Source organism: Nitratidesulfovibrio termitidis HI1 (assembly GCF_000504305.1).
GTDB classification, from domain to species: Bacteria; Desulfobacterota; Desulfovibrionia; order Desulfovibrionales; family Desulfovibrionaceae; genus Cupidesulfovibrio; species Cupidesulfovibrio termitidis.
On sequence record NZ_KI632512.1, the window covers coordinates 4,009,825 to 4,066,459 of the forward strand.

47 protein-coding genes and 2 tRNA genes (1 of these 49 cut by a window edge) are annotated in these 56,635 nt (G+C 67.2%); 27 read left to right on the plus strand and 22 right to left on the minus strand.

The window, feature by feature from the left end; translation table 11 throughout:
• The first annotated feature begins 233 nt into the window (after positions 1-233).
• Complete coding sequence (locus DESTE_RS16015) at positions 234-1,367, plus strand: HDOD domain-containing protein (protein WP_156925396.1); 1,134 nt, start codon at positions 234-236, stop codon at positions 1,365-1,367.
• A 73-nt stretch (positions 1,368-1,440) separates the two neighbouring features.
• Here the strand turns inward: DESTE_RS16015 and DESTE_RS16020 are convergent, their stop codons facing one another.
• The 9 genes from DESTE_RS16020 to DESTE_RS16060 form a co-directional block, all read right to left on the minus strand.
• The gene (locus DESTE_RS16020; protein ID WP_035068804.1) at positions 1,441-3,108 is read right to left on the minus strand and encodes a CotH kinase family protein; all 1,668 of its coding nucleotides are present in this window, start codon (positions 3,106-3,108) and stop codon (positions 1,441-1,443) included.
• Positions 3,080-3,802, minus strand: coding sequence for a DUF4956 domain-containing protein (locus DESTE_RS16025; protein WP_035068806.1), 723 nt, complete (start codon positions 3,800-3,802; stop codon positions 3,080-3,082). Before DESTE_RS16025 ends, DESTE_RS16020 begins: the two co-directional genes overlap by 29 nt.
• A 117-nt stretch (positions 3,803-3,919) precedes the next feature.
• Positions 3,920-4,651, minus strand: coding sequence for a VTC domain-containing protein (locus DESTE_RS16030; RefSeq protein WP_035070712.1), 732 nt, complete (start codon positions 4,649-4,651; stop codon positions 3,920-3,922).
• Between the two features lie 228 nt (positions 4,652-4,879).
• Positions 4,880-6,148, minus strand: coding sequence for an aminotransferase class I/II-fold pyridoxal phosphate-dependent enzyme (locus tag DESTE_RS16035; protein ID WP_035068809.1), 1,269 nt, complete (start codon positions 6,146-6,148; stop codon positions 4,880-4,882).
• Positions 6,141-7,235 carry a glycosyltransferase family 4 protein gene (locus DESTE_RS16040; RefSeq protein WP_035068811.1) on the minus strand — a complete coding sequence of 365 codons (1,095 nt, stop codon included), beginning with the start codon at positions 7,233-7,235 and terminating at the stop codon, positions 6,141-6,143. The genes DESTE_RS16035 and DESTE_RS16040 overlap by 8 nt, the downstream gene beginning before the upstream one ends.
• Entirely contained in the window at positions 7,236-8,378 is a 1,143-nt protein-coding gene (locus DESTE_RS16045; RefSeq protein ID WP_035068814.1) for a glycosyltransferase, read from the minus strand. It abuts the gene before it with no gap.
• A gap of 96 nt (positions 8,379-8,474) precedes the next feature.
• A complete protein-coding gene (locus DESTE_RS16050) occupies positions 8,475-9,533 on the minus strand; it encodes a glycosyltransferase (protein WP_035068817.1) in 1,059 nt (352 codons plus the stop codon).
• On the minus strand, positions 9,530-10,903 hold the full coding sequence (locus DESTE_RS16055; RefSeq protein ID WP_051384514.1) for an O-antigen ligase family protein: 1,374 nt from the start codon (positions 10,901-10,903) through the stop codon (positions 9,530-9,532). The genes DESTE_RS16050 and DESTE_RS16055 overlap by 4 nt, the downstream gene beginning before the upstream one ends.
• A 79-nt stretch (positions 10,904-10,982) precedes the next feature.
• Positions 10,983-12,095 (minus strand): glycosyltransferase, encoded by a 1,113-nt coding sequence (locus DESTE_RS16060; RefSeq protein WP_035068820.1) that lies wholly within the window; start codon positions 12,093-12,095, stop codon positions 10,983-10,985.
• A gap of 487 nt (positions 12,096-12,582) precedes the next feature.
• On the opposite strand from DESTE_RS16060, the gene DESTE_RS16065 reads away from it, so the two are divergent.
• From DESTE_RS16065 to DESTE_RS16080, 4 genes are all read left to right on the plus strand, one after another.
• Positions 12,583-14,073 carry a sigma-54-dependent transcriptional regulator gene (locus DESTE_RS16065; RefSeq protein WP_035068823.1) on the plus strand — a complete coding sequence of 497 codons (1,491 nt, stop codon included), beginning with the start codon at positions 12,583-12,585 and terminating at the stop codon, positions 14,071-14,073.
• Between the two features lie 108 nt (positions 14,074-14,181).
• Positions 14,182-14,418: a hypothetical protein gene (locus DESTE_RS16070; RefSeq protein ID WP_035068825.1), complete on the plus strand. Its 237-nt coding sequence runs from the start codon at positions 14,182-14,184 to the stop codon at positions 14,416-14,418.
• Positions 14,419-14,519: 101 nt separating this feature from the next.
• Complete coding sequence (locus DESTE_RS16075; RefSeq protein ID WP_035068828.1) at positions 14,520-16,445, plus strand: aconitate hydratase; 1,926 nt, start codon at positions 14,520-14,522, stop codon at positions 16,443-16,445.
• 116 nt (positions 16,446-16,561) lie between these two features.
• Positions 16,562-18,454 carry a peptidylprolyl isomerase gene (locus tag DESTE_RS16080; RefSeq protein ID WP_035068830.1) on the plus strand — a complete coding sequence of 631 codons (1,893 nt, stop codon included), beginning with the start codon at positions 16,562-16,564 and terminating at the stop codon, positions 18,452-18,454.
• Between the two features lie 99 nt (positions 18,455-18,553).
• Here DESTE_RS16080 and DESTE_RS16085 read toward each other — a convergent pair whose 3' ends face one another.
• Positions 18,554-18,889 (minus strand): hypothetical protein, encoded by a 336-nt coding sequence (locus tag DESTE_RS16085; protein ID WP_051384515.1) that lies wholly within the window; start codon positions 18,887-18,889, stop codon positions 18,554-18,556.
• 281 nt (positions 18,890-19,170) lie between these two features.
• Here DESTE_RS16085 and DESTE_RS16090 point away from each other — a divergent pair, with 281 nt between their 5' ends.
• From DESTE_RS16090 to DESTE_RS16115, 6 genes are all read left to right on the plus strand, one after another.
• A complete protein-coding gene (locus DESTE_RS16090; protein WP_156925397.1) occupies positions 19,171-20,097 on the plus strand; it encodes an AraC family transcriptional regulator in 927 nt (308 codons plus the stop codon).
• A 222-nt stretch (positions 20,098-20,319) separates the two neighbouring features.
• Positions 20,320-20,811, plus strand: a complete 492-nt coding sequence (gene gpt, locus DESTE_RS16095) for a xanthine phosphoribosyltransferase (protein WP_035068839.1) — start codon at positions 20,320-20,322, stop codon at positions 20,809-20,811.
• A 135-nt stretch (positions 20,812-20,946) separates the two neighbouring features.
• Positions 20,947-22,104 (plus strand): BMP family ABC transporter substrate-binding protein, encoded by a 1,158-nt coding sequence (locus tag DESTE_RS16100; RefSeq protein ID WP_035068842.1) that lies wholly within the window; start codon positions 20,947-20,949, stop codon positions 22,102-22,104.
• A 28-nt stretch (positions 22,105-22,132) separates the two neighbouring features.
• Positions 22,133-23,206 carry an ABC transporter permease gene (locus DESTE_RS16105; RefSeq protein WP_035068845.1) on the plus strand — a complete coding sequence of 358 codons (1,074 nt, stop codon included), beginning with the start codon at positions 22,133-22,135 and terminating at the stop codon, positions 23,204-23,206.
• 7 nt (positions 23,207-23,213) lie between these two features.
• On the plus strand, positions 23,214-24,134 hold the full coding sequence (locus tag DESTE_RS16110; RefSeq protein WP_035070717.1) for an ABC transporter permease: 921 nt from the start codon (positions 23,214-23,216) through the stop codon (positions 24,132-24,134).
• A gap of 4 nt (positions 24,135-24,138) precedes the next feature.
• Positions 24,139-25,779, plus strand: coding sequence for an ABC transporter ATP-binding protein (locus DESTE_RS16115; RefSeq protein ID WP_035068848.1), 1,641 nt, complete (start codon positions 24,139-24,141; stop codon positions 25,777-25,779).
• Positions 25,780-25,889: 110 nt separating this feature from the next.
• Here the strand turns inward: DESTE_RS16115 and DESTE_RS16120 are convergent, their stop codons facing one another.
• The gene (locus DESTE_RS16120; RefSeq protein WP_035068851.1) at positions 25,890-26,207 is read right to left on the minus strand and encodes a zinc ribbon domain-containing protein; all 318 of its coding nucleotides are present in this window, start codon (positions 26,205-26,207) and stop codon (positions 25,890-25,892) included.
• Between the two features lie 357 nt (positions 26,208-26,564).
• Between DESTE_RS16120 and DESTE_RS16125 the strand changes: the two genes are divergently transcribed.
• Both DESTE_RS16125 and DESTE_RS16130 read left to right on the plus strand, forming a co-directional pair.
• Complete coding sequence (locus tag DESTE_RS16125) at positions 26,565-27,152, plus strand: DJ-1/PfpI family protein (RefSeq protein ID WP_035068854.1); 588 nt, start codon at positions 26,565-26,567, stop codon at positions 27,150-27,152.
• Between the two features lie 339 nt (positions 27,153-27,491).
• The gene (locus tag DESTE_RS16130) at positions 27,492-28,337 is read left to right on the plus strand and encodes a dienelactone hydrolase family protein (RefSeq protein ID WP_051384516.1); all 846 of its coding nucleotides are present in this window, start codon (positions 27,492-27,494) and stop codon (positions 28,335-28,337) included.
• Positions 28,338-28,494: 157 nt separating this feature from the next.
• On the opposite strand, the gene DESTE_RS16135 is transcribed toward DESTE_RS16130, so the two are convergent.
• The gene (locus tag DESTE_RS16135; protein WP_245590879.1) at positions 28,495-29,547 is read right to left on the minus strand and encodes a phosphodiester glycosidase family protein; all 1,053 of its coding nucleotides are present in this window, start codon (positions 29,545-29,547) and stop codon (positions 28,495-28,497) included.
• Positions 29,548-30,123: 576 nt separating this feature from the next.
• On the opposite strand from DESTE_RS16135, the gene metF reads away from it, so the two are divergent.
• On the plus strand, positions 30,124-30,999 hold the full coding sequence (gene metF / locus DESTE_RS16140) for a methylenetetrahydrofolate reductase [NAD(P)H] (protein WP_035068858.1): 876 nt from the start codon (positions 30,124-30,126) through the stop codon (positions 30,997-30,999).
• A 644-nt stretch (positions 31,000-31,643) separates the two neighbouring features.
• Positions 31,644-32,669, plus strand: a complete 1,026-nt coding sequence (locus DESTE_RS16145; RefSeq protein WP_084559596.1) for a glycosyltransferase family 9 protein — start codon at positions 31,644-31,646, stop codon at positions 32,667-32,669.
• Between the two features lie 481 nt (positions 32,670-33,150).
• Here the strand turns inward: DESTE_RS16145 and DESTE_RS16150 are convergent.
• Positions 33,151-33,226: transfer RNA gene (locus tag DESTE_RS16150), tRNA-Lys, on the minus strand.
• A 248-nt stretch (positions 33,227-33,474) separates the two neighbouring features.
• On the opposite strand from DESTE_RS16150, the gene DESTE_RS16155 reads away from it, so the two are divergent.
• A complete protein-coding gene (locus DESTE_RS16155; protein WP_245590880.1) occupies positions 33,475-35,457 on the plus strand; it encodes a protein-disulfide reductase DsbD family protein in 1,983 nt (660 codons plus the stop codon).
• A 183-nt stretch (positions 35,458-35,640) separates the two neighbouring features.
• Here the strand turns inward: DESTE_RS16155 and DESTE_RS16160 are convergent, their stop codons facing one another.
• The 3 genes from DESTE_RS16160 to DESTE_RS16170 form a co-directional block, all read right to left on the minus strand.
• Entirely contained in the window at positions 35,641-36,159 is a 519-nt protein-coding gene (locus tag DESTE_RS16160) for a carboxymuconolactone decarboxylase family protein (protein ID WP_035068863.1), read from the minus strand.
• A 115-nt stretch (positions 36,160-36,274) separates the two neighbouring features.
• Positions 36,275-36,892, minus strand: coding sequence for a TetR/AcrR family transcriptional regulator (locus DESTE_RS16165; RefSeq protein WP_035068866.1), 618 nt, complete (start codon positions 36,890-36,892; stop codon positions 36,275-36,277).
• 129 nt (positions 36,893-37,021) lie between these two features.
• Positions 37,022-38,281 carry a M24 family metallopeptidase gene (locus DESTE_RS16170; protein WP_051384518.1) on the minus strand — a complete coding sequence of 420 codons (1,260 nt, stop codon included), beginning with the start codon at positions 38,279-38,281 and terminating at the stop codon, positions 37,022-37,024.
• A 441-nt stretch (positions 38,282-38,722) separates the two neighbouring features.
• On the opposite strand from DESTE_RS16170, the gene DESTE_RS16175 reads away from it, so the two are divergent.
• The 3 genes from DESTE_RS16175 to DESTE_RS16185 all read left to right on the plus strand — a co-directional run bounded on the left by DESTE_RS16175 (position 38,723) and on the right by DESTE_RS16185 (position 40,795).
• Entirely contained in the window at positions 38,723-39,145 is a 423-nt protein-coding gene (locus tag DESTE_RS16175) for a CoA-binding protein (protein WP_035068869.1), read from the plus strand.
• 134 nt (positions 39,146-39,279) lie between these two features.
• Positions 39,280-39,732 carry a YkgJ family cysteine cluster protein gene (locus DESTE_RS16180; protein ID WP_198015396.1) on the plus strand — a complete coding sequence of 151 codons (453 nt, stop codon included), beginning with the start codon at positions 39,280-39,282 and terminating at the stop codon, positions 39,730-39,732.
• Positions 39,733-39,835: 103 nt separating this feature from the next.
• Positions 39,836-40,795 carry a J domain-containing protein gene (locus tag DESTE_RS16185; RefSeq protein WP_035068871.1) on the plus strand — a complete coding sequence of 320 codons (960 nt, stop codon included), beginning with the start codon at positions 39,836-39,838 and terminating at the stop codon, positions 40,793-40,795.
• Positions 40,796-40,904: 109 nt separating this feature from the next.
• On the opposite strand, the gene DESTE_RS16190 is transcribed toward DESTE_RS16185, so the two are convergent.
• The gene (locus DESTE_RS16190) at positions 40,905-41,876 is read right to left on the minus strand and encodes a DMT family transporter (protein ID WP_035068874.1); all 972 of its coding nucleotides are present in this window, start codon (positions 41,874-41,876) and stop codon (positions 40,905-40,907) included.
• A 343-nt stretch (positions 41,877-42,219) separates the two neighbouring features.
• Between DESTE_RS16190 and DESTE_RS16195 the strand changes: the two genes are divergently transcribed.
• Positions 42,220-43,449, plus strand: coding sequence for a hypothetical protein (locus DESTE_RS16195; RefSeq protein ID WP_245590881.1), 1,230 nt, complete (start codon positions 42,220-42,222; stop codon positions 43,447-43,449).
• Between the two features lie 102 nt (positions 43,450-43,551).
• Here the strand turns inward: DESTE_RS16195 and DESTE_RS16200 are convergent, their stop codons facing one another.
• Positions 43,552-44,001 carry a metal-dependent hydrolase gene (locus DESTE_RS16200; protein ID WP_035068879.1) on the minus strand — a complete coding sequence of 150 codons (450 nt, stop codon included), beginning with the start codon at positions 43,999-44,001 and terminating at the stop codon, positions 43,552-43,554.
• A 383-nt stretch (positions 44,002-44,384) separates the two neighbouring features.
• Here DESTE_RS16200 and DESTE_RS16205 point away from each other — a divergent pair, with 383 nt between their 5' ends.
• On the plus strand, positions 44,385-45,050 hold the full coding sequence (locus DESTE_RS16205; protein WP_051384519.1) for a bifunctional adenosylcobinamide kinase/adenosylcobinamide-phosphate guanylyltransferase: 666 nt from the start codon (positions 44,385-44,387) through the stop codon (positions 45,048-45,050).
• Between the two features lie 33 nt (positions 45,051-45,083).
• On the opposite strand, the gene DESTE_RS18135 is transcribed toward DESTE_RS16205, so the two are convergent.
• Complete coding sequence (locus tag DESTE_RS18135; protein WP_156925398.1) at positions 45,084-45,245, minus strand: hypothetical protein; 162 nt, start codon at positions 45,243-45,245, stop codon at positions 45,084-45,086.
• A gap of 184 nt (positions 45,246-45,429) precedes the next feature.
• On the opposite strand from DESTE_RS18135, the gene DESTE_RS16210 reads away from it, so the two are divergent.
• Positions 45,430-46,155 carry a hypothetical protein gene (locus tag DESTE_RS16210; RefSeq protein WP_051384520.1) on the plus strand — a complete coding sequence of 242 codons (726 nt, stop codon included), beginning with the start codon at positions 45,430-45,432 and terminating at the stop codon, positions 46,153-46,155.
• A 162-nt stretch (positions 46,156-46,317) separates the two neighbouring features.
• Here the strand turns inward: DESTE_RS16210 and DESTE_RS16215 are convergent.
• Positions 46,318-46,404, minus strand: a tRNA-Leu gene (locus DESTE_RS16215).
• A 184-nt stretch (positions 46,405-46,588) separates the two neighbouring features.
• Entirely contained in the window at positions 46,589-47,209 is a 621-nt protein-coding gene (locus tag DESTE_RS16220; RefSeq protein ID WP_035068882.1) for a hypothetical protein, read from the minus strand.
• Positions 47,210-47,607: 398 nt separating this feature from the next.
• Between DESTE_RS16220 and DESTE_RS16225 the strand changes: the two genes are divergently transcribed.
• From DESTE_RS16225 to DESTE_RS16235, 3 genes are all read left to right on the plus strand, one after another.
• A complete protein-coding gene (locus tag DESTE_RS16225; protein WP_035068884.1) occupies positions 47,608-48,294 on the plus strand; it encodes a DUF554 domain-containing protein in 687 nt (228 codons plus the stop codon).
• Between the two features lie 396 nt (positions 48,295-48,690).
• Positions 48,691-52,056, plus strand: coding sequence for an excinuclease ABC subunit UvrA (gene uvrA / locus DESTE_RS16230; RefSeq protein WP_035068887.1), 3,366 nt, complete (start codon positions 48,691-48,693; stop codon positions 52,054-52,056).
• 373 nt (positions 52,057-52,429) lie between these two features.
• Positions 52,430-53,686, plus strand: coding sequence for an NYN domain-containing protein (locus tag DESTE_RS16235; protein WP_035068889.1), 1,257 nt, complete (start codon positions 52,430-52,432; stop codon positions 53,684-53,686).
• A 304-nt stretch (positions 53,687-53,990) separates the two neighbouring features.
• Here the strand turns inward: DESTE_RS16235 and aldA are convergent, their stop codons facing one another.
• Positions 53,991-55,424 carry an aldehyde dehydrogenase gene (gene aldA / locus DESTE_RS16240; protein ID WP_035068892.1) on the minus strand — a complete coding sequence of 478 codons (1,434 nt, stop codon included), beginning with the start codon at positions 55,422-55,424 and terminating at the stop codon, positions 53,991-53,993.
• Positions 55,425-55,520: 96 nt separating this feature from the next.
• On the opposite strand from aldA, the gene DESTE_RS16245 reads away from it, so the two are divergent.
• Entirely contained in the window at positions 55,521-55,730 is a 210-nt protein-coding gene (locus DESTE_RS16245) for a hypothetical protein (RefSeq protein WP_035068894.1), read from the plus strand.
• Positions 55,731-55,834: 104 nt separating this feature from the next.
• Positions 55,835-56,635, plus strand: partial view of a substrate-binding domain-containing protein gene (locus tag DESTE_RS16250; RefSeq protein ID WP_035068896.1) — the 5' portion only. Its footprint extends 60 nt past the window's final position; only the first 801 of its 861 coding nucleotides appear in the window; the start codon lies at positions 55,835-55,837; its stop codon lies off the right edge, out of view.

A 56,635-nucleotide genomic window follows, 5' to 3' on the forward strand; every position in this document is an offset into this window, starting at 1 on the left:
CGCTTCATTCCGACAAAGCCCCGGTGTTCCCCTCACCGGGGTTTTGGCATTTTTTGTTCCTGTATTTTTTCAGCCTGTTGCGACCTGTGTGGTTGGGCGCATGCGCCAACCCGCCAGCCGGACATACGCCGGGTGCGGGCGGCGCCCCATGGCGTCACGGACAGTATCGCCCACCGGACCGCCGGGCGCGGGTATTTGCGTCCGATGGCAATTGGCGTATGGGAAAGGCGTCAGTGGATGATCTTGTGTCCGATATCCTTTCGGGGGTGGCTGTGTCGCAGGCGACGGGGTTGGGAGTGCAGGGCGGCTGTGGCCGCGACGTGCAGGAAATCGCCGAGGAGGCGGTGGCGCTGCGGTTCCGGCTTTCCGGCACGGCGCACCCGCTGCTGGTGCTGTTGCGGCGCAGGGCGGTGGAGGCGCTTGCGCAGTCCCTGCGGGCCGGTGTCTCGTGCCAATTGCCCGCCCCGCGCATGCCCCTGCCGCCAGAGGTCATCCACGAGGCCAACAGCGGACTGGCCCCCGGCGATCTGGACGGGCTGGCCGAACGCGCCCGCCTGCCCGCCCTGCCGCAGGTGTTTCTGGAATTGCAGCACGCCATGGAGCGCGAGGAACCCTCGTACGAGGAACTGGCGGCCATCATTTCCAAGGATCCCCGCCTGGCCGCTTCGTTGTTGCGGCTGGTCAACGGGCCGCTGTTCGGCTTCCGGACGCCGGTGGAAACGGTGAGCCGCGCGGTGGCGGCGGCGGGCACCCGCCGGGTGACCTCGCTGGCTCTCGGCACCTTCGTGCTGGGGCTGTTCCGCGAACGGCCTCCCCATGTGGTCAACCTGCACGATTTCTGGCTGCATTCGGTGGCCACCGCGCTCATGGCGCGGGCCCTGGCCACCCGCATGGGCCGTGATGATCCGGAACGCTACTTCGTGGCCGGGCTGCTGCACGACATCGGCTGGCTGGCCATTTGCGCCGTGTGGCCCGCCGGGGCGGAGCGGGTGCTGGACCGTTGCCGCGACCTGGGGGAACCGCTGACCGAGGCGGAACGTGCGGAACTGGGCATGACCCACGGCGAAATGGGCGCGGCGATGCTGCGGCGCTGGAATCTGCCGTCCGTGCTGGTGGACGCGGTGCAGGCTCATCATGCCCCGTCCGAGGCGCCGGCCAGCGACGAGGCCCTGCTGGTGCACCTGGCCGACGAGGCGGTGAAGGCCTTCGGCATCGGCGGCACCGGCGACGACTGCGTGCAGCCGCTGGATGTCGATGCGGCGGGTCTGCTGTCCGTATCGGCGCACGACCTGGACGCTGCCTGCGCGTTGCTGCTGGAAGGTGTGGACGAGATGTATGCGGTGCTGGGGGCGGGTTCCAGAGGCTGACACGGCGTGCCCCCGTGCGCTTGCGATGTCCGACGACGGCTGATCCGCTCACTCCCGCACGGGGATGGGCGGATCAGTCGTTTGTGCAGACGGCGCGGATGCGCAGGGACGAGCGCACGTCAATGTCGAGTTGTCCCGCCTCGCGGGGGGTGTCGTCCACTTCCCAGTGCAGCAGCCTGGCGCAGCCTTCGGCGGGGGGCGCCACGGTGATCCGTTGTCCCTCGAAGTAGCGCCCGGTGTAGTCGGTGTAGCCGGGTTCGCCGTCAATGCGCATCGGGCCGGGTGCGCTTACCTGCACCGTGTGCCAGCGGGGCGCCTTGAGGTCGCGCACGGTTTCCTCCAGCACTTCGTCGGCCCGGTTGGCCAGCATCCGGCGGGCCAGGGCCTCGTCGAACATGGTGTTCCCGGCCTGGCGGTCCAGGGCTTCGTACCGGGCAAACAGCCGTTCGCGCGCCGCGTCGTTCAGGGTGTGGTTCAGCGCATGGGTGACGAAATGCAGGAAGAAGTCGCGGAATTCCGGCGATTCTTTCCACAGCCGCAAGAACAGGCGCATGCGCACGGCCTTCTTTTCATCCAGGGCGTATTTCCAGCCGGGGCGCTGGTCCAGCGGGCCGCCGGGGACCAGATGCTGGAAGGCCTCGTCCAGATCCCAGGCGATGTTGGTCCAGCGCGGATCTGGCTGGTTCTTGTCCAGCAGAAAGGCGCCCTGGTCCCAGTCGGACTCGCCCAGGTACACGGCGCCGAAGATGATGGCGCACATGCTGCGCAGGTCCATGCGGCGCTCGGCCTGCTGCATGGTCATGGGGGCGGGCAGCAGGCGGAGCCACAGGTACAGTTCGCGCAGGGCCGCGAATTCCGCCCGGTCGTTGCCCTTGCGAATGGAGTAGAGCAGGAAGTTGCCGTGTCCCAGCCTGCGTTTCCAGTGGGCTTCGGCGATGTGCTCGCTGACCATGGAAAGCCCCATGTCCTTGCCGTTCACCGAGAACACGGCGGGCACGAACCGGGGCGTTTCCGCGCCCAGCATGCCCATGATGTCCAGCCCCAGCATGTTGATGAAGCCGGGGATGGTGGTTTTTTCCTTGCGCAGCACCAGGCGTTTCAGCGTGCCTTCCGCGTCGTGGAAGAACAGGTCGGCTGGCTGCGTCGATGTGCCGTAGGCATTGCGGAAATAGAGGCGATAGCCGATGCCGAGGTCGCGCGAGCCGCCGCCGTGCAGGCGAAGTCCCACGCCGGTGGCCAGGCGTTCCTGCCCGTCGCGGTAGTAGACCACGGCTGCCGGGCGTTCCCATTCCCGGCCACGTTCCTTGTGGTTGACATTGATGCCGGATTCCGGGTCGTTCAGGCTGGCGTCGTCGGTGCGCACGGCGAACACGGGCCAGCCGCTGGCCACCATGGCGGGATCCGCGTCGCGGCGGGCCTGTTCCAGCAGTTCCAGGGTGTGGGCCCTGTTTTCCGGGGCCACGGCGTGCACATCGGGCAGGCCCATTTCGGCCAGCAGTTGCCGCTTGCGGGGCGAACCCAGCGCATCCTTTCTGGTGGCCATGTCCAGCGACACGAAACGGTACTGCCGGATGGCGGACGTGCGTTCCAGCAGCAGCCCGGCGCACAGCAGGGCGGCAACGAACAGTGCCGCCGCCCATAACGAAATGCGGGGGACGTGGCCTGGTGCGCGCGGGCCGGATGGCGGCGCGGTGCCGCCCCCCTGTGGCGGGCTACTGGGCGGCGTGGTCGAAATAGACATTGATTTCGGCGCCGGGGGCAAGCCCGTCGGTCAGTGCGGTCAGGCGCTGCACCAGGGTTTCGTCGGAGCGGGCGAAGGTGGCGATGACGGTGCGCCGCGCGCCGTCGCCCGAAATGCTGGCCACGCTCAGTTCCGGCAGGGTGTCGCGCAGGGCTGGCAGCAAGGCCGCATCGGCCTCGCGTTCGGATGCCGGGTAGGAGATGACGGCCGTGCCGCTGCGCCGGGCCACGCGGCCCCGCCGGAAGCGGTGCGCCACCGCCAGTCCGGCCGTGACCACGCCCAGGAACAGCGCCAGGATGACGATGTTCAGGGTGGCGCAGCAGATGGCCGTGGCGATGTTCACCATGATGAAGCCTACCTCTTCCGGTTCCTTGATGGGGGTACGGAAGCGGATGATGGACAGCGCGCCCAAAAGGCCCAGGGACAGCGGCAGCGAGAACTGCACGCAGATGAAGATGGCGGTGATGGACGGCCCCAGCAGCAGGAAGCTGCGGTGCACCAGGCTGCCCGTGCCCCGGCTTTCATAGAAGCGGGAGTAGAGCAGCGCGGTGTACTGGGAGGTGAGCAGGGAGATGAGCAGGGCCAGCAGGAAGGTGCCCGCCCCGATGTCTGCCGCCTGCTTGGAACCGAAGCCGGTCACGGCGACCAGCGCCTGGTAGGAACTGCCGAGAACGTCGAAGAGTGATTCAACCATGGGAATGACGACCTTGCATGGGTAGTGTGTCCGGGGGATGTATCAGGGCAGGGCGGACCGCACGCGTGCCCGCCGGTTGGATGTCCTGGTGGCTGCCAGCCGGGAGTCGGCCGGGCGTCAGGCGCGATGCGGGGGCGGAGCCGCCGGGGCGAAGCAGGTATACCCGCCGGGCACTCCGGTAGAACAGAACAGCATGTCGTGGCATGCAAGATATTTGGAAAACGTCTCCCGCCGGAAGTGAACGGTGTTCACGGCATGCAGCGAGCGCGGCATTTCGCGCAGGCTGCCTTTTACCTCCAGCACGGCCACGGGCAGGGGCGTGGGATTGTGCCGGGCGATGAAGGCCGGATTGGTGCGGGGCACGTGAATGCCCGTGTCCACGGCGATGCGCGCCCCGGTGGTCGGATCGATGAAGCGGTGGCGGGTGTAGCGCAGGATGAACAGGGGAAAGAGAGGGCGGGGGAAGGGAATGCCCGCTTCCGCCAGATGTTCCGGCAGGCGGCACAGCAAGGGGTCCGTCAACGGGGTGTTCCACAGGGTGTCCCCGTCCAGGGGCAGCAGCACGCGGGCCTTGTCGCGCGCGGCGCCTTCCTTGCGCTTGGCCTCCAGGAACACGGCGCGCTCCATCGCCGTTCCCCGCACGGCGCCGTACCAGCGGCAGCGTATCTTGGTCTTCAGATAGTCGCTGTTGCGCTTTTCTTCCAGCAGGGCGCGCGCGGGCGTGTCGTAGTAGAGTGAAAAGACGTCCGCCGCCGGAAACGCGGGGTCGGGACGGCACACCGCACCCAGCAGGTCCACGACCGCAGGGGCGAAGGCAGGGGCGAAGGTGTATTTTATCTCGTTGCTCACGATGGAATCCGCCACGGGTGCGAGAGGATGGTGGTTCCGGGGGGGGATGCCGGGCCCGCGCAAAGGGGCACGGCAGGCGGGCCGGAAGGTTGGCGCAGCTCCGGATGGTGACGCACTCGTGTTACGGGATATCGTGCCGAAAGTCCATTTCACCGCGCGGCGGGGACATGTGCGGTGTTCCGTCGCGGTGTGAAGGCCCATTGCATGGATGATGTGCCGAGGGGGAGGCTATGGCTTCTCTTGCGTCATCGCGGGCAGCGACGTGGACAGTGCGGTGAGGTGTCGCAGCAGTCGTTCGTTATCGCTGCGGCAGCGAACCTGCATTCTTATATAGCCGTTGGGCATGCCGGGTATGTTGTCGCAGGATCGTACCAGTATGCCGTGGTGCAAGAGTTCGCTACGTACCATTTCCGCCGTGACGCCGATGCGCAGCAGTTCATCGGCCAGGCGGCAGGTTACGAAGCTGGGGCCCGCATCGGTGGCCTGGGGGGCGAACACGCCCGATCGGCGCAGACCGTCGAGAAGAGCGGAACGGTCGGCACGCAGGGTGGTCAGGTGCGCCCGGTAGTCCGGCAGGGCGTGCAGAAAGCGCCTGCCCATGGCCTCGGCAAAGGGGGATACCATCCACGGCGGACGCAGGGCCTGCAGGATATCCAGCAGGTCCTTCGGCCCGGTCAGGTAGCCCAGGCGTATCCCCGTGCAGTGGAAGAATTTGGTGAAGCTGTGCAGGCACAGCAGCGTATCGCCTGTGTGGTGGGCCGGGCTGGCCACTTTAGGCTGACGGGCCTGACAGGCCGCCGCGAGGGCCGCGTGGCGGTGGGCATCGTGTTCCGGGGTGGACCACAGGAAGTCGCGGTAGGTCAGGTCGGCCAGCACGGTGCGAAAGCCCGACCGGAACAGGGCGGCCACCAGGGCGGGCAGGTCGGGCGCGGCAACCGGGCAGGGATTGCCCGGCGAGCAGAGCACCACCAGTTCATCGTCGGCATCGGCTGCGGTGCCGGGCCGGAAATCCGGCGCGGGGGCGTCCAGCGCGTGCATGGGGTGGGCATGCAGCACCCGCCACGGTATGGCGTGGGTCTCGCAGGCGCGGGCGTATTCGGAAAAGGTGGGACCCAGCAGGGTGACCCGGCCGGGCCGCAGCACGCGCAGGATCAGCCAGATGAGTTCGGACGAGCCGTTGCCCACCATGATGTTGCCCGGGGCAAGCCCCTCGTGCGCGGCCAGTTCCTCGCGCAGGGCGGCGCTGGAACTGTCCGGATAGTGCTCGAAGGGATGGGGCAGCGTCTCGACCAGGGCGCGGGTCAATTCCAGCACATGGGCGAAGCCGTTGCTGCTGCAATCCAGGATGTGCTCCGGGGCCACGCCCAGTTCGCGGGCCACGCGGTAGATTTCGCCGCCGTGCGTACCCTGCCTCGGGGCGGAATGCGGTGCGCCATCACGGGGGGCAGCGGGGTGCGGCGCAAAGGAGGCATGAGGGGGATGTCCGGCATCAGGCATCGGGCAGTCCCCGGCGTTGCAGCAGCGTGCGGTACAATGCCTCGTAGCGCGCGACGCGCGCATCGGTGGAAAAGTCCGGTGCGATGGCGCGGCTGGCTGCGGCCCAGGTGGCGCGTAACCCGGCATCGTCCATGACCGAGGCCAACGCGCGTGCCAGTGCGGGCACGTCGCCGGGCGGCGCCAGCAGGCCGTTGCCCCGCACCAGTTCGGGTACGCCGCCCACCTGCGAGGCAATGACCGGCAGGCCGGAGCAGATGGCCTCCAGCAGGGTGTTGGGCATGGATTCGGACAGCGAGGGCAGCACGAAGGCGTCGAGCAGCTGCAGATAGTCGGCCACGCAGTTGCTGTGCTTCACCAGCCGGACGCGGCCCGTGATGCCCAGTTCCGTGCACAGCGGCTGCCACCGGCCAGGGGTGACCCCCACCACGATCAGATGCGGGCCGCCGTCCTGACGGTTGTTCGGGCCGCAGGCCAGGGCAAAGGCCCGCAGCAGCGGGTCCACGCCCTTCACCTCCTTGTCCCCGGCCACGCATCCCAGCAATGTGGAGCCTGCGGGCAGATCCAGTTCCGCGCGCACGGCGTCCGCAGCGCGCCCGGGCATCAGCCGCACGGCGGGAATGCCGTTGTGGATGACCGCAAGGCGACGTTCCCCCACGCCCATGCCGCGCAGTACCTTGGCGCAGGCGTGCGAATTGGCCACGAAGGCATCCAGCCCCGGTGACCAGTAGGTCAGCGGGTTGCCGGGGCGGTAGACCACCCCCCGGTAGCCCACGCAGACCACGCCGCGCCGCCGCCAGAACAGCCCGTGCCAGGCCAGGCGCTTCACCGCCTTGTTGTGGAAGGCCTGCACGATGCAGGGGCCCTGGCCCGGCGCGGGCATGGCCGCCTCCAGCGTGGCCTTCCACCTGCCGGGTGCTTCGGGCAGATCGGCCCAGGGCATGGTGTCCGACAGGGTACGCAGCGTGGAGTTGGGCGGGGTGAAGACAGTAACCTGGTGGCCGTGTTCCAGCAGCCCTTCGGCAAGGTACAGGGCCTGGCGGGCGCCGCCGCTGCGGGTGGAAGACGAGGTGACGAGCAGTATGCGCATTTACGTGCGGGGGGCGTGCTGCCGCAGCAGGTGGTGGTACAGGGCGCGGGTGCGGTCGGCCATGGCCTGGATGGAGAAGTGCGCGCGCAGCCGGGTCGGGTCGGGCCGGGGGGCGGCCAGTGCGGCGGTCAGTGCGGCGGACAGTTCCTGTGCGGGATCGCTGCCATCGGTGATGAAGTGGAATCCGTCGTACCATTCGGCCATTTCTTCCAGCGTATCGGTGCGGATGGCCACGACGGGCATGCCGAACGAGGCCGCTTCCAGCACCGCGCCGGGCATCCCTTCGGAACCTGGAGGCGAGGTGAAGATGAACGCGTCGAAGATGTTGTAGTAGTCGCCGGGGTGCGGCGTCTCGCCGGGGCAGAACACCTTGTCGCCAATGCCCATTTCGTGCGCCTGGCGGCACAGTCCCTCGGCCTGCCGCTGGCTGCCTCCAACGATGACGAAGACCATGTCCGGATCCTGCGCCAGGGCGCTGGCGGCAGTGGACAGAATCAGTTCCAGGCGCTTGCACCCCGTGACACGGCCCACGTTGCCGATGACGCGGACATGGGGGGGGATGCCGAGTTCCGAACGCAACCGGGCGGCCTCCTTGCGGGGGGCCAGCGCAGAAAAGTCCACTCCATTGTGCAGCAGCTCGAACTTGGCGGCGGCAAGCGGCATCTGCGCGGCGAAGTACCGCAGGCTTTCGCGCGAGACGTGCAGCACCCGTGTCGAAAGAATCCGGTGGATGAGCATCTCTTCGATGCGTTGCTTGGCGCGGTGGGCGGGGTTGTCGTACCAGTGGCTTTGCAGCGTGTGGATCTGCCCGATGCGCACGGGCGTGCCCGCCAGCGCCCCGGCCAGCGCCCCGGTGACGTTGGCGGAAAAGGAGTGGTTGTGCAGTACCGAAGCACCGTGGGCGCGCAGCATCCTCGCCAGACGTGCGATGCCCGTGGGGCTCCATTTGGTGGGAATGGGCAGGTGGTGCACCCGTACGCCCCTGTCGGCCAGTTCCGGCGCAAAGGCGCCCGGCGTGCGGTAGGTGACCACATGCACTTCGAATTCATCGAGCAGCAGGGGCAGGATGGCCCGCAAGCGCGAGGCAACGCCTCCGTAGTGCAGGCTGCTGGTCAGGCGGAAGACGACTGGGCGCATGTGCATGGGGGGATGTCTTGATGGTTCTTGTGGCTGGCGGCGTGTACCCACGGTGGGCAGCGGTGCGCATTCGCAGCGCGGGTGAGGGCCGTGAGCGCGTTCTCAGCGGGAGGGGGCAGTCAATTCGCGCAGCCAAGCTTCCAGTTCGCGAGCCTTGCTGTCAAGCTCGCAGTGGGTGGCGCAAGCGTGGCGAGCGGCGCGCTTCAGCTGCAGCAGATCCTCGTCCGGCAGGGCCAGCGCCTTGCGCAGCATATCCGCGAATTCCGCGGGCCCGGCGGCATTGGGCAACAGCCAGGGTTCCAGTTCCGGGGTGTACACCTCGCGCACGCCGCCCACGTCGCGGGCCACGGGCAACAGCCCCTGGGCCAGAGCCTCTTGCAGGGTGTTGGGCAAGCCCTCGCGGAGCGAGGCCAGCAGGAACACGTCGGCGCGTTCCAGCAGTTCCGGCACACGGGTGGTGAAGCCGTGCCAACGGATGCGTTCGGCAATGCCCAGCGAAACGGCAAGGTCCTTCAGGTACGCTTCGTGCGAGCCGGTGCCCGCCACGTCCAGTTCGAAGGGGGTGTCCAGGCTTGCCAGGGCGCGCAGCAGCGTCTCGTGCCCCTTGTCGGGGTTCAGTTGCTGCGTGGCCACCAGCCGCCGGGGCGTGGACACGGACAGCGGTCCGGTGGCCACCCGTTTGGCCGTGAGCACCACGTGCAGGTCCTCTGCCCGCAGGTAGGGCAGGCTGGTCAGAAAACCGTCGGCTATGTACTGGCAGGAGCAGAGGAATTTCGGGGCGATCCAGGCGTGCAGCAGGCGCGTCTTGAGGCGGTGGGGGATGTCGCCGGGCAGGCCGATCTGCTGCACCACGGGAATGTTCAGCAGCCGGGCGGCAACCCCGGCGGTGGCCAGGTCCTTGCCGATGTTGGTGATCACCACGTCGGTGCGGTGTTCGCTGAACTGGCGGCGGAACCAGGCGATGGTGGCCGGGTTCAGGTCGAATCCGAAGCTGGCGGCCACTCCATGGCCCACGCGTCGCCTGGCTTCGTCCACGAAGGCCTGCTGGCGACCGTAGACGCGCACGTCATGCCCGTAGGCAGAGAGCCGCTCGGCGAAATCGAGAATCCAGGTCTTCACTCCGCCCCATTTGCGGGTGCTGTTGACGAAGGCGATATTCATGAGTTGTTCCCGGTTTCGTGGGGGTGCGCCCCCACTGGTGCGGCAGAAATGCTGTCGGCGTTGTTGGCGGTGTTGTTGTCTGCGTTGACGACGGCGCCGATCATCACGCCAAGGTGTCCCATGGACACGGCCAGCCACCATGTGCGCAGGAAGTCGTGTGCGAACAGCGCCTCCATCAGGTAGCACAGCCACCCGGCCAGGAAGAAGGCCGCCATGGTCCACATGTCATACGGCGCGCCGGGGCGCGGGACGTTGCGGTATATCCGCCGCAGCCCCCAGGCCAGCATGCCGAACATGAAGGCCATGGCAATGGCGAAGCCCACCACCCCGGTGTCCACCAGGAACTGGATGTACACCGAATGCGGGTGCTGGATGCGCGGCGAATTGATGACCGGATGCAACCCCAGCGTCTTGAACGCCGGGGCGAACATGCCCATGCCCCACCCGGTCAGGGGGCGGGCCTCGATGACCTGCCATGCCATGCGCCACAGCTCGATGCGGCCGTCTTGCATGGCCGTTTCCAGGGTGATGCGCTGCGGGCCGAACAGTACGGCCAGAATGCCGATGCCAACGGGCGCCAGCAGATACACGGGTTTCGGACGGGTGAACAGGCACCACAGCAGGAACAGGGCGGCCACGACGCCCAGGTAGCCGCTGCGGGCCTGGGCGAATATCCACAGGTAGATGCCCGGCGCCAGGATCAGCGCGGTGACGGCGGCCCTGCGCCATGCGGAACGCGTTTGGGACTGCATGGCCCACAGGCCGCAGGCGGGCACCAGGATGAGCGCCATGTAGTCGCCCACCCGGTAGGTGGACAGGGAACCCGTGAGTCGGCCCGCCATGATGCTCGTGCCCTTGATGAGGTCGTAGCCGGTGACGTGCTGGTAGATGCCGTCCAGGCCCTCGTAGATGCTGGCCACGGCAAAGGCCAGGACAAGGCGGCGCATGTCCCGCGTGTCCCGCACGCATTCCATGGCCACGAAGGGCAGGGCGAAGCCCTTCCAGATGTTGGGCAGCACATAGACAAGGCTTTGGCGCGGGTCCAGCGACAGGGCCGTCTTCACGCAGATGAGCCCGTAGAAAAGCACGAACAGCCACTTGAGCGGAAAGCGGCACAGGGTGGACTGCCGGTACCCCCAATAGTGGTAGGCAAGCAGGGCGGCCAGGCAAAGGATGGGGCCGGTTTCGCGAAAGGCCTGCCCCAGCGGAAACGTGGCGCTGGAAAGCCAGAACAGCCAGAACAGCGCCGTGCGTGCCCATTCCGCCTTCTGCCGGTTGGGGGCAGCCCGGAAGCTGTCCGGGGCCGTGCGGATGCTGTCCAGGGCGGCAGCCAGTCTGGCTGCGACGGTACGGGGGCGAGTGTCGGTCATGCGCCACTCTTATCCCACCCCGCGGGTTGCGGGAAGTGTCGTATGCGCCTGGCTGTGAAAACGTGCGGCAACGTAGTGATCACCGTGTGCTTCCGGCAGGGTGTCCGGAGATCAGGTCGGCATAGATTCCGTGCAGGGCCACGGCGTAGCGGTCCATGGTGTGCGGGGCGGACAGGCGGCGCGCCGCATCGGACAGGCGCTGGCGCAAGGGCGCGTCACGCAGGATGGCGAGCAGTTTGTCCGCAATGTCGGCAGGTTCGGTTTCGCACACCAGGGAAGCCTCCCCGGCCAGTTCCAGCATGGGCACGTGGCGGGAAACCACGCACGGCAGCCCGCAGTACATGGCTTCCAACTGGGCGATGAGGAACCCTTCGAACTGCGAGGGCATGGCGAACACGTCCGCCGCCTTGTAGAAGGCGGCCACGTCGGGCCGAAAGCCGGTCAGCGCCACGTGGTCGTGCAGGCCCAGTTCGTCGCGCAGGGCCTCTAGCCGGGACCGTTCCCCGCCTTCGCCCACCAGCGCCAGCGTGGCGGGCACGCCCGCATCACGCACCATGCGGATGGCCCGGATGAGCAGGTCGAAATTCTTCTGCCGCACGTAGCGCCCCACGGCCACCACCACCGGGCCGCCCAGGCCGAAGGCGGTGTGCAGGTCCAGCGGGGGCACGTTGAAGCGGCTCGCGTCGATGGCGTTGTACAGCACCTTCACCGGCCGGCCTGCCAGGTTGTGATCGGTGGCGACCACATCGGCCACGGCCTTGGACACGGCGAGGTACAACGTGGTGGAGTAGGACAGCAGCTTGTCGGAAAGTCTGCGGTGCAGGCGCTTCTCGTGCTTGGTGTTGCGCAGGTGGGTGATGACGGGAATACCCAGCCCCAGTGCGGCGATGCGTCCCAGATGGTTGGCGCTGAAATGCACGGTATGGATGATGTCGGGGGAAAATTCGCGCAGCATGGCGCGCAGGCGCAACGAGGTATCCAGCCGGTGCGAGGCGATGGTGCGGATGTGCGAGCCCACGCAGTGCACGTCGATGCCAGCCGCCCGGTATTCCGGCAACATCTGCCCCGTGCCGGACAGATTGAAGACGCGCGGCGTGACCAGACCGTTGGCCCGGTAGGCCTGAGCCAGGTCGAACAACCATTTTTCAATGCCGCCGAAGGGTAACCCCCCGACGAGATAGGCGATCTTCATTGCGGAATTTCCGATGGCGGTTTCTGGGCAGTGCCGCATGCGTGGCTGGCCGGGCCAAGGCACTGGCGAGCACGGCATGTGCCGGAGAGTCGGGCGCGAATGCTGAACGGTCCTACCCGCAGCCCGCCACATGGTCAAGGGCCACTGACATGGGAAGCGGCGCGGGCAGGGGGGCTGTGTCATTGCCCGTGCTGCCAGTTACGCGGGGAGGGGGCCGCGCGCAACCGCACGCTTCGCGGCGTTGTCCACCCGACAGTACGCGACCGCGCGTGACCGTATGTGACCGTATGTGACCGTATGTCCGTATGTGACAGGCGCAACAGCGCAACAGGGGCGACCGGCACGACCGGCAGAACTGGCACGACCGACAGAACAGGCGCGACCGGCTGAGCAGGCGCGACCGGCTGAGCAGGGGCAAGCGGACAATCGGTTTTTCCTCCGTGTTCCATCAGTTGATAAAGCTTAAGGTTGCGGGTACAAGGGTCTAATGTCCGCCCGGCGCATACTATTCCTCGCTCCGGCCACCGCCGTGACCCGAATCTTCCCCAAGCTGCGCGATGCGGGATTCGAGGTCGGCATCGCCGAGAACCTCAAGGGTGCCTCCGCCTTCATCCGCAAGTCGGGCCCGGCCGTGATTTTTTCACGCCCCAGCCTGCCCGGGTACAAGGTGGACGATCTGCTTGCCGTGGGTGCGGACGACCCTGCCTTTCCCCCCGTCATCGTGTTTGCCGAAAAGGGCTCGGCGGAAGAAGCCGAGCGCTGCATGTCGCTGGGCGCGCGCGACTACTGGCTTGAACCGCTGCTGTTCGAGAAGGTGGTGGCCGCCTTGCCCGCGCCGCGCCGCGTCGCCGCGCCCGTGCCCCCTTCGTCCACCCTGGGCGGTCGCACGCCGGAACAGCGCCCCGGCGTGCCGCGCATCGTGGGCGACCACCCCGCCGTGCGCCGCGTGCTGGCCCTGGCCCGCCAGGTGGCTCCTTCGCGCGCAACGGTGCTCATTTCCGGAGAATCGGGCACCGGCAAGGAAATGTTCGCGCGGTTCCTGCACGGCTGGAGCGACCGGGCCGAAGGCCCCTTCGTTGCCGTGAACTGCGCGGCCCTGCCGGAACACCTGCTGGAAAGCGAACTGTTCGGCCACGAGAAGGGATCGTTCACCGGGGCCATCGCCCGCAAGCTGGGCAAGTTCGAACTGGCCAGCGGCGGCACCATCCTGCTGGACGAAATTTCCGAGATGGATCTTGGCCTGCAAGCCAAGCTGCTGCGCGTGCTGCAGGAAAGCGAGATCGACCGCGTGGGCGGCACGGAAACCGTGAAGGTGGACGTGCGGGTGCTGGCCACCACCAACCGCGATCTGGATGACTGGGCGAAGCAGGGCAAGTTCCGGCAGGACCTGTTCTTTCGCCTGAACGTCATCCCCCTGCGCCTGCCTGCCCTGCGCGAGCGCGGCGACGACGTGGTGGTGCTGGCCCGGCATTTTGCCGCCACCTACGTGCGCGAGTACGGCCTTGCACCCGTCGAATTTTCGCCCGAGGCCGAAGAGTGGCTGCAGCACTACGACTGGCCGGGCAACGTGCGCGAGTTGCAGAACCTGATGGAGCGCGCAGTGCTGCTGGCCGGGGGGCGGGCCATCACCACCCGGCACTTTCTGCTCGACCCCGACACCTGGCCGCTGTTCGAAGAGGGTGACCTGCTCTCCGGAACTGGCGAGGGCGAGGGTGCCGTTCCGGCAGGGGCGGGTGCGGACGGCGCAGGAGATGCGTCCGGTTCCTCCGGGTTCGCTGCGGATGGCGGTCCCGATGGCGGCGGTTCCTTCCCCGGCGGGGTCATTCCCCTGCACGAGATGGAGCGCATCATGATCCTGAAGGGGCTGGAGGTCACCTCCGGCAACCGTACCCAGGCGGCGGAACTGCTGGGCATCTCGGTACGCACCCTGCGCAACAAGCTCAACGAATACCGCGGAATGGGCATAGAAGTGGCCTGACGCCCCTTGCGGGCCGCGGTGATGTGCACTACACCGGACAAGCCGCCCGGAACCCCACGCGCGGGTTCGCGGGCGGTTGCGGCATGAGGCCCCGGCATCGGGAGCCGCATGGCGGCACGTATCACCGTGGCGTCCGCGATGATGTCCGCGATGATGTCTGCGATGATGTTCGTCGTGATGTCAGGCGGTTGGCGTGACGTTCCGCCAGACGTTCAGCCGGACGTTCAGCCGGACGTCCGCCCGGTGTCGCACCCGGTGCCCTTTCACGCCTTGCCCGGCCTTTTGCATGTCTTTGCGCCGATGTTTCGCGGGTGCCGGATCAGCAACCGGCCCGCAACCATATGATGCAGTGTGTCCCAGGGACCTTCGGCCCGCCGGACGAACCAGCTTACGGGCGGCGCGGGTGCGCACGCCATACCGGCAACGCCGAATCCACGAGGGGTAGCATGTCCATGAACCTTACGCAGAAGATCATCGCGGCGCATCTCGTCAGCGGAGAGATGGCCCCCGGGGCCGAAATCGGCCTGCGCATCGACCAGACCCTGACCCAGGACGCCACCGGCACCATGGCCTACCTGCAATTCGAGGCCATGGGCGTTGACCGCGTGCGCACCGACCTTTCGGTGAGCTACGTGGACCACAACACCCTGCAGATGGGCTTCCGCAACCCGGACGACCACCGCTTTCTGCGAACCGTGGCCGCCAGGCACGGCGTGATCTTCTCGCCCCCCGGCACCGGCATCTGTCACCAGCTGCATCTGGAAAATTTCGCGCTGCCCGGCGCAACGCTGGTCGGCTCCGACAGCCACACCCCCACGGCGGGCGGCATCGGCAGCCTGGCCATGGGCGCGGGCGGTCTTTCCGTGGCCCTGGCCATGGCGGGCGAACCGTACTTCATCTCCATGCCCCGCGTGGTCAAGGTGCGCCTGGAAGGCCGCCTGACCGGCTGGGCGTCGGCCAAGGACGTCATCCTGCACCTGCTCGGGCTGCTCACGGTCAAGGGCGGGGTGGGCAAGGTGTTCGAATTCGCCGGGCCGGGCGTGGCCACCCTGAGCGTGCCCGAGCGCGCGGTGATCACCAACATGGGCGCGGAACTGGGCGCCACGGCGTCCCTGTTCCCCAGCGACGAGCGCACCCGCGCCTTCCTGGCCTCCATGGACCGCGAGGGCGACTGGAAGGAACTCCGCGCAGACGCTGACGCCGCCTACGACGACGAAATCGTCATCGACCTTTCCGCGCTGGTGCCGCTGGTGGCCCAGCCGCACATGCCCGACCGGGTGGTGCCCGTGGCCGAACTGGCGGGCCTTTCCGTGGATCAGGTGGCCATCGGTTCGTGCACCAACTCGTCCTATGCCGACATGCGCATGGTGGCCGAGGTGCTGCGCGGCAAGCTGGTGCACGTGGGCACCGACACCATGGTCTCGCCCGGCTCCAAGCAGGTGCTGAAGATGCTGGCCGCCGAAGGGCTGGTGGAGCCGCTGCTGGACGCGGGCGTGCGCATTCTTGAATGTTCGTGCGGGCCGTGCATCGGCATGGGCGGCTCGCCCGTGTCGGGCGGGGTCAGCGTGCGCACCTTCAACCGCAACTTCGAAGGCCGCAGCGGCACCAAGGACGCCAGGGTGTACCTGGTCTCGCCGCTTACCGCCGCCATGGCCGCGCTGCAGGGGCAGTTCACCGACCCGGCCACCTGGGGCACGCCCCCGGCCCAGCCGGAACTGCCTGCCAAGGCGCCCTCCATCCGCCACCTGTTCGTCTTCCCGCCCGAGGACGGCAGCGGCGTTGAAGTGCTGCGCGGGCCCAACATCGTGGCGCTGGAACAGTTCACCGCCATGGACGACACGGTGACCGCGCCGGTGGTCATCAAGCTCGGCGACGACATCACCACCGACCACATCATGCCCGCCGGGGCGGAGATCACCTCGTTGCGCTCCAACGTGCCCGCCATCGCGCAGCACGTGTTCGGCCGGGTCGACGCGGATTTCGTGGCCCGCGCCAAGGTGGCGGGCGTCGGGGTCATCGTGGCCGGGGACAACTACGGCCAGGGCTCCAGCCGCGAGCACGCCGCGCTGGCTCCGCGCCATCTGGGCATTCGCGCGGTCATCGTGCGTTCGCTGGCGCGCATCCACCGGGCCAACCTGGTGAACTTCGGCATCCTGCCGCTGATCCTGTGCGACCGGGCCGACTACGACAGGCTGGCCGTGGGCGGTACGGTGACCATTCCCGCTGCGACCATCACCGCGGGAGGAGAGGTGGACGTGCAGGTGGAGGGCGTGGGCGCCATCCGCGTGCGGAACGATTTGACGCAGAAGGAATTGGATATTATCCGGGCAGGCGGATTGCTGAACCACGTCCGCCTTTCCAGAAAACAGTAGGGTGTCCTTGCCGGGGTTCCGCACGGAACCTCCGGCACCCCCGGCCCCCCGACGCAACCGCTTGCAACGACGGACGCACCGGGGGGCATTGGCGCACACCGCAATGGAGTTTCTCAATGCTTGAACTGATCCGTGCCCACGCGCAGTCGTGGGGCGTGAAGATCGCCTTCGGCGTGATCATCCTCGTATTCGTCTTCTGGGGCGTGGGCTCCATGAACAACAGTTCGTCAGGCGCCCTTGCCACGGTGAACAGGAAGTCCATCCTGCTCCAGGAGTTCGGGCGCGAATACGAGCGCCAGGTGGAGGCGCTGCGCAGCCGCTACCCCGGCATCACTGCCGAGGACATGAAGCAGATGGGCCTCAAGCGCCAGGTGTTGCAGTCCATGATCACCGAACGCCTGCTGACCGACGAGGCCGCGCGCGTCGGGCTTTCGGTGTCGCCGGTGGAACTGCGCCGCTCCATCGAGTCCATATCGGCCTTCCGCAACGGCGACGGCAAGTTCGACGCCGAGGTGTACCGTTCCGTGCTCAAGGGCCAGCAGACCACCCCCGGTCGCTTCGAGGACGGCATCCGCCACGACATGCTGCTGCAGAAGCTGCGCGACCGGGTCACCTCGCCCGCTTCGGTCACCGATGAAGAAGCCCGCGCCCTGTTCGACTACGGTCGTGAGCGCCGGACCATCGAATACATGCTGTTTCCGCTGGAAGACTACGTGCTCAAGGTGACTCCCACCGACGAGCAGATCGCGGAACGCTACAACGAGAACATGGATGCCTGGCGCAACCCCCAGCGCATCAGCCTGGACGCGGTCACCCTGACCCCGGCCAGCCTGGCCGCCAGCGTGGAGATTCCCGAATCGGCCATCGCCGCTTTCTACGCGGATAACGCCGAAACGTATTTCGTGGAGCCGGAGCGCGTGCGCGCCCGCCACATCCTGTTCATGGCCCAGGAAGGGGCGAGCAAGGAAGAGGATGCCGCGGCCCACGCCAAGGCCGAGGACGTCATTGCCCAGTTGAAGAAGGGCAAGGACTTTGCCACGCTGGCCACGAAATTGTCCGACGACAAGGGCAGCGGCGCGCAGGGCGGCGACCTTGGCTGGTTCACCAAGGGCCAGATGGTGCCCCCCTTCGAGGAAGCCGCGTTTGCCCTGAAGCCCGGCGAGGTCAGCGCGCCCGTGCGTACCGCCTTTGGCTGGCACGTCATCAAGCTGGAAGCGCACGAAGCCCAGCGCACCCGTGCCCTGGACGAAGTGCGCGGTGAGATCCGCCAGCGCCTGGGCGAGGAGAAGGCCTCCGAACGGATGCACGACGCCCTGGATACCGCGCTGGAAATGGCGGGCGCGGGCAAGTCCATCGACGACATCGCCAAGGCGCTGAAGCTGGAGCACAAGCCCACCGGCCTGTTCTCGCGGGCGGATGCGGGCGCCGCGGTCGGCCTGAAGGGTCAGTCCGTGGGCACCGCCTTCACCACCCCGGCCGGCACGGTCATCGACACCCCCCTGGAAGTCGAGGGCGGGTACATGATCGCCGCCGTGCTGGAATCTCAGCCGGAAAGCGTGACCCCGCTGGAAAAGGTGAAGGAAGAAGTGGCCGCCCAGGTGCGCCGTATCGAAGGCGCCAAGCTGGCGGTGAAGGCCGCGCAGGAAGCCGGGGCCACGTTGGCCGATGGCGTGCCCGCCGAGCTTGCCGCCAGGGTGAAGGCCGCCGATCCCTTCGGTCGCAACGGCGTCATCGCCCCCTTCGGCCAGAGCCGTGCGCTGGTGGATGCCGCCTTTGCCGCCGCCCCCGGCGTCTGGCAGCCCGCCCCGGTGGATACCTCGTCCGGCGCCGTGCTGTTCCGGGTCAAGGACGTGCAGCGCCCCACCGACGCCGAATGGACCGCCGCCGCTGAAACGGTGCGCGCCACCGTGTTGTCCGCCAAGCGTGAGGAACTGTTCCGCGTGTTCGTGGGCGAGCTTTCCGCCGTCGCCAAGATCGAACTGCGCAACGCCAAGCTGCTCGACGACTGATCTTCAAGCGCCAACAGGATACGCACAAGGCCGCCCCTCCTCACGGAAGGGCGGCCTTTCTCGTTGCACGCGGAGCCTGCCGGCTGTGGCGTTCCTGCGTCAGCAGGTACAGCCGGGGCGCAGCAGTTCCTCGCGCACGCAGGGGGTGATGTCGTTGGCGTAGTGCAGGTACACTCCTTCCACACCCGCCAGGGGTGTCCAGTAGGTGTCGATGAAGCGCTTTCCTGCTTCGTTGTAGCTCAGGCTGCGGACGCAGGCATTGTCGCGCACGGCCTGGTTGGCCCTGCATGCGGCGCAGGGCTTTTCCGGGCCACACAGGGTGAAGCACTTGCGTCCCGGCTCGATGCCAGCGGCCAGTGCCGCCGCGTTGGCGGCCACGATGGTGCGGTTGGACCGGGTGAGCATGACCGGGGATGGGTGCTTGTCCCACATCATGTGAAAGGCTTCCAGAATGTTGGGTGCAATGTCGCCGGGTGTCGCGGCGGCGTGGGGCTAGTCGAGGGGGGCCATGTGTCCTCCGTGTCTTGCGGGTATTGCCGGTGGCAGGGGCGGGGCCGGGGGGGGCGATGCAGGTGGTGCTGGCGCATCGCCTGGGGTATGCTGCGACATGGATGCCAGTTCGGGGCATTTTTAATTACCCTGAATGCCATGCTATGCAATGAACATCAGGGAGTGAATTGCCGATTGGCCACAATGCTTACCTGATCGGACAGAAGATGTTCTGGAGTTTTTCCCTTACCCTCGCGGAATCCACCGCATGGCACACCCACGACGTGTACGAGTTCGTGCTGTGCCGTTCCGGCAGCGGCCTGCTGTTGCTGGACAGCGGTGAGGTGGTACTGGCAAAGGGGCGTACCGTGCTGGTGGCTCCGCGCGTGCGGCATCGCTATGTCTTTGGCCGGGGCGAATCCGTCGGGCTGAAAGTGGTGTGCCTGACCCAGGGGGACATGGCCACCCAGCTTTCCCCCGCGCAGGTTGCCGCCCTCATGGCGCCGCAACCGACGGGCTGTTCCATGGTGGAACACCATGCCGACGCCGCCCGGTTGTGGGATACGGCGGACATGATCCCCGACGGCATCGGACGGGACGAAGGGGTGGACGTGCCGGTGGCGTGGGGGGCCATCGGCCTGCTGTTGGCCTTTCACGTGCGGGACATGCAGGCGGGTGGCGATGCCAGGGCACGCCACAACGACGCCATGCGCGGGGTGCGCGGCTGGCTGGATGCCCATCTGGCCCAGCCGGTGGACCTGGATGGACTGGCTGCCCGGTTCGGCCTGTCGCGCAGCCTGCTGACGCGCGAATTCCGGCGCCATGCGGGCGCCAGCGTGGTGGAATACGTGAACACCCGCCGTCTGGAAAAGGCCGGGGGCGAACTGGCGGAATCGGACCGGGGCATCGCCGAGGTGGCGCTGCGTTGCGGCTTTGCAAGCCTGCCCAATTTCTATCGCCGGTTCCGGGCGCTGTACGGAGTGACCCCTGCGGAGTTCCGGCGGGTTGTCGCCGAGAATGCCGGTTTTGGTGCCGGGGGCAATGGGGGTGTCGCGCCAACGGTGCGGCCAGCCGTGCGGCCAGCCGTGCGGGCAGCCGTGCGGTCAGACGTGCGGCCAGACGCAGGGGTGGGCCCGGAGGCGGGCAGGGGGTGAGCCGGGGGCAGGTCTGGACAGGTCCCAATTGGGTCCCAGGAAATCCAGCCGGACTTCAGTCGGGCTCCCGGCAGGTCCGCGTCGACCACGCCCCGGCCAGGGTAAGCGCTTGACAGCAGGGGCGGGGCAGGGCAAGGGAGGCGTCACCCGCAACGGGAGCCGGAAGACGCGCCGCATGGCAGGCCGCGTCCGCCCCGACTCCGCAACCCGCAGGAACCCCACGTGCGCACCGCAGACTCCTACCGCAAGGTCTTTCCCGTCACCTGGGAACAGCTTCACCGCGACGCCAAGGCGCTGTCGTGGCGGCTGCTGGAGAAAGGGCCCTGGAAAGGCATCATCGCCATCACCCGCGGGGGCCTGGTGCCCGCCGCCATCATCGCCCGTGAAGTGGGGGTGCACCTCATCGATACGGTGTGCATCACCAGCTACAAGTGGCAGGATCAGTCCAGCCGCCTGGAAGTGCTGAAGGGCGTGCAGGGCGACGGCGCGGGCTGGCTGATGGTGGACGACCTGGTGGACACCGGCCGCACGGCCAAGGCGGTGCGGGAAATGCTGCCCAAGGCCCACTTCGCCACCGTGTACGCCAAGCCCGAGGGACGCCCCCTGGTGGACACCTACATCACCGAAGTCAGCCAGGATACATGGATTCTTTTTCCGTGGGACTCGGAGGTGCAGTACGTGCAGCCCCTTGTCAACCAGCGGGAAGCGGGCTAAAAATCATTTTTTCCGCATCAGCGCTGGCCTGCTGCCCGCAAGGCGTCGGGCCGCGGTCTTTTGTACTTTGGCGGACGGGTGTTCCCGTTCGCAGCCGTATACCGTTCCATTCACCAAGCCCCGAGGAGGCTCCCGATGCGCAAATCCGTATCCGCGATGTTGCTGGTTGCCGCCATGTTGCTCATGGCCGCGCTGACCGGCTGCGGCGAAGACAAGAAGCCTGCCGAGGCCCCCAAGGCCGAGCAGAAGCCCGCCGCCGCCGCGCCCGCCCCGGCTGCCGCACCGGCACCCGCTCCTGTGAAGGAAATGCAGGTCGGCTTCGTCTACGTTTCGCCCGTGGGCGACGTGGGCTGGTCGTGGGCCCATGACCAGGCCCGCAAGGCCATCGCGGAAATGCCCGGCGTGACCACCTCGTTCGTGGAATCGGTGCCCGAAGGGGCCGACGCCGAACGCGTCATCCAGAACATGGCGCGCAAGGGTTTCGACATCATCTTCACCACCAGCTTCGGGTACATGGACCCCACGCTGAAGGTGGCGGAGCAGTTCCCCAACATTACCTTCATGCATTGCTCGGGCTACAAGACCGCGCCCAACATGAGCAACTACTTTGGCCGCATGTACCAGGCCCGCTACCTGACCGGCATGGTGGCCGGCGCCATGACCAGGTCGAACATCCTCGGCTACGTGGCTGCCTTCCCCATCCCCGAGGTGATTCGCGGCATCAACGCCTACACCCTGGGCGTGCGCGCCGTGAACCCCAAGGCCGAAGTGCGCGTGGTGTGGACCAAGACCTGGTACGACCCCGCCACCGAAAAGGAAGCCGCCAAGAGCCTGCTGGACGTGGGCGCAGACGTCATCGCCCAGCATCAGGATTCCCCCGGCCCGCAGGAAGCGGCCCAGGAACGCGGCGTGTACTCCGTGGGCTACAACTCGGACATGAGCCACTTCGCCCCCAAGTCGCTGCTGACCTCCGCCGTGTGGAACTGGACCCCGTTCTACAAGGACGTGGTGGAAAAGGTCCGCAAGGGTGAATGGAAGTCCGGTGCGTTCTGGCCCGGCATGGAAAGCGGCATCGTGGGCATCGCCCCCTACGGCGACATGGTGCCGCAGGACGTGCGTTCCAAGGTGGACGCGCGCAAGGCCGAGATCGTGGCGGGCGCCTACAAGGTGTTCTCCGGCCCGGTCAAGGACCAGAACGGCGCCGTGCGCGTACCCGAAGGCCAGGTGCTTTCCGATCAGGACATGCTGGGCATGACCTGGTTCGTGGAAGGCGTGGTCGGTTCCACCCAGTAGCCGCGCCAAGAACCGGAGCCCCCTGTCCATGTTCCTACCCAGAGTCGTGAAACGGCAGGAGCCCCTTCAGTGGGGCTCCTTTTTCATTTTCGCGGTGGCCCTTGTCGTATCGCTGGGGGTCAGCTGCGCGTTGCTCGCCGTGCATGGCAAGCCGCCGCTGAAGGCGCTGGCGGTCCTGTGGTCGGGCGGTTTCGGCGGTCCCTTCGCGCTGGAAGACACGCTGCTCAAATCCATCCCCATCTTCCTGTGCTCGCTGGGGGTGGCGGTGTCGTTCCGCATGCAGGTGTGGAACATCGGCGCGGAAGGGCAGTTCGCCCTGGGCGCCGTGGGCGCCACGTGGGCGGTGCTGGCCTTTCCGGGCCTGCCCATGTGGGCCATGATGCCGGTGATGTTCCTGTGCGCCGCCGTGGCGGGCGGGCTGTGGGCGGCGGTGCCCGCCGTGCTGCGCCTGCGCTTCGGCATGAACGAGATCATCTCCACGCTGATGTTCAACTACATCGGCATCCTGTTTCTGCAATTTCTTGTCTATGGCGTGTGGAAGGACCCGACCAGCTTCGGCTTTCCCATGACGCCCATCTTTCCCAAGGCCGCCATCATCGGCCCCATAGCCCCGGCCACCCTGGGACGGGTGCACTGGGGCCTTGCGGTGTGCGCGGGCGTGGCCGTGTTGCTGGCCGTGTTCCTGAAGCGCACCCGCCTCGGTTTCGAACTGCTGGCCGGGGGCGAAAACCCCCGCGCCGCGCGCTATGCCCGCATGCCCTACAACCTGCTGGTGCTGCTGGTCATGTCGCTGTGCGGCGCGCTGGCTGGCTTTGCCGGGTGCATCGAAACGTCGGCCACGGTAAACCGCCTGCAACCCAGCATCATGGTGGGCTACGGGTACACCGCCATCGTGGTGGCCTGGCTGTCGCGCCTGCGGGTCAGTTCCATCGCCTGTTTCGCCTTTCTGCTGGCGGGGCTGCGCGTGGGCGTGGAGCATCTGCAACTGGACTTGCAGGTGCCCGCCGCCTTCGGGGGCATTCTTGAAGGCATGATCCTGCTTTCGGTGCTGGCCGGGCAGTTCTTCGACCACTACCGCTTCACGCTGAAGGGGAGGAGCTAGCATGGACATGGATACCGCGCTGCTGCTCTCCATCCTGGCCGCCACCGTGCAGTCGGGCACGCCCATCCTGTACGCCACCCTGGGCGAGATGTTCACCGAACGCTCCGGCGTGCTGAACCTGGGCGTGGAGGGCATGATGATCGTGGGGGCGTTCACCGGGTTTCTGACCACCCATCTCACCGGAAGCCCGTGGGCCGGGGTGCTGGCCGCCGGGCTGTGCGGGGGCGGACTTTCGCTGCTGCACGGGGTGGTCTGCCTGATCTTTCAGGGCAACCAGGTGGTGTCCGGCCTTGCGCTGACCATCCTGGGGCTGGGGCTGGCCGACTTTCTGGGCACGCCGTACGTGGGCATCACCACCACCGGCTTCCAGGCCTTCGCCGTGCCGGTGCTGTCGGACATTCCCGTACTGGGCGCCATCTTTTTCCGGCACGACGCGCTGGTCTACCTGTCGTACCTGTTGCCGCCGCTGTTCTGGCTGTTCATGGCCCGCACCCGTCCGGGGCTGGCCCTGCGCGCCGCCGGGGAACACCCCGCAGCCGCATCCGCCGCCGGGCTTTCGCCGGTGCGCATCCGCTGGTGCGGCATCTTCACGGGCGGTTTTCTGGCCGGTATCGGCGGGGCCTACCTGTCGCTGGCCTACACCCACCTGTGGACCAACAACATGACTTCGGGGCGCGGCTGGATTGCCGTGGCGCTGGTCATCTTCGCCTTCTGGCGGCCTGGCCGCGCCGTGTTCGGCGCGTACCTGTTCGGCGGGGTGATGGCCCTGCAACTGCGCTTGCAGGCCATGGGGGCCAACCTGCCTTCGTCGCTGATGCTCATGCTGCCCTACGCGCTGACCGTGCTGGTGCTGCTGGCCTCGTCGGCGCGCGGTGGCGGGCGCGCCGCGCCCGCCGCGCTGGGCGTGAACATCGAGCCCGAGGAATGATGCCATGAGCGATACGCCGCATACCCCCGCCGCCGTGGCACGGAAAACGCCCCGGCGCGCCCGCGAGGCGCACGCCCACCTGCCGCCCGTGGTGCGCCTGGACGGCATCTGCAAGTCGTTCGGCAAGGTGCGCGCCAACCACGACATCACGCTGGACATCCGCCCCGGCTGCATCAAGGCCCTGCTTGGCGAGAACGGTGCGGGCAAGTCCACCCTCATGTCCATTCTGGCAGGCAAGCTGCGCCAGGATGCAGGTTCCATCATGGTGGACGGCGCGCCCACGGTGTTCGCTTCGCCGCGTGACGCCCTGCGCGCGGGCATCGGCATGGTCTACCAGCACTTCATGCTGGTGGATTCCATGACCGTGGCCGAAAACGTGCTGCTGGGCCAGTCACCCGACATGGTGCTGCGGCCCGCCCGCATGCGCGACGAGGTTGCCGCCTTGGCCGAACGCTACGGCCTGGCAGTTGACCCGGCGGCCCGCGTGGGCGGCCTGTCCATGGGCGAACGGCAGCGGGTGGAAATCCTGAAGCTGCTGTACCGCGACAGCCGCGTGTTGATCCTGGACGAACCGACGGCGGTGCTCACCCCGCACGAGACGGACCAGTTGTTCGAGGCCATGTGGCGCATGGCCGACCAGGGCAAGGCGCTGGTGTTCATCAGCCACAAGTTGCAGGAAGTGCTGACCGTGGCCGACGAGATCGCCATCCTGCGCCGGGGCGAGGTGGTGGACGAGTTCAGCGAGGCCGACGTGCCCAACCAGACCGTGCTGGCCAACCGCATGGTGGGGCGCGACGTGGTGTTGCAGGTGGACGCCAAGCGGCTGACCCCGGTGGACACCGTGCTGTCCGTCGAGCATCTTTCCGGTCCCGGTCTTTCCGACGTCTCGCTGGAGGTGCGGCGCGGCGAGATCGTGGCCATCGCCGGGGTGGCGGGCAACGGGCAGAAGGAACTGGTGGAAGCCATCTGCGGCCTGAACCGTCCCGAAGCGGGCGAGGTGCGCATCCTTGGCCGCCCGTGGCGCGAATTCTTTGCCGGGCCTCCCGGCAGGCGCGGGCTGGCCTACATCCCCGAGGACCGGCAGGGGCTGGCCACCTGCCGCCATCTGGACCTTGTGGACAACTTTCTGCTGACCACGCGCAACCTGTTCGCCAAGGGCGTGTTCCTGGACCGCACCGAGGCCACCAACGCCGTGAAGCGGGTGGTGTGGGAATACAACGTGCAGCCCGGCGACATCACCGCGCCCGCGCGGGCGCTTTCGGGCGGCAACCTGCAGAAGCTGGTCATAGGACGCGAGTTCTTCCGCAAGCCGGAAGTCATCGTGGCCGAAAACCCCACCCAGGGGCTGGACATTTCCGCCACCGAGGAAGTGTGGGGCAGGCTGCTGGAGGCGCGTTCCACCGCCGGGGTGCTGCTGGTCACCGGCGACCTGAACGAGGCGCTGGAACTGGCCGACCGCATCGCCGTGATGTACCGGGGCCGGTTCATCGACGCGTTCGACAAGGACGACGCCGCCAAGGTGCAGGCCATCGGCCTGATGATGGCCGGGGTGCGCCCGAATGAGGCTGGCGAGGCAGGCGAGGCTGGCGGGCCAGAAGGGGCAGGCAAGCCTGTCGAGCCGGACATGGCGGAAACGCGGGCGTAGACTGCGCGTACGAATGAAGTCAATGCAACGGCGGGCCATCCCAGTGGGGTGGCCCGCCGTTTCTTTATTGATGCAGCAGGATAAGGTGGCTGTGTGCAGATGCCGTGCGTCTAGTTGGCGCAGCCGCAACCGCCGCCGTTCCCGCCGCCGCATCCATCCGGCTTGGGGGCGACGCCGCTGGCGCAGGCGCAACCGGACGCGGGAGTGGCGGCAGTGCCTGCGCAGCCGCAGCCCGTGGCGGCCCCGGCCCCTGCGTTGCGCGGGGTGCTGGTGAACGGGCTGCCCGCGCGCAGTTTGGGAGTTGCGGCGGACATCATCCGGGTACCCTGGCCGCCGCAGGCAGGGCAGGCGCAGGTTTCGGCATCACGGGCGCACAGTTCCTCGAATACGGCGCCGCATACCTGGCAGGAAAATTCGTACATGGGCATGTGTGTGACCTTTGCGTGCCGACCGGCTTTCGACCGGTCGTGATGTGTGGTTGCGGTTGTAAGCAGCCGCTGAACGCGCTATTGATAGAATGCGCAAACACTCCCGCGCGGGGGCGTCGGCATCCATGAGCCCGTCCATGAGCCCATTATAAACATGGACCGCGTGCCGCCCGGCGGGAAATCGACCCTGCGGCGTCCCCTTGGCCTGGCGCTTCAATAATCATTTCGCGCCGGGACGCAAGCCGTGGCGCAAGCGTTGCGCCGCACCGGCGTCAGCATCCCCTCCCAACCCCCGACCGGCATGCCGGTTGCGGCGCCAAGGCCGCCCCGTGCACGTCGGCAGCAAAGGAGCACGACATGGCAGTGAAGAAGATTCTGTTCCTGGTGGGCGATTTCGTGGAAGACTACGAAGTCATGGTGCCGTTCCAGATGCTGCTCATGGTGGGCCACGACGTGCACGCGGTATGCCCCGGCAAGAAGGCGGGGCAGCAGGTGCGCACGGCGGTGCACGACTTCGAGGGCGACCAGACCTATTCAGAAAAGCCGGGCCACAATTTTACCCTGAATGCCGACTTCGACGCCGTGAACACGGCGAACTACGACGCGCTGGTGATTCCCGGCGGTCGCGCCCCGGAATACATCCGCCTGAACCCGCGCGTGGTCGAGATCGTGCGCGAGATGGCGGCGGCCAAGAAGCCGATAGCCTCGATATGCCATGGGCCGCAGTTGCTGGTAACGGCGGGCGTGGTCAAAGGGCTGACCTGCACCGCGTACCCCGCCGTGAAGCCGGACATCGAGGACGCAGGCGGCACGTGGTGCGAGGTGAATGACACGTTCACCAATGCCTGCGTGGACGGCAATATTGTCACCGCGCCCGCGTGGCCCGCGCACCCCGAGTGGATGCGCAAGTTTCTTGGGGTGCTTGGTTCGCGCATCGAACCGTAGGGGACTGCCCCAAATTGCCTTTTTGCCCGTTGGCTGCGTCAAACTTCGCCTGCCATGGCTCTGCTGTCCTTATCCGTAAAGTTCGCTACGCTCACTTAACGGCTAAGGCTCGGTCGAATACCAAAGAGCGCGTTGCGGTCCTCATCCGTAATGGCTCGAGGACTCGCCAACGGCTGAGGCATATTCCTTCATGGCAGGCTCGTTTTCCTCGCCAGCGAACAAAAAACTGGTTTGCAAACACGCCCTAGATGCTGCCCCTGCCAACGATCGAAACGCGACGTCCGGCGACCCCGCCGGACGTCGCTGCATATGGCGCATGACCGCCACCGGGGAGGCTTGATGGACAGGAAGGATGCCGGAATGGGTACGTGGAGCGGCACGGTGGGGCTGTTTGCGGATGACGATCTGGAGCGGACGGGCAGGGCGGTGACGTATGCCGCGCCTGCAAGTTCAGTCGGACCGGGCGGCGATACTGTGGATTGCGAGGGCCGTCTGTTTCTGCCGGACGGATTCGACGCGTCCAGCGGAAAAGTGGCGCACTGCGGCGTGCCCGGCGTGCTGCTGCTGCACGAGTACACCGGCCTTGGCGGCTACCTGTTCCGCAGTGCCGCGCAGTTGGTGCGGGCGGGGTATGCCGTGCTGTGCGCCGACCTGTACGGTACCGCCTTACGCCCGACGGACATCGAGCAGGCCCGGACCTGCCTGTATCCTTTGCGCAACGACCGGGCGCTGCTGCAACTGCGCGCGCGGGCCGGGCTGGACGCGCTGGCCAGCGTGCCGGGAGTGGATGCAGGACGCCTGCTGGCCATGGGCTTTTCGCTGGGCGGCGGGGCCACGCTGGAACTGGTCCGCGCTGGCGCTCCTCTGCGCGGCGCGGCCAGCATGTACGGATACCTTGCCTCGTCGCAGCAGGTGACGCCCGGCGCGGCGCATTGCCCGGTGCTGGTGCATCTGGCCGGGCGCGACCACGTCATTCCCTTGCGCGACATCGAGCCCTTTGTCCGCGAGATGACCGACGCTGGCGTGGACTGCCGGGTGTTGCTGCACGCGGGCGCGGGCCACGGCTTCTGCAACGCGGCGTACGGGACGAACTTCAATGCAGCGGCGTCGTGGCATTGCCCACGTACCGAAGCCAGGGCCTGGGGGGATGTGTTGCGCTTTTTCGCGGAGTGTCTGGAAGACTGACCCCATGGCGGAGGGGGACGGCGCAGGACGGCGGACGCGGAGGTGCAGGGCCACCGTTACTGCCACCGTCACTGCCACCGTCACTGCCGCCGGTGGGCGGGCTGGTGATGCAGGCCCGTCCGGTAAAAAACTCCCCCGGTGACGTGCGGCCCTGCCCCTAGAATTGCGGCACGGGCCTTTCGCGCCCGTCGGGGAACAGGCCGGGCTGCGGCGGCGTGGCCCGGCGCCGCGCGCCCAGCACATTGGGCAGGGGGGCAGCCGCGTTGCCGCCGCTCCAGAAGTCGGCCAGATGGCGTCCCATCCAGATGTCGCTGCGCATCGGGGTGCGCAGGTACAGCCCGGCCTGTGGTCCGCCCTCCACGTACATCACGTCGCGGATGTCGATGGGCAGCGCCAGCAGGATGGTGGCGAAGCGCCACGCCGTGAGCGGTTCGCGGCAGTGCAGGAACAGGATGGCACCGCTGCCGTCCTGGCCCACGGCGGCCACCGAATACAGCGGCCCGCCCTGCGGCCACAGGATGCGCCGGTTGGCCCCGATGAGCCGGTAGTTCTGCACCGCAGAGCGGTACTGCGGCAGCAGTTCTTCCCAGGGGTCGGCGGTGCGGTCCAATAGATCGGCCTGGGGCAGGTCGGGCGATAGCGGCCCGAACACGAAGAACGCCCCCAGGTTGCCCCCGATGCGCGGGTTGTTCAGGTGCGCGCCGTTACGCAGGTAGCCGGTGCTGGTGCGCGCGTCGGGCAGATACATGCTGGCGTTGATCACCGCGTTCAGGTCGTGGCGGCGGGCCCATTCTGTCAGCGACAGGGCGGGTTCGCCCTCTTCCGACGTGGTGTGCAGGCTGAATTCGTAGTAGGCGGGGTCGATGCGCACGGCCACGATGCGTTCGGGGCCATCGGGCGCGTCGGGCGCGGGAAAGATGCCCAGTTGCAGGCCGGTGTCCAGTTCCGTCCAGCCGGGAGACTCGTCCGTCAACGTCCCGCTCGGGCGTATTTCGTCCGCTTGCGCCGTGACCGTTGCCAGCAGCAGCCCCAGCATCGTCAGGACGCCAACTGCCCCGCGCAGGGCACGGATGCAGGCCCACGGGCGGCGGAAGCCGGATGGTGCGGGGCGCGCGGGCGCGGCAGGGAGCGATGCGGTGACGGTCATGTCGGTACGGCGGGTGTGGCTGCGCTGGGTGGCCGGGCGCCATGGAGGGGGTGCCCGGAGCATGAACGGTGCGTGCGGCAGGGGGATGCCAGATCGGGGCATACCTGGCCGGAATGGGCCAGATCGGACCAGATTGGGCAGGGAAGACAGACCGGACAGCCCCCCCGGTGCAGGCTGGCAGTGTAGGTGAAAGCCTTGCGTGGCGCAACGGGCAGGAAGGAGTCAGGCCCGGTTCCGGGGACGTCAGGTTCTGTTCCGGGGACGTCAGGCCCGGTTCCGGGGAGCGGACCCCGATTCCGGAGGCGTTGGCTGGTTCCGGTGGCGTTGGCTGGGACCGGTCCTGTTTGGGGTGGTATCAGGATTGGCAGGGCGTCCGGACGTGCTGGCTGCCGGTGGCGGAGGGTATGGTTTGATCAACATTTCAATATTGACATATCAAGATAGCTTGATATAGAGTGGCTCCATCACAGGAAGCGAGAGGGGGCCCACCCCCGGCAGCCAGAGCGGGCTGGTTTCGGTCAGGCCGTTGTCCATCCGGACGCAGCCTTGGCCCCAGCCCCGGTCGAGCAACCTTGCGCACCGCCGCCTTTCGCCCGACAGCACCCGCAGACGCCAGCCCCAGGCAGCAAAGGATACGCCGTGAAGATCAGAGACAGCATCGCCGCCAGCACCCGGCCCTTTTATTCGCTGGAATTCTTTCCCCCCAAGGAACGGGAAAACTGGCCCGGCTTCTTCGCCACCGTGGAACGGCTGAAGGCCCTGGATCCGTTGTTCGCCTCGGTCACCTACGGGGCGGGTGGTTCCACCCAGGACAACACGCTGGAAATCACCTCGCACCTCAAGAACGTCATGGGTCTCGAGCCCATGGCCCACCTGACCTGCGTGGGCGCCACGCGCGAGCGCATTGCCGACTACCTGCGCCGTCTGCGCGAAGTGAACGTGGACAACGTGCTGGCCCTGCGCGGCGATGCCCCCAAGGGGCAGGACATCGACTGGGACACGGCGGAATTTCGCTACGCCGCCGACCTGGTGCGCTTTACCCGCAGCGAGCAGCCCGACATGGGCGTGTGCGTTGCCGGGTACCCTGCGGCGCACCCCGAATCGCCCAGCTTCGCCAGTGACGTGCGCCACACGGCGGACAAGGTCAACGCGGGGGCAGACTTCATCGTCACCCAGTTGTTTTTCGACGTGCGGGAATATTTCGACTTCGTGGAGCGGCTGCGCGCCATGGGCGTGACCGTGCCGGTGCTGCCGGGCATCCTGCCCATCCAGAGCCTGGAGTCGGTGCGGCGCATCCTTTCGCTGTGCGGGGCCAACATTCCCGGCAAGCTGTATCTGGAACTGGAGGCCGCCAACGAGAAGGGCGGGGCGGAAGCCGTGAAGGAAGCGGGCATCGCCTTTGCCCAGCGGCAGATTCGTTCGCTGCTGGACGGCGGGGCTCCGGGCATCCACCTGTACACGCTGAACCGTGCCGATACCTGCCTGAGCATTGCCGAAGCGGTAGGCATGAAGTAGTGCCGCGTGGTTCGGGAACGTCCTGCGGTCGCTTGACTTTCCGTGCGGTTTCGGCAATAGCTGAATTGTTGATTGATTAAACAGTTCGTCTGCGCCACAGGGCACCGAAACGACGCGACGGACCTCACCGCACTTTCAGGCGAGGCACGGCACGGATGGCACCCGCGCCGGTCCGCGCAGGGTCGGGAACATTCGGTCATGGTACCGGCTGCGCAAGAGGGCTTGCCAGTTCCCGTCCGGCGCGGCGCGCCGCCGCCAGCGGTTCAAGGCCCCCGGAGCCGCCAGGTCTTCGGGGGCTTTTTCCGTGGTCCGGATCGTGCCGTGCCGGGTCGTGCCGGGTCGTGCCGGGTCGTGTGGGACCATGCCGTGCCGTGACACTGCCCGACCCGCTTTCCTCCCGCTCCTGCCAGCCTCTGCCAGCCTTGCCGCGTTCTTGCCGGGTTCTCCGGTTGTGCTATCCCCGTCTTCTCCTCCGCCCGCCCGCTCCCCTGGTTGACGCTCTGCACGCAAGACGGTAGCACGGCTCCATTCCAGATGGAGTATCCGTGAACAGCACCGCATCTTTTCCCCATCGCAATTCCGGGGCGTTGTCCCCCGCCGGGTATTCCGGCCCCCCCGTCCGCCCGATCATCGACCCGGCCAGCGTGCGGCGCATCCTGGTCTGCCAGTTGCGGCAGATCGGCGACGTGCTGCTGGCCACGCCTTCGCTGGAACTGCTGCACCGCCACTTTCCCGACGCGGAAGTGCACGTGCTCACCGAGCGCAAGTGCACCCCCATGCTGCAAGGCAACCCCGCCGTGCACACGGTGTGGGCCATCGACAAGAAGGGCCTGAGTTCTCTTGCCCGAGAGGTTGCCTTCTACTGGCGGGTGGCGCGCACCGGCTTTGACGTGGTGGTGGATTTTCAGCAGTTGCCGCGCTGTAGGTGGGTGGTGGCCATGTCCCGCGCCCGGGTGCGCCTGTCGTACACGCCCGCGTGGTACAACCGCTGGCTGTTCACCCACTGGGTGCGCCCCCGTGACGGGTATGCCGCCATGGCCAAGGCCAGCGTGCTGGAGCCGCTGGGCGTGCGCTGGAACGGAGAACGCCCTCGCCTGTACCTGAGCGACGCGGAGCGCGACGCCGCCAGCGGCATGCTGGCCACGCTGGGGCTGGCCCCCGGGCAGCGGCTGATAACCGTGGACCCCACGCACCGCCGCATTACCCGGCGCTGGCCTGCGGACCATTACGGCAGGCTGCTGTCGCTGGCCGCCGCACGCGATCCCTCGTTGCGCTTCATGCCCCTGTTCGGCCCCGGAGAGGAAGACGACGTGCGCGCCGTGCTCGCCGCCTGCGACTGCCCGGAAAAGGTGTTGATGCCCGACAGGATGCTGTCGCTGCGCGAAATGGCGGCCTGCATCGACCAGGCCGTGCTGCACGTGGGCAACTGCTCCGCGCCGTGCCACATCGCCGTGGCCGTGGGTACGCCCACCTTCGTGGTGCGCGGGGCCACCAGCAAGGCGTGGTCGTTCCCTGCACCGGAACATTTCCACATGGCCCTTGGGCTGGACTGCCAGCCCTGCAACCGCAACGAGTGCGCCAACCCCGACACGTTGGCCTGCCTTGTGCGCCTGACGCCGGAAGCCGTGTGCCAGGCCATGCTGGATCATCTGGATTCCGTGTCGCGTTGAGCAGCAACGGGGCAAGGGGCAGGACAGCCACGGCTGGCATGCGCTGGCGTCCGGCCTGCCCCGGAGGCGGGAGCGGCCCTGCGGTGTCAGGGCGGCACGCTCCGGTTCGACGGGCTTTTCCTGACATTATAAGGCAAAGGGTGTGTTCGGGCTTTCGCGGCGGGGGGAAAGCGGCTACTATGCCAAGGGTCTCCTGCGGTCCGACCACGCAGTTGTGCAGGACTGTCGTGCGTGCGGCATGCGGCGGACTGCGCCGGGCCTGGCGCATGGACATGTCCGTGCCCTGGCATTAGGCCCTGCATTCACCTTTGTGTGTGGCAACACGGCATGGTGGCGCCGTGACATGTCTCTGTAGTGCCATGCAGCATGGGGCAACGTGCACGTAAACATGTGGGGAATTCATGCCGTGTCACTGTCGCTTTTGTCGCCATGCAACGCAAAAACCCCGCAGCGGGTTTCCACTGCGGGGTTTCGTTTGCTCTGGTGGGCCATCAGGGACTCGAACCCCGAACCAACTGATTAAGAGTCAGCTGCTCTACCAATTGAGCTAATGGCCCAGCGCCTCAACGCGAAGGGGAAACTAAAGAGAACCCGCTCCGAAGTCAAGCGGATTTTTTCGAGGCTTTCAATATTTTTCTAAATTATGAAAAAAGAACATAAAATCAAAATGTTAAAGCACGCATTTTCTGGCATTCGGGTGTCTGCGGCGGTGCTTGTCTGGCTGCTTTGCGCGGCCTTTTCCCTGCATGCGGCCGATCTGTCCGCTCCGGAGGGTGGTTCAACCGCTCTTGGGCCTCGCCCCGAGGTGACCACCGAGGTCTTCAGGGAGGCTCGCGGGCGCGAGGACGGCGCACTGGTGGTGGTCTGGCTGGAACTGCCCGCCGGGTATCATGCCTATGCCAACGACATGGACGGCAGCGGCGGTAAGGGAAGCGGCGTGGGATTGCCCACGGTGGTCAGCCTGCGCGCAGCCTTGCCCCAGGCCCCTGCCCGGCCAACGCCTTCCGGCGGTACGCCCGACATCCTGTACCTGCCGGGCCGCGAGATCATGGACCCCTTGTCCCCCGGCCAACGGGTGCGGGTGTACGAGGGACGAGCGCCCGTGTTCGTGCGCCTGCCGCAGGATCACCTGGACCGTGACCTTATGGCCTCCGTCTCGTTGCTGCTGTGTTCCGATCGCAACTGCCTGCCGTATCGCGGCAAGGTGCCCCTGCGTGTGGAGGCTGCCGCGTTGGGGGCATTGCCTCGTGCCGACGGGCAACCATGGGCGGAACAACTGCGCGCTGCGCGTCCCGGTGTGCAGTCGGCAGCCGCCCGCACGGGTGAGGGAGAGGGCGGCGTCTCTTTTCCTGCTTCCCCGGCGCAGGGCGCGCCAGCCGCAGTGGGCGCACAGGCCGGTCAGGAGCAGGGCGACAGGGTGACCATTCCCTTCGGCAAGGGGGGGCGCTCCGTGCCTCTGCCGGGCATGCCGGACGCACAGGCAGCCGCCAACGCCACGGAAAGTGCGGTGGCTGGTGCCCAACCCGGCGCCATCCACTGGAATTTCGCGCCGCGCTATCAGGTGCCCGAACTGGAGGTTTCCGGTCTGGGCAAGGCGTTGCTGCTGGGGCTGCTGGCTGGCCTGCTGCTGAACCTGATGCCCTGCGTGCTGCCGGTGATCAGCCTGAAGCTGAGCGGCTTCGTGGCCGTGGCGGGCCTGGGGGGCGACGATGTGCGCCGGGCGCACTTCCGCGAGCACAATCTGCTGTTCGCGGCGGGGATCATGGCCTGGTTTCTGCTGCTGGCTTTCATTTTGGGCGGCGCGGGGCTGGCCTGGGGACAACTGTTCCAGCGGCCCGGTGTTGTGCTAGGCCTCTTGCTGGTGGTGTTCGCCCTTGGGCTGAGCATGTTCGGGCTGTTCACCCTGCCCGTGCTGGACCTGAAGGCCGTGGGTGCTGGCGGCTCAAGCCGGGCGCAGCCGTTCTTCACTGGGCTGGTGGCCACGCTGCTGGCCACTCCGTGCAGCGGTCCGCTGCTGGGCGGCGTGCTGGGCTGGGCCTTTCAGCAGCCGCCGGAGATCATGGCCTTCGTGTTCACCTCGGTGGGCGTGGGCATGGCCCTGCCGTACCTGGTGCTGGCGGCCCGACCGGGGCTGGTGCGCCATTTTCCCCGGCCCGGCGCGTGGACCGGCACGTTGGAACAACTGGTGGGCTTTTTCCTGATGGGCACCTCGGTGTACCTGCTGACCATCCTGCCCGATGCCTGGCTGATGCCCGCGCTGGTGACCCTGCTGGCGGTCGCCTTTGCCGCGTGGATCTGGGGGCGTTGGGGCGGGCTTGATGCCTCGCCGCGCCGTCGGACGATGGTGCGGTTGACGGCTGCGGCCCTGGTGGCGGTGGCGGTGTGGCTGTCCTTTGCCCCTTCGGCCCCGCCTGCCCGCTGGGAGCCCTTCGATCCCGCCACCTTCCGGACCATGCTGGGGCGCGAGCCGCTCATCGTGGACTTTACCGCCGACTGGTGCCCCAACTGCAAGCTGCTGGAACAGACCACCCTGTCCAGCGCGGCGGTGTCCGAATGGGCGCGCCGCCATGGCGCCCGGCTGGTGCGCGTGGACCTGACGACGGAGTCGCCCGAGGCCCAGGCCCTGTTGCGCGCGCTGGGCAGCAGCAGCATTCCCGTGGTGGCGCTGTTTCCCAAGGGACTGTTGTCCGCCTCACCGGTGGTGTTGCGCGACCTGTTCACCACCGGTCAGATGGAACAGGCCCTGCTGGAGGCATTCGGCAAGCCGAAGCAGGAGTGGGTGGACTGAGCCGATGGATTGGGCCGATGGACTGGGCCGATGGACTGAACTGGCCGAATGGCCGGGCCAGGCCGGGTCTTGAGTCTGAATGCGATGCGCCGTCCGGGGATGCCCCGGACGGCGCTTTTTTGCGCCCCCCGAGAGGTGGGGCGCATGGGTGTTGCGATCGCGCAGGTTATCCTGCCGAGCGGGCTATTCCCGAACGAAGGTGCGGTACATCAGCGACATGCCCAGCATGTTCGAGGCCGCCTGCACGGCGTCAACCACATCCGATTCGCGCCACCCCTGTTCCACCAGCGTCTCGATGTCGGCGCGGGTGACCGTTGTCGGCTCGTTGACAGCCTTGGTCACGAAGGCCAGCAGGGCGCTTTCGGTTTCGTCCAGCGGGGTTTCTGCGGGCTTGCAGGACAGGCTGGCGATGTCGTCCTCGGTCATGCCCTGCATGCGCAGCAGGTCGTGGTTGAACACGGCGCAGGGCGCGTAGGCGAACTTTTCCGAGGCCACGTAGCGGATGGACGCCAGCAGCGGGGGAGAAAGCCGGTCGTGATGGCGGAAATAGCGAATCATGTTGGCCTGGCGTTCCATCAGGCCGGGGCTGACGCTCAGCAGGCGCATGGGCATGGGAATGTCGATCTGCGCGGGAACCAGGGCGTAGGTGTCGGCCACGATGCCTTCGGCCTTGTCACGTTCCACGGTGTTCACCAGATACATGGGAGGCTCCTTTGGTTCGACGTGTTTTGTAGTAGACCGGTCGTCTACATAGATGGCCGGATGTTCCCTTGAAGAAAGGCGGATGCTGCGGCGCGCGTGCGCGAGGCTGGCGCGGCTACACGTCGTGCGGACCAGTTCGGGGGGCGGGTCGGGACGAGTTCAGGATACGGGTAAAGACCATGTGTTCCAGCCGCAGCAGGGGGTGGACGTTCTTCTCAGCCTTCATGCGCAGGATGGCCCCTTCCCAGGCGTCCATGACGAAGGCGGCGGTCTCGTAGGGTTCCAGGCCGGGGGCCAGTTCGCCCCGTGCGGCGGCCTCGTTCAGGATGTCGCCCATGGCCCGCGACAGGCCGTCGAGCACCTCGCGCAGCTTGCCGCACATGGCCGGTGACAGGTCGCACATTTCCTGGGCCAGATTGCCGAAGGGGCAGCCGCGCTCATAGTCCCATTCCTGGTAGCGCTGGCGGGCCAGTTCGAAGAACCTGCGCAGCCGGTCCAGCGGGGGCACGTTCGCATTGCGCAGCACCTGGGCAAGGGCCGGGGTGCGCACTTCGCGGTAATGGTCGATGAGCGCCAGCCCGAACTCTTCCTTGCTGGGGAAGTAGAAATAGAACGAACCCTTGGGCACACCGGCCAGGTCGAGGATTTCCTTGATGCCGGTGTTGTTGAATCCCTTGCGGTGGACCAGTTCGGCCCCGGCGTCCAGGATGGCTCGGCGTGCGTCGCGTTTCATGGGGTCACTAATAGACCAGTCGTCTAGTTGTGGTCAAGGGAAAAAAGAACCCGCCCGTCTGCGTACTGTGCGCAGACGGGCGGGTTGTGTGATTCTGGCGCGTTATGAGTGGAAGTGCGGCAGACGGCGCTACACGCAGACCATGTCGTAGGCGGCGCCGGTCAGGGCGCGACCTCCTTGCGAGGTAACCTCGAAGGTGTTCTCCACCCCCACCATGCCCACTCCGGCAATGCCCATCTTGGGTTCCAGGGCGATGGTCATGCCTTCTTCCAGCGGCTCGTCGAAACGGTGGGCGATGACCGGGTATTCATCGATGGTCAGGCCTATGCCATGGCCCAGAAAGGTGACCTTGTTGGAGCCCAGCCCCATGAACCCTTCGGACAGGCCCGCGCGCTCCACGATTTCCAGCGTGGAACGCCAGATGTCCGAAGGGATTTCGCCGGGGCGCAGCCGTTCCGCCGCTCGGGCCTGCACCTCTATGCACAGGTCGTGGGCGCGGCGCACCGCGTCGGGGATGGATGCGGCGTTGCCCGCCCAGTACAGTTGGGTCTTGTCGGTGTGGTAGCCTTCAAGGCAGAAGCCGATGTCCAGCGCCAGCGGGGTGCCGCGCCGCCAGACCGACCCCGCGTACCCCATGAACGGGATGGCCGGGTGCTCGCCCTTCAGGCCCAGCGGGCCGTTGAAATGGCTGGGGTAGTTGCCGTTGTCCCCGGCGGCTATGTGTCCCAGAAAGCATTCCTCGCCCGGCGCGCCCATGCGCATCAGCCCGCCATGCCCCCGGCTGAAGAAGACCTGCCACGACAGGTGCGAAATCTCGCGTTCGCTCATGCCGGGGCGCAGCAGGCCGGGCAGCACGTCATGCAGGCATTCGTGGTGGCGGGCGCCAGCCAGGCGCAGCTTGACCAGTTCCCATTCGGTCTTGCGGGCGCGGGCACGGGTGAGCACCGTGTCCCCCGGCAGGAAGGAAACCCCGGTCAGGCGCTGTTGCAGCATGGCGGCCAGCGACCACGGCAGGCCGGACATTTCCGCCGCCACCACCGGAGCCAGCGGGCTGCCCGCATTGGCGCACAGGCCGGTCAGGTCGCCGTAGGAACGGAAGGACACGATGTTGGCCAGCGGGCTTTCCAGCCGGGCGCGTTCCTCGCCCTTGCGCACCAGCAGCACCGGTTCGCCGTCGCGGGGCAGCCACAGCACGCCGTTGCCCGCCGTGCCGGTCAGGTAATAGATGGCCACGCGCGAGAAGGCCATCAGCCCGCCCGCGTCGGGGGCCTGCGCTGCAAGGATGTCCAGCGCGCGGGACTGGCGCAGCCGGGCTTCTTCGGCGGGCAGGCGTTCGGCGGCGGTGAACGGGCGGGGAGCAGGGGCGTGTGAAGCGTGGGCGTGGGACATGGTGAGAAAGGCTCCTTTGCGGCTGCGGTTCCGGCGATGGGCACAGGGTAGGCCAAGGCGAAGCCGGGTGCAACAGGACGCAGCCGGGTGCAACAGGACGAAGCAGGGTGCGGCAGGACGCCGTGGAGGGGGGAACGGGGCCGGGCTGGACGCAACCGGGTGGGGCTGGGCTGGGAATACTCCATGATGGCAGGCGTGGCAGGCCGACTGGCGCAGTGCCGGGGGGCGTTACCGGCGGGCGGTTGCGCACCCGGCGCCACGCAAATGCAATGGCCCGGCGCGGCGATTGCGCTTGGCGGCAAGGCCGGGTAGAGAGGATGTTTCCGGATTGTTGCTCGCGGCCGACAACGGCGGCGCGACCGTAAAAGAGGCAAGGGCCGCGCCAGATTACGGGGCGTGCGCCCACGACTTTGTCCGTTCATGCGGTTTCAGGGGTACAGGATGCTGCTCGACGCCACGCTACGCACCATATTGCGCGAATCGCGCACCATTGCCGTCATCGGCGCCAAGGACAAGCCCGGGCAGCCCGTGGACATGGTGGGCCGCTATCTGATCGAGGCCGGATACGACGTGCGCCCGGTGCATCCGGTGCGCCGCACCGTGTGGGGCATGCAGGCCTATCCCACCATCGCCGACGTGCCGGTGGACGTGGACATCGTCAACGTGTTCCGCGCGCCGGAGCATTGTCCGGCCCACGCCGTGGAGGTGCTGGCCCTGCCGCGCCTGCCGCGCCTGTTCTGGATGCAGTCGGGCATCACCAGTCCGGAAGCGGGGCGGATGCTCTTCGAACGCGGCGTGGCCGTGGTGGAGGATCTGTGCCTGATGGTGGAGCATCGCAGGCTGATGGCCGGGGGGCTGTTGTGAGCGGCAACGATCCCACGTTCTCCATGACCACCATGCCCTCCATGACCACCAAATCGGGCGCGCCCTCTGCCTCGGGCCCGTCTTCCACACCTGTCGAGTCTTCCAAGCCATGGGATGACGCCTTCGACTGCCGCATGTGCGGCCAGTGCTGCCAGGGCGAGGGCGGCATCGTGGTCAGCCCCGCCGATCTTTCGCGCATCTGCGCCTTTCTGGGCATGACGCCCGAAGCCTTCGAGGCTACCTACGGCGAACGTCGCAACGGCAAGCTGAAGGTGCGCACCGGGGCGGACGGCAACTGCGTGTTCTTTGCCGCCGGACGCGGTTGCACCGTGCACGAGGGCAAGCCGGACATCTGCCGGGCCTGGCCGTTCTTTCGCGGCAACCTGGTGGATGCGGACAGCCTGGGCATGGCCAAGGAATACTGTCCCGGCATCCGGCCCGACGTGCGCCACGCGGAATTCGCCGCCGCCGGGCGGGCCTATCTGGCCGCGCGGGGACTGCTGGCCTCCGACTGTACGTGCGAGGCCAACGCCCTGGTGCTGGACAGGGACAGGGACAGGAACAGGGGCAAGGCCGACGGCAAGTAGCTGCAAACCGGTCGACCGGTCGCAAGTGGCACGGCGACGGTAAGGTTTTTCGCCCCGACTGCCGAAAGGCTGTGTGCAAGGACCGTGGGGGCCTGGAGGTTGCGTGACGCTGAGGGAATGCTACCGGATACTGCAAGTCGGCAACGGCGCGTCGCTTGACGAGGTCAAGAAGGCGTACCGCAGGCTGGCGTTCGAGCTGCATCCGGACCTGAACCCCGGCAGGCCCGACGCGGCTCGCCGTTTCCAGCGCCTGAACGAGGCGTACGTGCTGCTTTCGCGCACGCTGGACGCCGCCGGGCCGGGCGGCAACGGCAACGGGATGGGCCCGACTGGCGCGGCTGGCGGCGCTGCGGAACGCGAATCCGCCGAGCGGGAGGCCACCCGCGCCTACGAACAGGCCCGGCAACGCTTCGGCGATATGGGGTCTGGCGGGACGGGAGGCGGTAACGGGGCGTCCGCGTCTGGTGCGTCAGCGGGCACTTCCGCTGCGGGGGCTACCTCGGGCACATCTGCTGGCATGTCTGCGGGTACATCTGGAGGACCGGCTGGCGGATCATCCGCAACACGCGGCGCAAGCGGGGCCGATCGCGCACGCCGCAAGGCCGAGGCCACCTATCAGGGCCGACAGGACGAGGTGTTGCAGGACATCCTGCGCGATCCGTTCGCCCGGCGGGTGTTCGAGGACATCTACAGCCAGATCCGCCGTGACGGCGGCGGGGGGCTGGCAGCGCGCCCGCCCAAGAAGCGCAAGCTCAGCCTGGAATGGGGCGGCAAGGCCCTGACGCTGGACCTTACCCACGGCATCGGCGGGGCGGTGAAGGGCTGGCTGCGCCGCCAGATCGACGACGAGCAGACGGTGCACCTGCCAGCGCTCAGCATCGTGCCGGGGGCGCGGCTGCGTTTGCAGGTAACGCAGGGGCTGTCCGGCGAGGTGCGCACCGTGGAGGTGACCCTGCCTCCGGACTACGTGGTGGGGCGGCCCATCCGGCTCAAGGGGCTGGGCAAGCGCATCGGCCCGTGGCAGGGTGACCTGTATCTGCGCATTCTGGCCAAGACCTTGTAACGGTTCCGTTGCAAGGGAGCGCGTTTGCGGTGCGCGCTTTCAGGGCGGTACGCTCCGGACCGATACGCCCCGAAGCGCACGCACAGGACGGCAGCAGGACGATTCTTGATCATTCCACGGGCATGTGCCCGCGCGCGAGGCCGGTATCTTCACCGGCCTCCTTCATTTCCGGAGCCTCGGCAATACCGGCGGCGCGGGATACGCCCCCGTCGCGGTTGTCACCACCGCGCGCGCCGTCCAGCACCACGCAGAACACCGCCGCGATGACCAGCCCGGCGCCGATCCAGCCCGAGGGCGGGAACAGTTCGTCCCACAGCCAGTAGGCCAGCAGGGCTGCCAGCACCGGCTCGAAGTTGGCCACCACGGCCACGCGGGTGGGGGAAAGGCGGCGCATGCCCTCGCAGTAGGCCATGTACGCGCCGTAGGTGGTCACCAGCCCCATGCCCAGCACCAGCAGCGCCCAGGCCAGCGGCCCCTTGGGTGCGAAGGTGACGAAGGGCAGCAGGGCCAGCGCTCCCACGGGCAGGCAGAACAGGTACAGGGTGACCGGCGAATGGCGGTGCAGGAAATGGCGACTGAACACGTAGTGCAGCGAATAGGTAAAGCCCGCCAGCAGGCCGAAGCCGATGCCCGCTACGCTGGTGCCCCCCTGCAACCCGCCGCCCGACCGGCAGATCAGAAAGGCCCCGACCATGGCCAGCCCAAGGGCCGCCAGCTTGGCGCGGGTCAGCGGTTCGCCGAAGCACAGCCGCGAAAGCAGCGCCACCCACGCCGGGGCGGTGTACAGCAGGATGGAGGCCAGCGCCGCGCCGCCTTCGCGCACGGCCAACTGGTACGAGCCGAAGAACAGCGCCACCCCCACCAGCCCGAAGGCCGCAAAGGTGGCCGCATCGCGCGCCGGGGCGCGCCACAGCCCGTGCCGGACGGCGTGCAGGCCGAAGAACAGCGTTCCGAACGCGGCGCGCCAGAAGGCGATTTCCAGCGGTGTAACCCCTTCGGCAAGGCAGTAGCGGGCCAGCGGGCCGATAAGCGCCCACAACCCGGCGGCAAGCAGCACGAAGCCGTATCCGGCCAGCGGCATGGCATCCTCCCGTTGTTGTCGTACCGGTGTTGTGAACGATGGCGGGGGGGATGGCAAGCGGCGATGGCCGTGTGTCGACGAAACGCGCGGACGGTCACGGAACCGCGCGCAGTGTCGCGTAATGTTTCCGTAACCACGGGGCGGCTTCACAGGGGGGCTTCGGGATGGTACACAAGGCGGAGACATGCCCGACGGAAACGGATCGGGCATGCCGTGCCGGACGCGCTCACCCGATTTTGTCCGGCCACTCCGGCCACGCCCGACCACCCCGAATCATGCAGACCAATGGGACCCGCGCCGCAAGGCCAGCGCCCGCAGGAGGATGCCACGGATGGCCCCCGATATGCCCGATCAGACTCCCGAACAGACCCCCCGCCGCGACACCTCCGGGCCTGACCGCCCTGATCGCCCTGACCGCCCCATTCGGCAGGACGGCAGCCTGCTCGACATGCCCCGCCCCCCCAGGCGCAACCGCAGCAAGCTGGTATGGGTGTTCGTGCTGGCCCTGCTGGTGGCGGGGGGGGCCCTGTGGCAACTGCGCGACCTGGTCCTGAGCGATGCCGTGCCCGACCGGCAGGCCAACATGACCGGCACCGAGGCGGCCATCCTTGGCCCCAACGCCACCAACGGCACGCTGCCCTCCATGGTGCCCATGGACGGCGACGCCGCAGCCGATGCCGCCGGGCAGGCCAACGCCACCGCCGCCGCACCGGGCGTCAATGCCACCAGCCCGGACGGGGCCTTTGCCCAGGACGACGCTGTGGTCCGCTTCGCCTTTGCGGAGGACATGGCCAACTGGCTGGTGGAAAACTATTACCCCAAAGGCACCCACATGGAGGCGCGCACCTCCGGCTGGGTCGCACCCAGCCTGAAGTCGACCAACATGCGCTACGGCGTGAACATGACCGGGCTGTCCTGGTCCGGCGACGACATTTCCGCCGGGCGCGCCAGCGTGCTGGACTATGCCTTCACCCCGGCCATGCTCGAAGCCCTGCAACGCCTGTACGCCGACCGGTTCATGGAGGCCATGGCCGCGGCAGCCGCCAACGCCAAGGTCACGGACAAGGGCAGGGAACGGTCCCTGACCCCCGCCGAGGTGGCGGAAATGTACAGCCTGTATGCCACGCGGCTGCGCGGCCTGTCCGGCGCCCTGCGCGAGATTGCGGGCATGTCCGACGCGGTGGTGCGGGTCAACGCATGGCTTACCGCGCAGCAGACCGCGCTGGAAGCCAACGCCAAGTATCAGGACGCCGTGTTCGGCTATGACACCGCGCGCGAGGGCAATTCCGCGCATCTGGCCGAGCAGGCCCGGCGGATCATGGAGCTTTCCGGCAAGGCGTACCAGCAGGCCATCATGGCCCGCGAACGCGCCCGTGAAACCCTGGCCGAGGCTGTACGCCGCAACCCCGACGCCCGCAGGCTGGACGATGACACTCTGGTCTACACGGCCGGGTGGGTATACCGCCGGGCCAATGGCAAGCCGGAAAAGATGGACGCCGTGCGCATGGCCGCAACCGTGTTGTCGGACACAGCGGCACGGTTCGACAAGGCCGCGCAGGCGGCGCGCCAGTAGGCTCGGAAAGACAATCATGCAATGACGACGCCGCGAGGGGGCAACCCTTCGCGGCGTTCTTGCGTGGGAATATGTGGTGGAAGAAGGACTGGGGGAGGGGCGTCAGAACTGACGGTCCAGCAAGAGGTGCGAGAAATATCCCAGCACGGCAGCCGCATACCATGGCGCCGTCGCCTGCCACGCCCAGCCGTACAGCAGCACCGGGGCCAGCAAAAGGGGCAGGGGCACCAGCAACATGGCCCACCAGGTGTGCGTCCACCCCCGGTGCCCGTCGATGGCGGGCAGCATGGCCAGCAGCCCCAGCAGGGCGGCCCACTGGTAGCGCCGGGTGGCGATGAGCGCCACGTCGGCCACCACCAGCAGCCCGTAGAACCAGGTGCGCCCGCGCGAGTGGGTGTCCACGTCCGGGGCCAGGGCAAAGGCGGTGGACACGGCCAGCAGGGCCGCCTGGGTTGGCAGGCCGGGGGAATACACGCGCAGGGTCTGCGCGGCGAGCAGGGCTCCGGCGGCCAGCAGGGTGCCGCCGATGATGTGGGTGCGGTATCCGGGCATTGGTGGTGAGCGTTGAGGTGCGGGTTGGTGTGGGGCGCGCGGATGAAAACGTGCGTACTGGCGCTGGGTGCGGGGCAGGGGCTTGGGACCACTCCGCGCGCCGCGCAGACCATATGTCAGCCCCGGCCCGGCGGGCAAGCGGGGCGCGCTGGATAGGCAGGGCCGTAGCGTGCTACAGCAAGGCCGGGCGGCAGATGCCTGTCAGGACGGCAGACGCGGTCTGGCGAGGATGCAGCCGGGCTGCCCGCGTGTCCGAGCCGGTTTCCGGGTCCGGTTTCTGGGTTCGACTTTCGTATCGTGTCCGGCCACCCGACGCGTTGTCGGTGTGGAGCGCAGCCTGCTCCTGTTCCCGTCACTTTCGTCACCCCAACCGTGGACCCGTTATGCCCGAACCGTTGTCCGAAGCCCATATCCCCGGCACCGTCCCCGCCCGCACCATCCTGTTCACCGGCGGATGCCGTAGCGGCAAGAGCGGCCTTGCCCAGCGCTGGGTGGAAGCGCTGGGACCGGAGCGGGTGTACATCGCCACCGGGGCCGCCCGCGATGCGGAAATGGCCGAGCGGGTGCGCCGCCATCAGGCCGCGCGAGGCGCGGGCTGGCGCACGGTGGAGGAGCCACTGGACGTCTGTGCGGCCCTGCGCGAGTGCACGGGGCAGGGGCAGAGCCTGTCCGCCCCGCAATTCGCCCAACAATCCGGCCAACAATCCGGCCCGCAGTCCGCCCTGCCGTCCCGCCCGCAAGGTATCCTGCTGGACTGCATCACCCTGTGGCTGACCAACCGCATGCTGGCCGACCATGACGATGCGGCCATCCTGCGGGGGGTGGAAGATTTGGCGGCGCTGCTGCGCACGGCACCCGTACCCGTGGCCGTGGTGACCAACGAGGTGGGCTGGGGCGTGGTGCCGGAAAGCTCGCTGGGCCGCCGCTTCCGCGATCTGTCCGGCGAGGCCAACCAGCTTTTGGCAACGGTGTGTACCGGCGTGATCCTTGCCGTCAGCGGTTTGCCGCTGGCCGTGAAGGGAAAGGTGCCTGCCGCCTGTGCGGGGTAGGGGGAGCGGCCTGCGAATGGCCGGTTTGTATTGTTACTTCTTGCAGTTATTCGCGTTTTGTTTGCCGCGACACTCGTTGCAGAATTCCCCGGTAGTGGGCTTTGATTGCTGCTCCACATAGTCGGTGGTGGGCCAGTTGGAACAGTTGGAACAGTAGTGCCAGGTGTCCGAGTTCTTTTTTCTTCTGTACGCCATAGGGGTATCTCTCCTTGGGCCATTCGCAGGTGGGTATTTGCTATTAGCTTATTTTATACTTGTAAACCTATGTAGAGGTTTAATGCCGCACGTTCAAAACACGAACACTGGACCACAACCCGCCGCTGGAGTAGAAGCCGCATGTGCCGCCTGTGCGGCCCCAACCCCAGAACAGGAAGCCCACATGTCCGGATATTTTCGCCGTTTCGTTTCGCCCCGCCTGATTTCCCACGGCTCGATTTTGCCTGGCCTGCTGCTGGCAGCCGCCTTGCTGGCCGCTGCCGTCTCCGTTCCCGCCCCCTGCCTGGCCGCCGCCGAGGAAACCCCGGAAGCCGCCCTGCGCCAGGTGCAGACCGCCATCGACACCAACGACGCCGCGCTGCTGGAAAGGTACATGGACGTGGGCCGCATTGCCCTGCGCGGGGTGGACGCCTTCATGTCCGACCTGGTGGCCCGCCCGCCCAAGGCCGTTTCCGGCGGCGGCGAAACGCTGCCTCTGCTGGCCATGCTGTCCAGCGCGGTGCAGTCGGGCGCGCAGTCGCAGACCGCCCAGACCGTGAAGATGCTGGTGGCCGAGGAAACCCGCAAGTTCGTGGTGTGGGGCGTGTCGTCCGGCAACTTCTCCGGCAAGCCGGTCAAGAAGGAACGCAAGGCCACCGACGGCGGTCTGTTCTCGCCCCTGTTTTCCGATGCCTCGGTGGGCCGCAAGGAACTGCGCAGCGTGAAGTCCGTGACCCGTGACGGCGACAAGGCCACCGCATCCGTCACCCTGTTCGACCACGGCAGCGACCGCTCCTACCCCGTGGACCTGGCCCTGACCCGGCGGCAGGAGGGCTATTGGCAGGTCACCGACGTGACCAATGCCGCCGCGCTTATTTCCGCCATCCGCAAGGAAGCGGAGAACCGGTAGGTCGGGCTGCGGATCGGTGCGCTTCCAGCGCTGCCGGTGCTGGATGATCAGGCCCCGTTTTTCTTGAAAAGTGGGGCAGGAGCGGGGCAGCAGGGATGCCAAAAACGTACAGCGGCCCGCGCACGCATCCCAAGATGCAGGCGCAAGCCGCTGTTTTCATTCTGGTACCGGGAGCGAGACTCGAACTCGCAAGGTGTTGCCACCGGCGGATTTTGAGTCCGCTGCGTCTACCAATTCCACCATCCCGGCAGGTGTAGGGAAAGGGCTATGGCACAGCGGACGTGGTCCGGTCAAGGGCAGAGTTGTGCCATGGGCCGGAAGATGGCTGCGGGCGGTGGTTCGCGCGGGTCGATTCTCTGTCGCACGCGGTGGCAGGCTCAATCTCTCAGGCCCCCTGCGCAACCCCGCAAATTTCTCGTCCCGCGCCGCTTCCCTACTGTCCGCCAGCGGGCAGGATCACCTTGGAAAAGGTGCTGCCGTTCCAGCGGTACAGCACCTTGTGGTCGAACGTCACCTGCGCAAGGCCGGTGGATGTCCACAGCAGGGCGCGGGCTTCCAGGCCGTCCTCGCCAAGGCAGAGCATGACGGACGGGCTTGTGCCCGGGGGCAGCCTGTAGCCGGGGGCAAAGAAGTCGACGATGTCGGGGTCTTCTGGCGTGGCGGCGGGGGCCAGCCTGCCGTCGGGCTTGCGGCGCCACAGTTCCAGCGCGCAGGCCTCGCCGTTCTTCACGCCCATGGCGGCCAGGGTGTCGCCGTTATCGGCGCGGAATACCCGCACCGAAACGCGCGTGTCCAGCGCGGGCAGGGCACCCACCTCGAAATGTTCCGGGGTGTTTTCGATGACCGCCCAGAAATCGGTTTCGCCTTCGTCGGCAAGCTGCTGCTTTTCTTCTTCGTTCAGCCCTTCGGCGGTATTCTCGAAGATGGTGGCGGGCAGCATCCGGAACATGTCCAGCGCGGTGACCTGTCCCCCGGCGGCATGGGCCGTTGCTGCGGCCATTGCCGTCACCGTCAGTGCCGCCAGAAGGGCGGTAACGCGCAGAATGCGATGCATGGTGAACTCCTTCCTTCTTTCGATGCCGCCGCCAGCCTGCGACGGCGCAGCCATGATACGCGGGCCACGGGGCCGTGTCCATTTGCAGGGTGCCAGAACCGTGGGAAATTTCCGTGAGCGGGGTCACGCCTTGGGCGGCGGCATGTCGGCTCTGCGTGGGCAATTGCCATGCGCCGCCGAGCGGGTGACATGCGGCCGCACGGCGTCTGCCCGGATGCCGTCCGACAAGATGCCGTCTGGCTGATGGAGAAGGGCGGCATGCGCAGAATCCGGGCCTGCACCTCTACTGCGGCATGCACCTGCACGCGGTAAGGCGTCTGCTGCAAAATGGCAGGTAAAGCTGCTTCCAAGTCCCTGTCGTTTCCGGTATCACGGTGCTCCAACAAACGGAGCATATCGTGACTCTTCCCGTCGGTTCACTCATCAACATGGCCGCCGTTGTCGGCGGCGGCGCGCTGGGCATGCTGCTGGGGGCGCGCCTGCCCGACCGCGTGCGGGCCATCGTGTTTCAGGGGCTGGGGCTGTGCACCATGGTCATCGGCATGCAGATGGCCTTCAAGACGGCCAACCCGCTGATCATGATCTTCAGCATTCTCAGCGGGGCCATCATCGGCGAACTGCTGCGGCTTGAAGACGCCTTTGCCCGCGCGGGCGAGGCGCTGAAGGCAAAGCTGCGTTCCGGCAACCCGCGCTTTACCGACGGCTTCGTCACCGCCACGCTGCTGTTCTGCATCGGGTCCATGGCCATTCTGGGGCCGTTCGACGAGGGCCTGCGCGGCGACCGCACCATCGTGCTCACCAAGTCCATCCTCGACTGTTTTGCGGCCATCGCCCTGGCTTCTGCCTACGGGGTGGGCGTGCTGTTTTCCGCGCTGCCGCTGTTCATCTATCAGGGCGGGCTGACGGTGTTTGCCGGGGTGCTCCAGCCGCTGCTGGGTCCGGCAGTGATGAACGAACTGACCGCCACGGGCGGGCTGATGGTCATCGGCATCGGCATCAACCTGCTGGAACTGAAGCGCATTCCGCTGGCAAACATGCTGCCCGCGCTGCTTACGGCGGTGCTGCTGGCCTCCATTTTCATGTAGCGTGGCGGCGGAATGGGGCGGACGTCCGGCGTGTCGGGCGTGTCGGGCGTGTCGGGCGCGGCCAATCCGCATCGGCACACCTCGCATCCACGTTCCGCGCGGCATGGTTTTTTCCGGCGCGTTCGCGTACCCGACAACACCGGGTGCACGGCGCGCCGGACGCCGTTTGGCGCGGGCGCCTGATGGCATCGGGCGGGTATCAGCGGGCAGCGAGCAGACATCCGGCTGGCCTCGGCCACGCGATGGTAACCGGACCATCTTGCGCCGGGTACTTGCCCCGTGCGTCGGATGTCGTATCTTACCCCCTGTTGCAATAAACACCCCCCTCACACCAACCCGCGCGTCCCGCACGACGCCTTGGCGGTTCTGCCGCCCGCCCCACACGAGACCCACCGCATGAGCAAGCCCTGCATCCATATCGAGGGAGCGCGCCAGCACAACCTCAAGAACGTCACCCTCGACATCCCCCGCGACGAACTGGTGGTGGTCTGCGGCCCCTCCGGTTCGGGCAAGTCCACCCTGGCCTTCGACATCGTCTACGCAGAGGGCCAGCGCCGCTACGTGGAATCGCTGTCGGCCTACGCACGCCAGTTCCTGCCCCAGATGGACAAGCCGGAGGTGGAAAAGATCGAGGGGCTTTCCCCGGCCATTTCCTTGGAACAGCAGACGGCCACGCGCAACCCGCGTTCCACCGTGGGCACCGTGACCGAGGTGTACGACTTTCTGCGCGTGTTCTGGGCGCGGCTGGGGCGCATGTACTGCCCGCAGTGCGGACTGCCCATCGAGGCGCGCGCGGCGGACGAGATCATCGCCGACATCCTGGCCCTGGGCGAAGGCACCCGGTGCATCGTGCTGGCCCCGCTGGTGGAACACCAGAAGGGCACCCACCTCGACCGGTTCAAGAAGCTGAAGGCCGAAGGCTTCGTGCGCGTGCGGGTGAACGGGACAATCATGGGCATCGACGAGGTGCCCGCGCTGGACAAGAACCGCAAGCACACCATCGACCTTGTGGTGGACCGGCTGGTGATCAAGGACGGCATCCGGGGGCGGTTGGCCGATTCGGTGGAACTGGCCCTGCGCTACGGCGACGGTCGGCTGGTGGTGCATCTGCCAGCCGGGGGTGATGGCAAGGATGGCGGCGCAGGAAAGGCCAGCGCCAATGCCGGGCGCGACATCGTGCATTCCACGGAATCGGTGTGCCCGGCCTGCCGCATCAGCCTGCCCGCGCCCAGCCCGCAGCTTTTTTCGTTCAACAGTCCGCAGGGGGCCTGCCCGCGTTGTCTGGGCCTTGGCAGCGTCGAATATTTCGAGCCCGCGCTGGTGGCGCCCAACCGGGGCCTGTCGCTGAACACCGGCGCGCTGCTGCCGTGGAAGAACACCAAGCTGTTCGAACGCCACAAGGACGCCCTGACGGCCCTTGGCAAGCGCTGGGGCTTCACCCTGTCCACGCCGCTGGCCGCCTATTCGGCGGATGCGCTGGACGCGCTGTTCCATGGCGAAACCGAGGATGGCCGCCCGGCAGGGCGCGGCGCGGGCAGCAACCTGCGCCGCAACTGGCTGGGCGGGTCCGTGGTGGTGGGCGGCAACGGCCAGAATGGGGACGGAGGCAACGGCGAGAATGGGCATGTGGGGCACGACCACGGCCCGGCGCTGTCCGTGGCTCCGGCCACCGTCAACGGCGGCACCGTCACGGCGGACCGCTGGCCCGGCGTGGTGTCCATTCTCGAACAGGGCATGCAGTACGGCGATGCCTGGCGCGAACTGCTGTCGCGCTATCGCCAGAGCATGGCCTGCCCGGTGTGCTCCGGCGCGCGCCTGCGTCCGGAATCGCTGTCCGTGCGGGTGGACAGCCTGAACATCCACGAATTCTGTTCCATGTCCGTGGCCCGCGCGCTGGACTGGCTGCGCGAACGCCGCTTCGAGGGGCGTCACGCGCTGGTAGCCGAGCCGCTGATGAAGGAACTGCACCACCGGCTGGAATTCATGGTCAACGTGGGGCTGGACTACATCGCCCTTGGCCGCAACATGGCCACCCTGTCCGGCGGCGAGGCGCAGCGCATCCGTCTGGCCTCGCAACTGGGGTCGGGGCTGGTGGGGGTCACCTACGTGCTGGACGAACCCTCCATCGGCCTGCACCCGCGCGACAATGAGCGGCTCATCAAGACCCTGCGCAGCCTGCAACGGCGCGGCAACACCGTGCTGGTGGTGGAGCACGACGAGGCCACCATCCGCGAGGCGGACACCGTCATCGAGCTTGGCCCCGGTTCCGGCGCGCTGGGCGGCGAGGTGGTGTTCAACGGCCCGGTGGATACGCTGCTGTCCTCGTCGCAAAGCCTTACCGCGCAATACCTGCGGGGCGACATGGCCATTGCCCGGCCCCGGGCGCGCCGCGCCCCGCGCGGCTGGATGACCCTGCACGGCGTGACCACCAACAACCTGCAGGGCATCGACTGCCGGGTGCCGCTGGGCGTGCTGACCTGCGTGACCGGGGTTTCCGGTTCGGGCAAGAGCTCGCTGGTCATGGATACCCTGTACAAGCACCTGGCGCTGGCGCAGGGTATCCGGGTGGACCAGCCGGGCAGCATCGAGGGCATCGAGGGCGCGGAGACCATCGAGCGCATCGTGTCCATCGACCAGACGCCCATCGGGCGCACCCCGCGCTCCAACCCGGCCACCTACACCAAGATATTCGACGAGATACGCGGTATCTTCGCCATGACGCCGGATGCCCGCAAGCGCGGCTACAAGCCGGGGCGGTTCAGCTTCAACGTGCGCGGGGGCCGCTGCGAGGCCTGCGGCGGCGACGGGCAGATCCGCGTGGAAATGCACTTTCTGCCCGACGTCTACGTGACCTGCGACGTGTGCAAGGGCCGCCGTTACAACCACGAGACGCTGGAAGTGCGCTACAAGGGGCTGAACATCGCGGAAGTGCTGGACCTTACCGTGCGTCAGGCGCGCCAGTTCTTCGAGAACTACCCGGTGCTGGAACGCCGCCTTGGCGTGCTGGAGGACGTGGGGCTGGAATACCTGCGCCTTGGCCAGCCCGCCACCACGCTGTCCGGCGGCGAGGCCCAGCGCATCAAGATATCGCGCGAACTGGGCAAGCGCAGCCTGCCCGGCACCATGTACATCCTCGACGAACCCACCACCGGCCTGCACATGCACGAGGTGGGCAAGCTGATCACCGTGCTGAACCAACTGGTGGACCGGGGCGCCACGGTGACGGTGATCGAGCACAACACCGACGTCATCCTGGCCTCGGACCACGTGGTGGACCTTGGCCCCGGCGGCGGCGAGAACGGCGGGCGCATCGTGTCGGCGGGCACCCCGGAAGAGATCATGGACGACCCCCACTCGGTGACCGGCACCTTTCTGGTGCAGGAACACGCCACCCGCCACCCCGGCGTGCCCATGCCGCGCGTGCCCGTGGCCGACGCGCCCGCGCCCGTCCAGATTCCCGGTATTGATATGAAGGATGCTGGGGAGATGGAGGACGTGGACGGTGACAGCACCGGCCCAGACGATACGGACGACACGGGCGACACGGATGGCGCGAACGGCACGGGGGCCACGGCGACCTCTGCCAAGCCGGGGCGCAAGCCCGGGGCAGGCGCGATGGAGAAGGGCGGCAAGTCCGGCAAATCCGGCAAGTCTGGCAAGACTGGCAAGGCTGGCAAGCCAGTTGGCGTTGCCTCGGACTCCAGTTCCCCCACCACAGCGGACGCCCCGCGCAAGCGCGGCAGGCCCCGAAAGAACCCGTAGGCCTGGCGGGCTGCGTACCGTCAGGACCGTGCCGAATCGATGGGGCTGGTCTGGCAGGGGTGGTCCGCAACGCCGGTTTGGCAGCACCCGCCTTCTGGCCAATGCCATTGCCCTCGTGCGCACCCGCACGGGGGCGTTGCGTGTCCGCGTTGCGGCATGATTTGGTCATGACTGGAAAAGGCGGGGCACTCCCCGGTGTGTTTCGTGCGGCGCCGGTCAGGCGCGTGTGAAGAAATGTCAGGCTGTGCACTTTTCCCTGTCCGCCATGGTAAGCGCCTACTCCGCGCCTGCCATGTTTCCGTTGCCGCATCCCGCGCATGGGTGTAAGATGCCCAACGAATTGACCGTACGTTTTCCCCCACAGGAGATGCACATGGGCCGATTTACCGGCTTCGATGAAGTATATGCCGCGCTGTATGTGGATTTCGACAACATCTATTCGCGCCTGCGTGAACAGGACGAAGACATCGCCCGCGCCTTTGCCACCAACCCCCAGCGCTGGGTGAAGTGGATAGAAGGGCATGCCCTGCGCATGTTGTACGGCGACGGGGTGCGCCGTCGCATCCTGAAGCGCATCTGTTACATGAACCCGCAGTGCTTCCACGAGTTCCGTCCGTTCTTCATCCGCGCCGCCTTCCAGGTGGTGGACTGCCCGCCGCTGACCAACCAGGGCAAGACCAGCGCCGACATCCATCTGGTCATGGACTGCATGGACGCGCTGAACCATTCCACCCGCTTCGACGAATTCATCATCCTTTCCGGCGACGCGGACTTCACGCCGTTGCTCATCCGCTTGCAGGAGCATGCCCGCCGCCCGCTGGTGCTTTCCGTGGGCTACACCTCGCCCGCGTACACCGCCGCCGCTTCGTGGCGCATCCGCGAAGACTGGTTCGTGCAGCAGGCCCTTGAAGACGAGCGCCCGGTGGAGCCCGCCCCCGCGCCCCCCCCGTATGCCCCGCGCGGTAACGGCGAACGGCTGGCCCGCGTGGCCGAGGTGGTGCGCCGCACCGTGGCCGATTCCCCCGCCCCGGTGGGCGTCGCCTCGCTGGCGCAGACCCTGCAACGCGAGGTGGACCCCGGCGCGGACTGGTTCGGCTATGGCCGCCTGCGCGACCTGCTGGACGTGCTGGACCTGAAGGGGCTGGAATTTTCGGCGGTGCCGCCCGGCTACCTGTACGACCCGGAACGCCATGAGCAGCCCGAGGAACGCGACGCCCACGACGACTTCCGTTCGCGCTACCCCGACCTGTACGATTTTGCCCTGAAGGTGCACCGCCTGACCGACATGCCCCTGCTGCGGCCCGACCACTTCCGGCAACTGCTGGGCATCATAGTGGAAGAGGTCAATGCCAACGGGTTCTTCATGACCACCACCTCGCGCAACGTGCGCGACCGGTGCGTGGAGGCGGGCCTGCCCATCGCGCGGGGCCACGTGAACTTCGTGCTGGTGGGCATAGCGCGCGGGGGCTACCCCCTCAACGAGCAGGACGGCGTGAACCTGCGCGAGGTGGGCAAGGCCTTTCTGCGCAACGCCTACGACCTGTGCCGCATGTCGCAGATCGACCTGACCAAGGCGGAACAGCAGATGTTGATGGTGTGGATACTGCCCAAGGAGTCCATGGGCGATTAGGGGGGTGGCATTGCCACTGCGTTCTTTTTGCCCTCTGGCGTCGTCAGAACGATTTTTTATTCAAGTCGAGTACGAGAAGAGTACACTCCTTTCATAAAAAATCGTTCTTCCTCGCCAGAGAACAAAAATCTCCGCAGTGCCAACGCCACCCAAAGGCAAGTGGCCTGTTTGCCTGAGGGCGTGTCACGACGAAATGAAAAAGGAACCGGCTCCCCATGCGGGGAGCCGGTTTTTGCTTTCAGTAGAATGGGTTCTGGCGTTCAGCCGGACAAGCCCGGTGCGGTGCAGGGCACGCGTGCCCCGCCTACCACTGCACGTAGCTGATGTGGGTTTGCAGGTATTCCATCAGGCCGTGCTTGCCGTCGGCCCCGCCGATGCCGGACTTGCGCCACCCGGCGTGGAAGCCCTGCATGGCCTCGAAGTGTTCGCGGTTGACGTACGTTTCACCGAACTTCAGGCGGTTCATGGCATACATGGCGCTGTTCACGTTGGTGGTGAAGATGGACGAGGTCAGGCCGTATTCGCTGTCGTTGGCAAGGGCGATGGCCTCGTCCAGGTCCGTGAAGGTCAGCACCGGCAGCACCGGGCCAAAGATTTCCTGCTGCACGATCTCCATGGCCTGGCGGCAGCCGCCCAGCAGGGTGGGCTGGTAGAAGTGGCCGGACGGCGTATCCGGGATGTGCCCGCCGGTGATCACGTGCGCCCCGTCTTCCACGGCGCGCTGCACCATGTCCGCCACCTTTTTCTGCTGTTCCGCGCTGACCTGGCTGGACATGTCCGGGGCGGTGGCGGCCATGGGGTCGCCGAAGGTCACGGCCTTGAAGGCCTTGGTCAGCATGTCGGTGAACTGGTCGGCGATGCGCGCGTCCACGTACAGCCGCTCGGCGCAGTTGCACACCTGCCCGCTGAAGATCACGCGCGAAGCCACCACCGCCTTGGCGGCAAGTTCCAGGTCGGCGTCGGCGCAGACGATGGCCGGGGCCTTGCCGCCCAGTTCGAGCGAGGTCTTGGTGATGTTCTTGGCGGAAGCGGCAATGACCCGCTGGCCCGCCTCCACGCTGCCGGTCAGCGAGATGATGCCCGGAATGGGGCTGTGCACCAGCGCCTCGCCCAGCGTGCCGCCCGCGCCGGTGATGATGTTGAGAACCCCGTTGGGCAGGTCCAGCCCGGTCAGCAGTTCCGCAAAGGCCATGATGGTGTTGGGGGCCACGGAGCTTGGCTTGATGACCACCGCGTTGCCGGTGAGCAGGGCCGGGGCCACCTTGCGGGCCATGACGAAGAACGGGAAGTTCCACGGGCAGATGCCCACGGACACGCCCACCGGCTTGCGCATCAGGAAGATGCTTTCGCGCGGGCGGTCGCTCTGGATGATCTCGCCTTCGTAGATGCGCCCCCATCCGGCGTAGTAGTCGAAGTATTCTGCGGTGACGTCGATCTCCACCTGCGCCAGCGGCAGCACCTTGGCCTGTTCCTCCACCAGGATATGGGCCAGTTCCACGCGGTGCTTGCGGATGAGCTCCGCCATCTTCTTCAGGTATCCCGCGCGGTCGGGGGCACTGCGGGCCGCCCAGGCGGGTTGTGCGGCGCGGGCCGCTTCCAGCGCGCGCACCGCATCTGCCTCGTTGCCGTTGGGCACCGTGGACACGGTCTTGCCGGTGAACGGGTTTTCGACCTCTATGACGTCCGTGCTGCTGGAGGAAACCAGGGAACCATCGATGTACTGCTTGTAAGCCTTCATGATGCCTCCGGATTGCAGATGAGGGGAAAGGGACGGGCCCGGCATGCGCGGGCGAAGGATGGCCAATGGTCCCGCCCATGCGAAGCATGGGGGATCATGAAGGACTACACCGCCTTTCGCCGCAGCAGTCAAGGCATGAAAACGGGCTTGCAGCGCAAAGCTGTTGCAGTGGCGCTGCATTCGCGAGAGGCGCGGCAGTTCTTGCGCATGGATTACCAGGGATTCGTGACCATGAATGTTGGCATGCGGCATGCCGACGGGGATGGAATGGCGCGGAAAGCATCATGCACCCGACTGCTTACATAGTTATTGTCTATTGAATCGAGCAGAATTAATCAGCTATTTCGCTTTGTGGGCCTTCCGCGCGGCGTATAGTGTGGCGCCACTACTCATAACACGCGGAGGTGTTCATGCGTCAGTTGCAGGACGAGGGGCGGCGCGGGTTTCTGCGCGCCTCGCTGACCGGGGTGGCGGGGCTGGCCGCTGCCTCTTTGCCGGGTGCCGCGCAGGCCGCGCCGTTCCCCGGCGGCAGGTTGCAGGTATGGTCGTGCGGGGGGCTGGCCGAGGCCATGCAGCCCGCCCATGCGGACTACGAACGGCGCAGCGGCGCGGCGGTGGTGTACACCGGGGCGTTTGCGGCGGCGCTGGGCAAGTCGCTGCTGGGCAGCGGATCGACAGAGGTTTTCGCGGGGCGGGTGCTGGATCTTGCCAAAAAGCTGCGTGCGGAAGGGCGGATGATCTATTTCAAGCCGCTGTGCTTCACCAGCTACGTCATCGTCACGCCCACGGGCAATCCGGGCAACGTGCGCTCCGTGGACGACATGGCCCGCAAGGGCGTGCGGGTGGCCATGGCGCCGGAGGCGTCGCCCCCCGGCGGCGCGGCGGTCATGGGCCTGCTCAAGAAGGCTGGCTGCCAGGATGCGGTGATGGCCAACGTGGCCAACCCCGGCACCTGCGTGCAGCGTTCGGTGGAGGCGGTAACCACCGGCAAGGCCGACGCCATGATCGTGGAACTGCGGGTCACCCGCCTGCCCCAGTTCGCGGGCAAGCTGGACATCGTGGAGATTCCCGCCGGGCTGTTCCCCCCGCCGCCGCTTACCTTCACCGTGGGCGTCATGCAGGAAGCGCGCGACCGCGCCTTGGCCGATGACTACGTAACATGGGTGACGTCCCCCGAGGGACAGGCGCACTTCGAGCGGGCCGGGTTCATC

What these genes read in the sequence shown, in the direction of transcription:
- DESTE_RS18135 (WP_156925398.1), bottom strand. Translation starts at nt 45,245, where the DNA reads ATGGCGTACAGAAGAAAAAAGAACTCGGACACCTGGCACTACTGTTCC.
- DESTE_RS16195 (WP_245590881.1), top strand. Translation starts at nt 42,220, where the DNA reads ATGCCCGATCAGACTCCCGAACAGACCCCCCGCCGCGACACCTCCGGG.
- DESTE_RS16090 (WP_156925397.1), top strand. Translation starts at nt 19,171, where the DNA reads ATGTTCTGGAGTTTTTCCCTTACCCTCGCGGAATCCACCGCATGGCAC.
- DESTE_RS16175 (WP_035068869.1), top strand. Translation starts at nt 38,723, where the DNA reads ATGCTGCTCGACGCCACGCTACGCACCATATTGCGCGAATCGCGCACC.
- DESTE_RS16100 (WP_035068842.1), top strand. Translation starts at nt 20,947, where the DNA reads ATGCGCAAATCCGTATCCGCGATGTTGCTGGTTGCCGCCATGTTGCTC.
- DESTE_RS16180 (WP_198015396.1), top strand. Translation starts at nt 39,280, where the DNA reads ATGTGCGGCCAGTGCTGCCAGGGCGAGGGCGGCATCGTGGTCAGCCCC.
- DESTE_RS16120 (WP_035068851.1), bottom strand. Translation starts at nt 26,207, where the DNA reads ATGCCCATGTACGAATTTTCCTGCCAGGTATGCGGCGCCGTATTCGAG.
- DESTE_RS16200 (WP_035068879.1), bottom strand. Translation starts at nt 44,001, where the DNA reads ATGCCCGGATACCGCACCCACATCATCGGCGGCACCCTGCTGGCCGCC.
- DESTE_RS16135 (WP_245590879.1), bottom strand. Translation starts at nt 29,547, where the DNA reads ATGCTCCGGGCACCCCCTCCATGGCGCCCGGCCACCCAGCGCAGCCAC.
- DESTE_RS16040 (WP_035068811.1), bottom strand. Translation starts at nt 7,235, where the DNA reads ATGCGCATACTGCTCGTCACCTCGTCTTCCACCCGCAGCGGCGGCGCC.
- DESTE_RS16235 (WP_035068889.1), top strand. Translation starts at nt 52,430, where the DNA reads ATGGGCCGATTTACCGGCTTCGATGAAGTATATGCCGCGCTGTATGTG.
- aldA (WP_035068892.1), bottom strand. Translation starts at nt 55,424, where the DNA reads ATGAAGGCTTACAAGCAGTACATCGATGGTTCCCTGGTTTCCTCCAGC.
- DESTE_RS16205 (WP_051384519.1), top strand. Translation starts at nt 44,385, where the DNA reads ATGCCCGAACCGTTGTCCGAAGCCCATATCCCCGGCACCGTCCCCGCC.
- DESTE_RS16080 (WP_035068830.1), top strand. Translation starts at nt 16,562, where the DNA reads ATGCTTGAACTGATCCGTGCCCACGCGCAGTCGTGGGGCGTGAAGATC.
- DESTE_RS16115 (WP_035068848.1), top strand. Translation starts at nt 24,139, where the DNA reads ATGAGCGATACGCCGCATACCCCCGCCGCCGTGGCACGGAAAACGCCC.
- DESTE_RS16085 (WP_051384515.1), bottom strand. Translation starts at nt 18,889, where the DNA reads ATGATGTGGGACAAGCACCCATCCCCGGTCATGCTCACCCGGTCCAAC.
- DESTE_RS16110 (WP_035070717.1), top strand. Translation starts at nt 23,214, where the DNA reads ATGGATACCGCGCTGCTGCTCTCCATCCTGGCCGCCACCGTGCAGTCG.
- DESTE_RS16070 (WP_035068825.1), top strand. Translation starts at nt 14,182, where the DNA reads ATGGCGGCACGTATCACCGTGGCGTCCGCGATGATGTCCGCGATGATG.
- uvrA (WP_035068887.1), top strand. Translation starts at nt 48,691, where the DNA reads ATGAGCAAGCCCTGCATCCATATCGAGGGAGCGCGCCAGCACAACCTC.
- DESTE_RS16045 (WP_035068814.1), bottom strand. Translation starts at nt 8,378, where the DNA reads ATGCACATGCGCCCAGTCGTCTTCCGCCTGACCAGCAGCCTGCACTAC.
- DESTE_RS16020 (WP_035068804.1), bottom strand. Translation starts at nt 3,108, where the DNA reads ATGTCTATTTCGACCACGCCGCCCAGTAGCCCGCCACAGGGGGGCGGC.
- DESTE_RS16170 (WP_051384518.1), bottom strand. Translation starts at nt 38,281, where the DNA reads ATGTCCCACGCCCACGCTTCACACGCCCCTGCTCCCCGCCCGTTCACC.
- DESTE_RS16130 (WP_051384516.1), top strand. Translation starts at nt 27,492, where the DNA reads ATGGACAGGAAGGATGCCGGAATGGGTACGTGGAGCGGCACGGTGGGG.
- DESTE_RS16245 (WP_035068894.1), top strand. Translation starts at nt 55,521, where the DNA reads ATGAAGGACTACACCGCCTTTCGCCGCAGCAGTCAAGGCATGAAAACG.
- DESTE_RS16065 (WP_035068823.1), top strand. Translation starts at nt 12,583, where the DNA reads ATGTCCGCCCGGCGCATACTATTCCTCGCTCCGGCCACCGCCGTGACC.
- DESTE_RS16105 (WP_035068845.1), top strand. Translation starts at nt 22,133, where the DNA reads ATGTTCCTACCCAGAGTCGTGAAACGGCAGGAGCCCCTTCAGTGGGGC.
- DESTE_RS16125 (WP_035068854.1), top strand. Translation starts at nt 26,565, where the DNA reads ATGGCAGTGAAGAAGATTCTGTTCCTGGTGGGCGATTTCGTGGAAGAC.
- DESTE_RS16035 (WP_035068809.1), bottom strand. Translation starts at nt 6,148, where the DNA reads ATGCCTGATGCCGGACATCCCCCTCATGCCTCCTTTGCGCCGCACCCC.
- DESTE_RS16190 (WP_035068874.1), bottom strand. Translation starts at nt 41,876, where the DNA reads ATGCCGCTGGCCGGATACGGCTTCGTGCTGCTTGCCGCCGGGTTGTGG.
- DESTE_RS16050 (WP_035068817.1), bottom strand. Translation starts at nt 9,533, where the DNA reads ATGAATATCGCCTTCGTCAACAGCACCCGCAAATGGGGCGGAGTGAAG.
- DESTE_RS16220 (WP_035068882.1), bottom strand. Translation starts at nt 47,209, where the DNA reads ATGCATCGCATTCTGCGCGTTACCGCCCTTCTGGCGGCACTGACGGTG.
- DESTE_RS16210 (WP_051384520.1), top strand. Translation starts at nt 45,430, where the DNA reads ATGTCCGGATATTTTCGCCGTTTCGTTTCGCCCCGCCTGATTTCCCAC.
- DESTE_RS16060 (WP_035068820.1), bottom strand. Translation starts at nt 12,095, where the DNA reads ATGAAGATCGCCTATCTCGTCGGGGGGTTACCCTTCGGCGGCATTGAA.
- DESTE_RS16165 (WP_035068866.1), bottom strand. Translation starts at nt 36,892, where the DNA reads ATGAAACGCGACGCACGCCGAGCCATCCTGGACGCCGGGGCCGAACTG.
- DESTE_RS16025 (WP_035068806.1), bottom strand. Translation starts at nt 3,802, where the DNA reads ATGGTTGAATCACTCTTCGACGTTCTCGGCAGTTCCTACCAGGCGCTG.
- DESTE_RS16160 (WP_035068863.1), bottom strand. Translation starts at nt 36,159, where the DNA reads ATGTATCTGGTGAACACCGTGGAACGTGACAAGGCCGAAGGCATCGTG.
- DESTE_RS16055 (WP_051384514.1), bottom strand. Translation starts at nt 10,903, where the DNA reads ATGACCGACACTCGCCCCCGTACCGTCGCAGCCAGACTGGCTGCCGCC.
- DESTE_RS16075 (WP_035068828.1), top strand. Translation starts at nt 14,520, where the DNA reads ATGTCCATGAACCTTACGCAGAAGATCATCGCGGCGCATCTCGTCAGC.